The organism is Streptococcus sp. oral taxon 431 (genome assembly GCF_023110115.1).
GTDB lineage: Bacteria > Bacillota > Bacilli > Lactobacillales > Streptococcaceae > Streptococcus.
Window position 1 is genome coordinate 489,431 of the sequence record NZ_JALDVP010000001.1, and the last position, 43,679, is coordinate 533,109.

42 protein-coding genes and 2 tRNA genes (1 of these 44 cut by a window edge) are annotated in these 43,679 nt (G+C 39.5%); 6 read left to right on the top strand and 38 right to left on the bottom strand.

All coding sequences use genetic code 11. The annotated features are described in order from the left end of the window. From rpsA to M1F91_RS02760, 17 genes are all read right to left on the bottom strand, one after another. A protein-coding gene (rpsA, locus tag M1F91_RS02680; RefSeq protein ID WP_004253232.1) for a 30S ribosomal protein S1 crosses the window boundary here: on the bottom strand, positions 1 to 198 show its 5' portion. The gene continues 1,005 nt to the left of window position 1, outside the view; the window shows 198 of its 1,203 coding nt (coding positions 1-198); the start codon lies at positions 196 to 198; its stop codon lies beyond the left edge, outside the window. A 159-nt stretch (positions 199 to 357) separates the two neighbouring features. Continuing rightward, positions 358 to 429 (bottom strand) — tRNA-Gln (locus M1F91_RS02685). 9 nt (positions 430 to 438) lie between these two features. After that, positions 439 to 519, bottom strand: a tRNA-Tyr gene (locus tag M1F91_RS02690). Positions 520 to 568: 49 nt separating this feature from the next. After that, positions 569 to 799: a DUF2969 domain-containing protein gene (locus tag M1F91_RS02695; RefSeq protein WP_247912525.1), complete on the bottom strand. Its 231-nt coding sequence runs from the start codon at positions 797 to 799 to the stop codon at positions 569 to 571. 124 nt (positions 800 to 923) lie between these two features. After that, the gene (gene pcp / locus M1F91_RS02700; protein WP_247912526.1) at positions 924 to 1,568 is read right to left on the bottom strand and encodes a pyroglutamyl-peptidase I; all 645 of its coding nucleotides are present in this window, start codon (positions 1,566 to 1,568) and stop codon (positions 924 to 926) included. A gap of 13 nt (positions 1,569 to 1,581) precedes the next feature. Further along, a complete protein-coding gene (locus M1F91_RS02705; protein ID WP_247912527.1) occupies positions 1,582 to 2,505 on the bottom strand; it encodes a DUF979 domain-containing protein in 924 nt (307 codons plus the stop codon). Beyond that, complete coding sequence (locus tag M1F91_RS02710; RefSeq protein WP_247912528.1) at positions 2,502 to 3,191, bottom strand: DUF969 family protein; 690 nt, start codon at positions 3,189 to 3,191, stop codon at positions 2,502 to 2,504. Before M1F91_RS02710 ends, M1F91_RS02705 begins: the two co-directional genes overlap by 4 nt. A 34-nt stretch (positions 3,192 to 3,225) precedes the next feature. Beyond that, complete coding sequence (locus tag M1F91_RS02715) at positions 3,226 to 5,193, bottom strand: peptide ABC transporter substrate-binding protein (protein ID WP_247912529.1); 1,968 nt, start codon at positions 5,191 to 5,193, stop codon at positions 3,226 to 3,228. Between the two features lie 21 nt (positions 5,194 to 5,214). Then, positions 5,215 to 6,237 (bottom strand): branched-chain amino acid aminotransferase, encoded by a 1,023-nt coding sequence (locus M1F91_RS02720; protein WP_247912530.1) that lies wholly within the window; start codon positions 6,235 to 6,237, stop codon positions 5,215 to 5,217. A 129-nt stretch (positions 6,238 to 6,366) separates the two neighbouring features. Next, a complete protein-coding gene (gene parC / locus M1F91_RS02725; protein ID WP_247912573.1) occupies positions 6,367 to 8,844 on the bottom strand; it encodes a DNA topoisomerase IV subunit A in 2,478 nt (825 codons plus the stop codon). An 882-nt stretch (positions 8,845 to 9,726) separates the two neighbouring features. Next, on the bottom strand, positions 9,727 to 10,539 hold the full coding sequence (locus M1F91_RS02730; RefSeq protein WP_247912532.1) for an aminoglycoside 6-adenylyltransferase: 813 nt from the start codon (positions 10,537 to 10,539) through the stop codon (positions 9,727 to 9,729). 155 nt (positions 10,540 to 10,694) lie between these two features. After that, positions 10,695 to 11,957, bottom strand: a complete 1,263-nt coding sequence (locus M1F91_RS02735; protein ID WP_247912533.1) for a hypothetical protein — start codon at positions 11,955 to 11,957, stop codon at positions 10,695 to 10,697. A gap of 29 nt (positions 11,958 to 11,986) precedes the next feature. Further along, positions 11,987 to 12,469: a hypothetical protein gene (locus M1F91_RS02740; RefSeq protein WP_247912534.1), complete on the bottom strand. Its 483-nt coding sequence runs from the start codon at positions 12,467 to 12,469 to the stop codon at positions 11,987 to 11,989. 3 nt (positions 12,470 to 12,472) lie between these two features. Next, entirely contained in the window at positions 12,473 to 14,416 is a 1,944-nt protein-coding gene (gene parE / locus M1F91_RS02745) for a DNA topoisomerase IV subunit B (protein ID WP_247912536.1), read from the bottom strand. A 147-nt stretch (positions 14,417 to 14,563) separates the two neighbouring features. Beyond that, the gene (locus M1F91_RS02750) at positions 14,564 to 15,406 is read right to left on the bottom strand and encodes an amino acid ABC transporter substrate-binding protein (RefSeq protein ID WP_247912537.1); all 843 of its coding nucleotides are present in this window, start codon (positions 15,404 to 15,406) and stop codon (positions 14,564 to 14,566) included. A gap of 9 nt (positions 15,407 to 15,415) precedes the next feature. Continuing rightward, the gene (locus M1F91_RS02755; protein ID WP_247912538.1) at positions 15,416 to 16,045 is read right to left on the bottom strand and encodes an amino acid ABC transporter ATP-binding protein; all 630 of its coding nucleotides are present in this window, start codon (positions 16,043 to 16,045) and stop codon (positions 15,416 to 15,418) included. A gap of 10 nt (positions 16,046 to 16,055) precedes the next feature. Beyond that, positions 16,056 to 16,697, bottom strand: a complete 642-nt coding sequence (locus M1F91_RS02760; protein WP_247912539.1) for an amino acid ABC transporter permease — start codon at positions 16,695 to 16,697, stop codon at positions 16,056 to 16,058. Between the two features lie 216 nt (positions 16,698 to 16,913). Here M1F91_RS02760 and plsY point away from each other — a divergent pair, with 216 nt between their 5' ends. After that, entirely contained in the window at positions 16,914 to 17,555 is a 642-nt protein-coding gene (gene plsY, locus M1F91_RS02765; RefSeq protein ID WP_225750203.1) for a glycerol-3-phosphate 1-O-acyltransferase PlsY, read from the top strand. 30 nt (positions 17,556 to 17,585) lie between these two features. Here the strand turns inward: plsY and M1F91_RS02770 are convergent, their stop codons facing one another. From M1F91_RS02770 to M1F91_RS02810, 9 genes are all read right to left on the bottom strand, one after another. After that, complete coding sequence (locus M1F91_RS02770) at positions 17,586 to 18,542, bottom strand: ABC transporter permease (protein WP_247912540.1); 957 nt, start codon at positions 18,540 to 18,542, stop codon at positions 17,586 to 17,588. A 2-nt stretch (positions 18,543 to 18,544) separates the two neighbouring features. After that, positions 18,545 to 19,600: an ABC transporter permease gene (locus tag M1F91_RS02775; protein ID WP_247912541.1), complete on the bottom strand. Its 1,056-nt coding sequence runs from the start codon at positions 19,598 to 19,600 to the stop codon at positions 18,545 to 18,547. After that, positions 19,593 to 21,125: an ABC transporter ATP-binding protein gene (locus M1F91_RS02780; RefSeq protein WP_247912542.1), complete on the bottom strand. Its 1,533-nt coding sequence runs from the start codon at positions 21,123 to 21,125 to the stop codon at positions 19,593 to 19,595. The genes M1F91_RS02775 and M1F91_RS02780 overlap by 8 nt, the downstream gene beginning before the upstream one ends. Before the next feature lie 137 nt (positions 21,126 to 21,262). Next, positions 21,263 to 22,318 carry a BMP family protein gene (locus M1F91_RS02785; protein ID WP_247912543.1) on the bottom strand — a complete coding sequence of 352 codons (1,056 nt, stop codon included), beginning with the start codon at positions 22,316 to 22,318 and terminating at the stop codon, positions 21,263 to 21,265. A 78-nt stretch (positions 22,319 to 22,396) separates the two neighbouring features. Then, positions 22,397 to 22,786 carry a cytidine deaminase gene (locus M1F91_RS02790; protein ID WP_247912544.1) on the bottom strand — a complete coding sequence of 130 codons (390 nt, stop codon included), beginning with the start codon at positions 22,784 to 22,786 and terminating at the stop codon, positions 22,397 to 22,399. After that, complete coding sequence (gene deoC, locus M1F91_RS02795; RefSeq protein ID WP_247912546.1) at positions 22,773 to 23,435, bottom strand: deoxyribose-phosphate aldolase; 663 nt, start codon at positions 23,433 to 23,435, stop codon at positions 22,773 to 22,775. Before deoC ends, M1F91_RS02790 begins: the two co-directional genes overlap by 14 nt. Positions 23,436 to 23,452: 17 nt before the next feature. Beyond that, the gene (locus M1F91_RS02800) at positions 23,453 to 24,736 is read right to left on the bottom strand and encodes a pyrimidine-nucleoside phosphorylase (protein WP_247912547.1); all 1,284 of its coding nucleotides are present in this window, start codon (positions 24,734 to 24,736) and stop codon (positions 23,453 to 23,455) included. Next, positions 24,733 to 25,323, bottom strand: coding sequence for a class I SAM-dependent methyltransferase (locus M1F91_RS02805; RefSeq protein ID WP_247912549.1), 591 nt, complete (start codon positions 25,321 to 25,323; stop codon positions 24,733 to 24,735). Before M1F91_RS02805 ends, M1F91_RS02800 begins: the two co-directional genes overlap by 4 nt. Positions 25,324 to 25,430: 107 nt before the next feature. Next, complete coding sequence (locus tag M1F91_RS02810) at positions 25,431 to 25,697, bottom strand: 1,4-dihydroxy-2-naphthoate prenyltransferase (protein ID WP_247912550.1); 267 nt, start codon at positions 25,695 to 25,697, stop codon at positions 25,431 to 25,433. A 135-nt stretch (positions 25,698 to 25,832) separates the two neighbouring features. On the opposite strand from M1F91_RS02810, the gene coaA reads away from it, so the two are divergent. The 3 genes from coaA to M1F91_RS02825 all read left to right on the top strand — a co-directional run bounded on the left by coaA (position 25,833) and on the right by M1F91_RS02825 (position 27,638). Continuing rightward, positions 25,833 to 26,753 (top strand): type I pantothenate kinase, encoded by a 921-nt coding sequence (gene coaA / locus M1F91_RS02815; protein ID WP_247912551.1) that lies wholly within the window; start codon positions 25,833 to 25,835, stop codon positions 26,751 to 26,753. 52 nt (positions 26,754 to 26,805) lie between these two features. After that, on the top strand, positions 26,806 to 27,054 hold the full coding sequence (rpsT, locus tag M1F91_RS02820) for a 30S ribosomal protein S20 (RefSeq protein ID WP_029689886.1): 249 nt from the start codon (positions 26,806 to 26,808) through the stop codon (positions 27,052 to 27,054). Between the two features lie 65 nt (positions 27,055 to 27,119). Then, positions 27,120 to 27,638: a DNA topology modulation protein gene (locus M1F91_RS02825; protein WP_247912552.1), complete on the top strand. Its 519-nt coding sequence runs from the start codon at positions 27,120 to 27,122 to the stop codon at positions 27,636 to 27,638. Between the two features lie 15 nt (positions 27,639 to 27,653). Here the strand turns inward: M1F91_RS02825 and deoD are convergent, their stop codons facing one another. From deoD to M1F91_RS02870, 9 genes are all read right to left on the bottom strand, one after another. Further along, the gene (gene deoD, locus M1F91_RS02830; protein WP_247912553.1) at positions 27,654 to 28,364 is read right to left on the bottom strand and encodes a purine-nucleoside phosphorylase; all 711 of its coding nucleotides are present in this window, start codon (positions 28,362 to 28,364) and stop codon (positions 27,654 to 27,656) included. A gap of 339 nt (positions 28,365 to 28,703) precedes the next feature. Then, positions 28,704 to 29,984: a chloride channel protein gene (locus M1F91_RS02835; protein ID WP_247912554.1), complete on the bottom strand. Its 1,281-nt coding sequence runs from the start codon at positions 29,982 to 29,984 to the stop codon at positions 28,704 to 28,706. Positions 29,985 to 29,986: 2 nt separating this feature from the next. Beyond that, positions 29,987 to 30,796, bottom strand: a complete 810-nt coding sequence (locus M1F91_RS02840) for a purine-nucleoside phosphorylase (RefSeq protein WP_247912555.1) — start codon at positions 30,794 to 30,796, stop codon at positions 29,987 to 29,989. Beyond that, the gene (locus tag M1F91_RS02845) at positions 30,796 to 31,353 is read right to left on the bottom strand and encodes a DUF1697 domain-containing protein (protein ID WP_247912556.1); all 558 of its coding nucleotides are present in this window, start codon (positions 31,351 to 31,353) and stop codon (positions 30,796 to 30,798) included. The genes M1F91_RS02840 and M1F91_RS02845 overlap by 1 nt, the downstream gene beginning before the upstream one ends. 1 nt (position 31,354) lies before the next feature. Then, on the bottom strand, positions 31,355 to 32,566 hold the full coding sequence (locus M1F91_RS02850; RefSeq protein ID WP_247912557.1) for a phosphopentomutase: 1,212 nt from the start codon (positions 32,564 to 32,566) through the stop codon (positions 31,355 to 31,357). Between the two features lie 23 nt (positions 32,567 to 32,589). After that, on the bottom strand, positions 32,590 to 33,273 hold the full coding sequence (gene rpiA, locus M1F91_RS02855) for a ribose-5-phosphate isomerase RpiA (protein WP_074324207.1): 684 nt from the start codon (positions 33,271 to 33,273) through the stop codon (positions 32,590 to 32,592). 104 nt (positions 33,274 to 33,377) lie between these two features. After that, positions 33,378 to 34,307, bottom strand: a complete 930-nt coding sequence (locus M1F91_RS02860) for a peptidase U32 family protein (RefSeq protein WP_247912558.1) — start codon at positions 34,305 to 34,307, stop codon at positions 33,378 to 33,380. Between the two features lie 110 nt (positions 34,308 to 34,417). Further along, on the bottom strand, positions 34,418 to 35,098 hold the full coding sequence (locus M1F91_RS02865; RefSeq protein ID WP_247912559.1) for an ABC transporter ATP-binding protein: 681 nt from the start codon (positions 35,096 to 35,098) through the stop codon (positions 34,418 to 34,420). Positions 35,099 to 35,111: 13 nt separating this feature from the next. Then, positions 35,112 to 36,167, bottom strand: coding sequence for an ABC transporter permease (locus M1F91_RS02870; protein ID WP_247912560.1), 1,056 nt, complete (start codon positions 36,165 to 36,167; stop codon positions 35,112 to 35,114). A 368-nt stretch (positions 36,168 to 36,535) separates the two neighbouring features. Between M1F91_RS02870 and M1F91_RS02875 the strand changes: the two genes are divergently transcribed. Further along, complete coding sequence (locus M1F91_RS02875) at positions 36,536 to 36,811, top strand: DUF3270 family protein (protein WP_247912561.1); 276 nt, start codon at positions 36,536 to 36,538, stop codon at positions 36,809 to 36,811. Between the two features lie 24 nt (positions 36,812 to 36,835). Here the strand turns inward: M1F91_RS02875 and M1F91_RS02880 are convergent, their stop codons facing one another. The 3 genes from M1F91_RS02880 to M1F91_RS02890 form a co-directional block, all read right to left on the bottom strand. Next, positions 36,836 to 38,170 carry a HAMP domain-containing sensor histidine kinase gene (locus M1F91_RS02880; RefSeq protein WP_247912562.1) on the bottom strand — a complete coding sequence of 445 codons (1,335 nt, stop codon included), beginning with the start codon at positions 38,168 to 38,170 and terminating at the stop codon, positions 36,836 to 36,838. Beyond that, positions 38,163 to 38,834, bottom strand: a complete 672-nt coding sequence (gene ciaR / locus M1F91_RS02885; RefSeq protein ID WP_247912563.1) for a two-component system response regulator CiaR — start codon at positions 38,832 to 38,834, stop codon at positions 38,163 to 38,165. The genes M1F91_RS02880 and ciaR overlap by 8 nt, the downstream gene beginning before the upstream one ends. 116 nt (positions 38,835 to 38,950) lie before the next feature. Then, complete coding sequence (locus M1F91_RS02890) at positions 38,951 to 41,497, bottom strand: M1 family metallopeptidase (protein ID WP_247912564.1); 2,547 nt, start codon at positions 41,495 to 41,497, stop codon at positions 38,951 to 38,953. A gap of 659 nt (positions 41,498 to 42,156) precedes the next feature. On the opposite strand from M1F91_RS02890, the gene M1F91_RS02895 reads away from it, so the two are divergent. Further along, positions 42,157 to 43,679: Cna B-type domain-containing protein (locus M1F91_RS02895; protein WP_247912574.1), on the top strand; the 1,523-nt coding region annotated here is incomplete at its 3' end.

Sequence of the window (43,679 nt, forward strand, 5' to 3'; positions counted from 1 at the left end):
TTCACCTACTTTTACAAAGTCATTGATATCAGCATCGCGATCGTTTGTCAATTCGCGAAGAGTCAAGACACCTTCAACACCAGTTCCAGAGATTGCAACGTTAGCTTGATTAGCATCAACTGTCAATACTTCAGCACTAACAACATCACCAGGTTCAACTTGGCTAACGCTATTTAGCAAATCTTCAAATTCATTCATCTAAAAAATCCTCCAACAATCAAGTCTTTTTAACTTGACATACTTATAATTTTTTTCCTAAGCACCCGCAACGACATGAACATCTCGAACGTCCTTCAATTATAAAAATAAAATACCCTAAGATATTTTTCTTTTTATCTTGAATTTATTACCTAAGAACTGGGGTAGCTGGATTCGAACCAACGCATGAGGGAGTCAAAGTCCCTTGCCTTACCGCTTGGCTATACCCCATTGATGATATGGAGAGAGAGGGATTCGAACCCCCGAACCCGAAGGAGCGGATTTACAGTCCGCCGCGTTTAGCCTCTTCGCTATCTCTCCGACAATCAACGAAAACTATTATATCATGAAAATTTGCAAAAAACAAGCATTATTTTGCTAAATTATAGTTCTCAATCAATATTTCCACAGCTTTTTCAAGATTTTTGTAAAAACTATCGACATTTCCATTCTTTATGATTGCAAATTGGTCATCTAGTTCGGCAATTTCACCGATTAATTTTTTACCAATAATTAAAGTATAACCATCATACTTATCTTTTCCAACTACTACTTTAGCATCTGATAATTGAATCTCAATTTTTTTGTCTTTTTTACTCATACCATACCTCTTTTCACTTTTTCTATTTTACAAGAAATTCCCTAATCTAGCAAGAAAAAACTCTCTATCAAGCTAATCTTGATAGAGAGTTTAAGGAATATTTTTTAATTTGAAAATTGAATTATTAGTGAGTCGCCCCTCCGACCAATTTCAAATCTTTATCTTTATGGTCCACGATAGCACCAATCGCAGCTTCGATACCTCGGACAATATCTCTTAAGCACATGGATGAAGTATTAGGCTTATTTACAACTTGTTCTGTCATATAGGGAATATGCATAAATCCTGCTCTCATATCGGGAAATTTCTTATCCGCTAAATAGAGAGCCTGATACATCAGATGATTGCAAACAAAGGTTCCAGCTGAATTGGATACTGAAGCAGGTAACCCTTCTTCTTTTATGGCTTGTACCATTGCTTTGATAGGAAGTGTGCTAAAGTAGGCAGCTTCTCCATCTAGGCGAATGGGAGTGTCAATCGGTTGATTTCCTTGGTTATCTGGAATTCTAGCATCATCTTGATTGATAGCAACTCTCTCAGGAGTTAAACTCGCTCTTCCTCCTGCTTGTCCGATGCAAAGCACAACATCTGGCTGGTATCGATTTATTTCTGCTTCTAAAACTTCTGCTGATTTATAAAAGACCGTTGGGATTTCTGCCCAATGAAGCTCTGCACCATTGATTTCAGACGGTAATGATTTAACAGCTTCTAGAGCTGGATTGAGCTTTTCACCACCAAAAGGATCAAATCCTGTAACTAATATTTTCATTTTATTTCCTTTACTAAAATGCCAAAAAGTACATCAGAAATACATGTATGATAATCATGACAATAGCCACTCCTACTTGCGCTTTGATAACTCCATTTGGATCTTTCATATCCAAAAGGGCTACAGGTAGAGTATTGAAATTAGCAGCCATTGGGGTTAATAGAGTCCCACAAAAACCTGCTGTCATAGCAAGAGCACCCGCCACGATTGGATCTGCTCCCAAGGAAAATACAAAGGGAACACCAATTCCAGCAGTAATCACAGTAAAGGCCGCAAAGGCATTTCCCATAATCATTGAAAATAGAACCATTCCCAACACATAAGCCACTACTCCCATCAACCGACTTCCCGATGGCACAAAACCACTTATCAGATGTGACATTAAATCTCCAACTCCTGCTACGGTAAAAATCGCTCCCAAAGCCCCTAAAAGTTGGGGAACAATCCCACTAGTTGAGACTTGCTGAACCATGCGATTATTTTCTGCCAGCAAGCTTTTAGGAGAACTCTTAGTAATCAATAAAAGAGAGATGGTTGCAAGAAATGCTGCAAGGCTGATAGCAATCTTACTAAACTCAGGGATCATTTTTGCTAATACTAAAGCAATCAAAGCCATCAACATGACCGGAATAAAAATTTTATTCTTCAACCGTTTAGCTTCAATATTTGCCTTGACTTCATTCAGAGACGGCAAGGTTCCGATACGAACCTGTTTAAAGAGTGTTAGTAGGGCTAAGAGCACTACGATAATTCCAATACAGATAGATGGTAAATAGGAACCACCAATAAAACTGATTCCCAAGAAAGCCCAAAACCCAGCTGTTCCATATCGAACTGGATTTGTTTTGTCTTTGTAGCTACAATAGGCCGTGTGAAGAAATTGACAACCAATCACAATATAGGTTAACTCTAATAACTGTCTTGCTAGATTGGTCATTCTTCTTTTCCTTTACTAAGCTTATTCGCTAGCAATTTTCTATCAAATAAGTAATTGTACAGCCCTACCACAAGCAAGGCAACTCCTGCAACAATAAGAGAAGCCGAAGCGATCCCTGCATAATTACTTTCGTAACCTAATTGGTCCAGAGTGCCCCCAACTAAGAGGACACCTCCTGCACCAACGAAAGTATTCTGAGCAAAGAAATTTGCAAAATTATCATTTGCTGCTGCACGCGCTTTTAGCGCTTCGCTCTCCTGCTCCGTTAATTTTCTACCTAATTGTGACTCTGCCGCTGCTTGTCCCATGGGTTGAACCAGAGGCCTTACAAACTGCGGCTGCCCACCTAGACGAATGGCAAAGAATCCATCGAGTTCCCGAAAAAAGAAATAAACGGTATAAAAACTTCCTACGGTCAGTCCTTTAATCTTTTGAATCAAGTCAATTGAACGTTGCTTGAGGCCAAAAGTTTCAGATAAACCAACCAAGGGCAAGGTTACCATAAAAATCGTAAGAACTCGTTGATTGCTAAATTCTCTTCCTAAAATTTCCAAGAACTCAACAAGAGAAACTCCAGAAACTAGAGCTGTAACTAAACTAGCTAAGACTACCGTTGCGATGGTATCTAATTTATAGATAAAACCAACCACAATGATAGCTATCCCTATTAGTTTAATCCATTCCATATAGGCCCCTTTATTCCAAAAATACTAGTCTGTTTTATTTGACATGACTTTCTAGTTCTTTTTGGTATTTACTGTTTGATTCCAATTTTTCTTTTTGCCATTTTTCAAGAGCTGCTTGATATTCTTTAGCAGATACAATTTCTTTTTGCAATTTCATTCCCTTGAAGATATATGGATCACCCTTAATACCCACTTGTGAGTATGGTTTAGAGAATGGAACGACGTTGCTGACAACTGGTGAACCACCTGATGAAGCGGTTGGCATCAAGAGAGAACTATCAGTGAGCCATGCTTGAGCTTTAGCATATTTTTCATATCTCTTGTCCAAATCGTTTGTTTCAGAAACTGCATCATCCAAGAGTTTCTTATATTCGTCCAGACCAAGTTGAGCTACTACTTCCTTGTCTTTACCTTTCGTAATACCAAGGTGTTTCATAGCAGAACCAGTCTTAGGATCCATGATATTAAGATAACTTGCTGGGTCTTGGTAGCTTGGAGCCCATCCAGTACTGTTCAAGTCATAGTCTTTTTGAGCTGGAACACGCGCCTGCGATGTAATACTTTCCTTTTCGTTATCGGTCATCTGAAGGACATCAATCACGACATTTTCAGAACCAAGAGTTGATTCGATTGATTGTTTGAAGGAATTGCTTTGTTGAACGGCAATTGTATCTGTCTGTTCAACTGGAACATCCAAATGAATTGGGAAGGTTACACCTTTTGCTTCCAATTCTTTCTTAGCTTTTTCGAATGAAGCTTTGGCTTTGTCTGGATTGTAGATGGTATCTTTTCCGTCTACAAGCTCAACGCCTTTCCATTGGTCTCCATAGTTGACCAATTCTGCTTGAGCGATATCACCAAAGTTTTTGCCACCAGATTGTACAAAGTTATCTGGAACTAGACTGTTACGAATGATCTTGTCCGCACCATCTTCACCATTGAGCTGTGCAGCATATGAATGACGGTTGAAGGCAAAGTTGATTGCTTGACGGAAGTCCTTGTTCAACATCGCTTCTTTTGTAGAAGTTTTCTGTTCTTCACTTGTTTTCGCAGTCTTATTGTAAGATTGACGGTTTACGTTAAAGGTAAAGTAATAACTAGTTGAATCCTGTGGACTGTATGTGATTTTATCTCCGTATTGTTCCAATGTAGAAGCAAAGTTTGAGCTACTTGGGAAGATACGAGCTGTTGTATAAACACCTGAAGAGAAACTACGGATTAATGATTCTTGGTCTGAACCATCATAGTAGGTCAATTTTACTTTCTCAATTTTAACCTTCTCTTTATCCCAATAATTTGGGTTCTTTTCGTATTCGATTAAAGATTTTGAAGTCAATGTCTTCAGGATATACGGACCGTTATAAAGAATACCAGATGGACTTACTGCTCCGTAGTTCTTACCTGAAGCTTTGAGGAATTCCTCGTTTACCGGCAACATGGTTGCTGAAGTTACTTTCGAATTCCAGAAACTTTCAGGTGCATTAAGAGTATACTGGACTGTGTAGTCATCTAATGCCTTAACTCCAACTGTAGAGAAGTCATTAGTCTCACCAGTCATATATTCATTTAAGCCCTTAATGGAGTTTTGAATAAGAGTGACACCGTCTGATTTCCCATCTGCTACGTGTTTTAGTCCAGTAACAAAGTCATGCGCAGTTACTTCAGCATATTCTTCACCTTCTGACGTGTACCATTTAACTCCTTTACGAAGTTTATAAGTATAAGTCAAACCGTCTTGTGAGACACTCCAGTCTTCTGCTAGTGAACGAACCAAATTTCCATATTCATCGTTTTCCAACAATCCATCAACAACATTACCAATAATATCCGTTGTTGAAGTACGAGTTGCAATACTGTAGTCCAAAGATGATGGGTCTACTCCATATACATAAGAGAAGGTTGTAGGTGCATCTGCTTCTTTATCAGCTTTACCACAAGCCACAAGAAGAACTGCTGTACTCAGGACAACTCCTGCTGTTAACATCCACTTTTTCGTTTTCATAAAGATCTCCTTTAATAATTTTTAATCTACTTTTACAATCCAACCTTCTGGTGCTTCAATGTCACCAAATTGGATACCTGTCAATTCATCGTATAGTTTACGAGTCACTGGACCAACCTCTGTTTCACTGTAGAAAACATGGAAATCATCACCGTGTTGGATTCCCCCAATAGGTGAAATTACCGCTGCTGTTCCACAGGCACCTGCTTCTACAAATCGATCCAGACTATCAATTGGTACATCCCCCTCGACAGGTTTCAAGCCTAAACGATGCTCTGCCAAGTAAAGCAATGAATACTTGGTAATCGATGGCAAAATTGACGGACTCAATGGGGTTACAAACTCATTATCAGCTGTAATTCCAAAGAAGTTTGCTGAACCAACTTCTTCAATCTTAGTGTGGGTTGATGGGTCTAGATAAATAACGTCTGAGAAATGACGTGATTTAGCCACTTTTCCAGGCAGTAGACTAGCTGCATAGTTACCACCGACCTTGGCAGCTCCTGTTCCATTTGGTGCAGCACGGTCATACTCATCTTGAATCAAGAAGTTTGTTGGAACCAATCCACCCTTAAAGTAATTTCCAACTGGCATAGCAAAGATGGTAAAAATATACTCCTCGGCTGGTTTTACCCCGATGATGTCTCCGACACCAATCAAGAGCGGACGAAGATAAAGAGTTCCACCAGTTCCATAAGGGGGTACGTATTCTTCATTAGCACGAACAACTGCTTTACAAGCCTCTACAAACATTTCTGTTGGCACTTGGGGCATCAAGAGACGGTCGCAGGTACGTTGGAGTCGTTTAGCATTTTCATCTGGACGGAAGAGTTGAATACTGCCATCCTTTGTACGATAGGCTTTCAATCCTTCAAATGCTTGCTGTCCATAGTGAAGGCTTGGAGATGATTCTGAAATATGCAAGGTTGCATCTTCTGTTAATTCTCCTTGAGTCCATTGTCCATTTTTAAAATAAGCGATATAACGATAAGGTAGTTTCATATAGGAAAAACCGAGATTTTCCCAATCAATCGTAACGGTCATGACAATCTCCTTTATTCTAATCAAGCTTTGTGTTCTATTCTACACTATTCTCCTAAAAATTCAAGTATTATTTGTAATTTTCTGAAAATTTTACTTATAAAAAATCAGTCACTAGGACTGATTTTCTTCTTAATTATCTTTTTCTTCTTTAAAGACTTCTTTGAGGTAGGCATCGAAAACTTCCTCGTCTGAAATGGTATCTGAGATAAAGCTTCCGTTGCTAGTACGTTCTGATAGATTCAAATCTTGCAGAATTGCTTCGTAAATTGTTCCATTATTTGATTGAACAACCAGAGTTTGTTCGCCATCTTCTACTTCTGTACTGAAGAGATCTCCGATAAATCCTTGTTCTGAGACAGAACCGGCCAAGAAGACGCGATGTGGTTTACTCTTCAATTCTCTCAGAACTTGAAGACCACGCTTAGCACGACTGGTTGCTGGAATTTCCTCTGTTGATACACGTTTCAAGCTTCCACGTTGCGTTAACAGATAGAAGGATGAAGTATTGCAGATAAAGGCAGCTTGAAGCTCATCATCTGCTTTCAAATTCATAGCTTTAACACCTGCAGCCTTGGCTCCAACAACTGGAACCTCTTCGATATTAAAGCGAAGGGCATATCCATTTTTACTAATCAACAAAACATCATCAAGTTTGATTGGTGCAACAGCTACAATCTGGTCAGTCTCGTCTTTCAACTTAGCATATTTGACAGACTTAGAACGATAGGTTCTCCATGGAGAGAATTCTTTACGTTCGACACGTTTGATTTGTCCAAGGCGAGTCGCTGCAAAGTAGGTCGTCGCATCATCAAACTGATCCACAACTTCTACGTATAGCACTTCTTCATTGGTTTCAAAGTTGGTAATCGTTTGACTCAAGTGCTCCCCGATATCCTTCCAACGAATATCTGCTAATTCATGGACAGGACGGTAGATAACATTTCCTAGTGTCGTAAAGATTAAGAGATGTTGAGTTGTCTTAACAGATTGGATAAATAGCAATCGGTCATCATCCCGTTTACCAATTTCCTCTAAGGTTGAAGCTGAGAAAGAGCGAGGGCTAGTACGCTTGATATAGCCAGCCTTGGTCACGCTGACATAGGTATCCTCCTCTGCGATAAGGCTAGCTGTATCAATTTCGATCACTTTTGCTGTATCTTCTAAAGAACTCAAACGAGGTGTCGCAAACTGTCTCTTGACCTCACGAAGTTCTTTTTTCATGAGATTGTACATAGTCCGTTCGTCACCGATGATAGCCGCCAGCATAGCAATTTTTTCGCGAAGCTCTGCTTCTTCTTCCTGCAAGACAACTACGTCTGTATTGGTCAAACGGTATAGTTGCAAGGTAACAATAGCTTCAGCCTGCTCTTCAGTAAAATCATAACTGACCTTGAGGTTTTCCTTGGCATCAGCCTTGTTCTCAGAAGCACGGATAAGAGCAATGACTTCATCTAAAATAGAGATGACACGAATCAAACCTTCCACGATATGGAGACGTTTTTCAGCCTTTTCCTTGTCAAAGCGAGAACGTGCCAAGATGACCTCACGACGGTGGGCAATATAGCTAGATAAGATCGGCACAATTCCAACCTGACGAGGGGTAAAATTGTCAATCGCAACCATATTGAAGTTGTAGTTGATTTGCAAGTCAGTATACTTGAAAAGGTAGTTGAGAACAAGCTCTGTGTTCGCATCTTTCTTGAGCTCGATAGCAATGCGAAGACCGTCACGGTCAGACTCATCACGAACCTCAGCGATACCTGCTACCTTGTTATTGACACGGACTTCATCAATTTTCTTGACTAAGTTAGCCTTATTAATCTCATAAGGAATCTCAGTGATAACGATTTGTTCCTTACCACCTTTTAACTTCTCAATTTCAGTCTTGGAACGAACAACCACGCGCCCCTTACCAGTTTCATAGGCCTTTTTGATCTCGTCACGACCTTGGATGATCGCTCCTGTAGGAAAGTCTGGCCCAGGTAAGAATTCCATAAGCTTATCAACTTTAGCAGTTGGGTAATCAATCATGTAGACTGTCGCATCGATAACTTCAGCCAAATTATGCGGTGGAATATCTGTCGCATACCCAGCTGAAATCCCAGTTGAACCATTGACTAAAAGGTTTGGAAAGGCTGCTGGTAAGACAGTTGGCTCTTTCTCAGTATCGTCAAAGTTCCAAGCAAAGGGAACTGTCTTTTTATCGATATCCTGAAGAAGGTAACCTGCAATCTCTGACAAACGGGCCTCCGTATAACGCATAGCCGCAGGTGGATCTCCGTCCATGGAACCGTTATTCCCGTGCATTTCAACCAGAATCTCACGGTTTTTCCAGTCCTGAGACATACGAACCATGGCGTCATAGATCGAAGAATCCCCGTGTGGGTGAAAATTACCCATGATGTTCCCGACAGACTTGGCCGACTTACGGTAGCTCTTATCAAAAGTATTGCCATCCTTATTCATCGAATAAAGAATACGGCGTTGAACTGGCTTCAATCCATCCCGAATATCTGGCAAAGCCCGGTCTTGAATGATGTATTTGGAGTAGCGACCAAAGCGCTCTCCCATGATGTCCTCCAAGGACATATTTTGGATATTACTCATATAAGATACAAAGGGACGATTCGGCTTGCCGAAAATTTCTGTAGAAAAATAGGAAATCGCTGCAGGGTTCGATGAACCCAAGGCGATTTATCTTTTTTCCTAAGTCTTAGTCCCGTGTTCAGTTACCTCTAGTAACCAAACTATCCTTTCTGTAGTTTAAAATACGTTTTAAAAGAAGCGTCAGGAGTTTTCACACAGGATTTAGGGCGTGTTCAACTCCTTTCAAAAAATGTTGAGTAGATTTTTACATTAAAATTGGTATTGAGAAAAATATCTTTAGATACTATTTAAGTCATTTATTTAGATTAACCAAAAGCAACTATTCCCTATGGGTTGTTCTTTCTTCTTTGAAGAATGTACAAATATAGACAAGGTAAATAAGAAATTATAGCAGTTGATATCAGCAAGATATCAAATACAAACTTTTTCCCTCGAAATAGCTCCTCCCAATGCATTGTGTTAAGATAATGAAAAATTAAACCGAATAAATAACAGATACTTATAGGGAAGACTCTCCACTTGATTGATTTGTATAAATAATGTAAGCGTATTAAGTGATAGATTGTGGAAGAAATAAGCATAGGTAAACAAAAATCAATTAGAAAAAAATAAAACCTTAAAGCATCATGAAACATATCTGTCCGATCTATGGGAAACAACCAAATATTACATATGGTAATAATTACAGGAAAAAATAATCCATAAAATCTTTTGCCAAGTTTATTATTATGTAAGGCAATATATATTGATAAGATTATGGACACAATTGGAAGAAATGGGAATAACATAGCAAATATTCCAAACATGAAATCAAACATACTATTTCACCTCAATAGCTATTATAAACCGAAGAATTTGTTCATCTTGTAAGTGTCTCTGAAACTATTTCAACTTCTCCTTAGCATACTCAATCATCTTCTCAGCCACTTCTTTTTCATACTTAAAGCCCATCTTTTGAGCAAGATATTGAGCTTCCTGGTGGAAAAATTCCATGGTTGCTAATAAAGACTGAGTGATTTTGTCTAAACTTGAGAAATCAAGAAGAGCTGAGAATTCCTTCTCTTTCTCTGTAGGCAAATACTGAAAAAGATACTTGTAGTTCTTGCCGATATCGATTTTTCCCCTATCACTTGCGACTTGCCAAGCCAAGACCTTCAAGAGTTCTTGTTGGCAAATACCATAGAGATGATCAGTCGCATAGACTAACTGATTACGACAAATGCCTTTGACCACGTAAGCTGACACCCACCAAAATTCATTACAAGTTTTTTCAAAATCCGTCTCACTAGCTGGGCTTGTCCAGAAACGCTGAGGACTTGGAGAATATGACTCAAACAAACCCTTCTTATCTTCTAAAACGGTGAACCCAGCCTCACTATCCGCCCACTCGTTGATGTGATCTTTAGGACAGAGGGTTAGATCAATGCGATTCCCATCTTCAAAAAGCATGAGGTAGAGACGACGATGTCCTAGAGTAACCTCTTGCTCGATGATACGTTTGCCAAACTGGTGCAACCAAGCAAGGTCACTCGTTAGATTGTCTATGTCATCTACGACATAGACAAGATCATAGTCTTGAAATTCGTCCTTGGGAGCATTTGGATTTGTCCGCGAGCCGGACATAACGACAGCGTTGACTTGTAGCACTTTTGCGGTTTGCAAAATCACATCAAACATCTCGGGTTCATTTCTCATGGGAATACCTGCCTTTTTAGTGAAAACTCTTGATTCTGTATAGGATATGTCTATAAAGCGGACTGTCTGCTAGAACTTTTTCATTATCAAATTCCTAGGATTATATAAGACGAAATGTTTTGGAAAATAATCCTAGGAATGAGGAAGCATTAGATTTATAGCCATCCCATTGCAATCATAGCGTCTCTTAACGAGTTATATCCCTTGATATCTCCACCGGTAGAGCCATGAGTTACAGAAGCACTTCCATCTTCTCCATGATATTTCAGATAAATTTTTCCCTCACTAATAAAAGGTCTAAAATACTTGTTTCTTCCTGTTCGTTCAGTATATTGACTACCTTTCAAAGAATTTTCCAGCGTATTTATCTGTTCTTTTGTAAAAAGGATAATCCCTTTCTCCTCTTCTGTAGTAAAAGAATGAATAAGTTCACCCTCGCTAATAATTGTTCCAAACTTAATTTCAGAAATAGATTTGTTTCCGATCTTATCTTTTGCCTTATTAGAAGTTTTATAAATCCCAAGCACTTTTTCTTGAAGTACTAAAGCAAAATAATGCTCTTCACCAAGTAGTTCGGTTAAATCATTACTATTCTTAAAATATTTTCGATATTCTCCGTTATATCCATTTTTATAAAACTCTCGATAGCTGTTATATTCCCGATAGTCGCCCATAACTGATAAATCAAAATCAATATCACAATTCGGAATAAATACATGTTTTCCTATAGCTTGATCATTTTCATTAGGCTTTAAAGTTGTATAATAAATTTCCGTTCCAATAGGATATTTGTCTATTGAATCTTCTGACTTTTTATAAATCGCCTTTACTTCATAGAAAACCTCTCCACTTTCAGTATCCTTGAAAAACTTTTCAACTTCATCTTCAAAATAAGCTTGGCTATATCTTGGAGCTCCCTTAGTCTGATGGTTTGCACTAGCAAACTGAGTAATCAAATTTTTTTCTTTATCGTTAATGGCTTCATCTTTCCAAATCCCTTTTTGCTTGAAATCGGGAGTTAAGCACTGATACCCATAAATGAATTCATGGAAACCACGTCCCAAAATATGACCAATATTAAAATGATTAATTCCAATTTCTTTCGGATAGTTCTCTGGTGTTTTTTTATTTTTGGGAGCTTCTTTTCCTGTTTTTCTGGACCCTTTCAAAACACATGACCACCCACGTCTAAAGTAATCAGAAGCCTCTTCTTTAATTTCCGACACTTCCTTTGTATAGTCCACTTCTATTTTAAAGTAACATCCTGATTCACAAAATTCTAGCTTAATAGAATGTCTTTCTCTATCAATAAAAGTAAGTCTAGACAATCTTTCATTTAACCCACTATTTTCTAATAAAGAGACCAATTCGTCCTTATCTTTCAATCCAAGCCTAGTCAGAACATCTGATTCTTTCATAAGAGTTCTCCTTTTCACAGTGCAAAACTCTAATTTTGAATGAATTTCAAAATTATATTGTAATTTTTGTTTTTCTTTTCTTTTAAACGACCATTACGAGAATCATTTATTTCTTGCTCAGGATATGAAATCAGTGGGCCATTATATTTAAATAATTTATGAAACCCATCCTCTTCGCCGACATACACCGGAATATCATAAAAGAGTTCTCCTTCGTTATCTTGATACTGATCTCCTGTAATATCAACAATTATATCTTCGTAGGCAACTAACCAAGCATGAGAATAACCTCCCCATCCATAACCATATTCACCAGAAACATATAATGATTCAATTCCTTGTTCATATAAATACCTCTGAAGGTAGTCACTTACAAAACTGCAACATCCCTTAGGAAAATTCACTAGGTTATAATCGATAATCTCTTTTGTCTGAATTGCTTTTTCAATAGCTTTTCTATATCTCATAGCTATTTCTTTCAATTCATTTATCATAATTTGTTTATTTTGCATCGTTCAAAACGCTCCACTCTCTTCCAGCGTAAACTTGACATTATCTTCAATCCACTTACGACGTGGTTCGACCTTATCACCCATTAAGACATTGACACGACGTTCTGCGCGTGCTAAGTCTTCAATCGTAACACGAATGAGAGTTCGAGTTTCTGGATTCATGGTTGTCTCCCAAAGTTGGTCCGCATTCATTTCACCAAGCCCCTTGTAGCGTTGAAGGGTAGCACCTTTACCGAACTGCTTGCGAAGTTCTTCTAGCTCGCCATCCGTCCAAGCGTAGGCCACTTCTTCTTTCTTGCCTTTGCCTTTGGACATCTTGTAAAGAGGCGGAAGGGCGATATAGACATGTCCTGCCTCGACTAGCGGACGCATGTAACGGTAGAAAAATGTCAAGAGCAAGGTCTGGATATGGGCACCATCGGTGTCCGCATCGGTCATGATAATAATCTTGTCATAGTTAGCATCTTCAAGAGAGAAGTCTGCCCCCACACCAGCTCCGATGGTATAAATCATGGTGTTGATTTCTTCGTTTTTGAGGATATCTGCCATCTTTGCCTTGGCTGTATTGATGACCTTACCACGAAGAGGCAAGATAGCCTGGAACTTACGATCACGTCCTTGTTTGGCAGATCCACCGGCAGAGTCCCCCTCGACCAGATAGAGTTCGTTCTTAGCTGGATTTTTAGACTGGGCTGGGGTTAATTTACCAGAAAGTAAGCCCTTGTCTTTTTTATTCTTTTTACCATTTCGGCTCTCATCACGCGCCTTACGTGCTGCTTCACGGGCATCACGGGCCTTGATGGCTTTACGAATCAGATTCGAAGCCAATTCCCCATTTTCCATAAGGAAGAAAGTCAGTTTTTCAGCAACAATACTATCAACGATTGGACGAGCTAGTGGACTTCCAAGTTTGTCTTTGGTCTGTCCCTCAAACTGCAAATGTTCTTCAGGAACCAAGATAGAAAGAACGGCCGCTAATCCTTCACGGTAATCGGATCCTTCAAGATTTTTATCCTTTTCTTTGAGAAGACCCGTCTTACGTGCATAGTCATTCATAACCTTGGTAATGGCTGACTTGAGTCCTGTCTCATGCGTTCCACCGTCTTTGGTACGGACGTTATTGACAAAGGACAAGATGTTATCTGAAAAGCCATCATTATACTGGAGGGCTACTTCTACTTGGAAACCATTGTCTTCCCCTTCAAAGTAAAGGACTGGCGTCAAGGTTTCCTTGTCTTCATTGAGGTAAGAAACAAAGTCTTGTACCCCGTTCTCATAATGAAACTCGATTGCTTCATCTGTTCGCTTGTCCGTTAATGACAAGGTTACATTTTTCAAGAGAAAGGCTGACTCATTGAGACGCTCTGAAATAGTATTGTACTTAAAGTCTGTCGTAGAAAAGATACTAGCATCCGGCATAAAGCTTACTTTGGTACCTGTTTTAGACTTAGCTGCAGTTCCAACCTTTTCTAGAGTGGTAACTGGCTTGCCTCCATTTTCAAAACGTTGTCTATAAACTGCTCCATCACGAGTAATTTCTACCTCTAACCAACTAGAGAGGGCATTGACGACAGAAGAACCAACCCCGTGGAGACCACCTGATGTCTTATAACCACCCTGACCGAATTTTCCTCCAGCGTGAAGGATGGTAAAGATAACCTCTACCGTTGGAATTCCCATAGCGTGCATTCCAGTCGGCATTCCACGTCCGTGGTCTTGAACCGTTAAACTTCCGTCTTTATTAATGGTCACATCGATCCGGTCACCAAATCCAGACAAGGCCTCATCGACAGCATTATCGACGATTTCCCAGACTAGGTGGTGGAGACCAGCACCATCGGTCGAACCGATATACATCCCTGGACGTTTTCGGACCGCATCCAACCCTTCTAGCACCTGAATGGCGTCATCATTATAATTGTTAATATTGATTTCCTTTTTTGACACAAGGAACCTCCTATTTGTTCATCTTTTCTATTTTACAGGTTTTCTAAGGATTTTGCAAAGTTTTTCTAGTTAAAAAGCCTATTCACAAGTCTTTTTTAGCAAAAACATCACCTAGTTATACCAAAAAAAGAAACCAAGATAAGAATCTTAGTTTTCTTTTCCTTTAATTTGATTTGTAGCCACATCTTCACCAAACCATTTCTTGCTTATTTCTTGGAATTTACCTTCTTGATAGAGTTCCTTAAAAGCTTTATTCAAATTTGCTAACAAGGTCTTATCAGCTGGTCTTACACCAACTGCAAAAGACTCACTCTCAAAACCAGCAGGAAAAATCTCATACTGGTCTAAAATCCCTTCAGTTTCAAGATAATAATTGGCGTAAACACGGTCAATTAAAAGGGCATCAATCCGATCATTTTGCAAGTCAATCAAGGCTTCGTTAAAACTCTGATATTGGTTGGCTTTTTGATCTTTTACGATTTTTTTTAAGAGTTCTGGTTGGGCTTCGAAATCTATATAACCAGAAGATCCAGCCTGAGCACCCAAAACCTTGCCTGTCATATCAGACACTGATTGTATATTCTGAGATTTCTTAGAGACTAGAACCTGCTGATTCTCCATGTAAGGAATGGTAAAAGCAACCTTCTTACGGCGTTCATCTGTTGCGGAATATCCATTCCAGATAGCATCAATGGTACCGTTTTGAAGTTCGGTTTCCTTCATGTCCCAATCAATGGGTTGAAATTGTACCTTGAAACCAAGTTTCTCAGAAACAGCCTGTGCTAAATCAATGTCAAATCCAGCATATTGCCCATTCTTTTCTTCAAAGCCCATGGGAACAAAGGTATTGTCAAACCCGATGGTAATGGTACCCTGTTCTTGGTATTTATCCCAATTATCGACCTTAGGATCACTAGCTTTTTGTGTGCATCCTACCAGGAAAAAAGCCAGAAAGAATACAAAAACAAGGCTGATTTTCTTTCGATTCATAGATACCTCCTACTTAGGCTCTACTTTGAGAATCTGATCAGCAATATTCTCTGCAAACTGGAGATCGTGAGTCACGACAATCTGAGTCATGCCTAATTCTCGATTTTGTAAAATCAGTTTTTCAACCTCGAGACGCAACTCAGGGTCAAGGGCTGAAGTTGGTTCGTCATACCCAATCACTTCAGGATCTATCATCATAGCGCGTGCTAAGGCAACCCGTTGCTTTTGACCACCAGATAAGGAATAAGGATAGGCATCTGCATGAGCTTCGAGACCCAGACGAGCGAGTAAGTCGGTTGCCTTCTTCTTGGCATCTGCTTCAGACATTCCCATAGTCTTGATGGGTGACAATATCAAGTTCTCCATAACGGATAAGTGAGGAAAAAGCTGAAAATCTTGAAACACAAAACCTAACAAGTGACGCTTTTCAAGTTCATCCAAAGGTAGGGATTCTCCATTATAAAAAATCTCACCTGAATCAATGGTCTCAAGTCCAGCCAACATTCTAAGCAAGGTTGTCTTCCCACCACCAGAAGGTCCAACGATGGCCAAAATTTGCTTTTCAGGAATTGTTAAACTGAAATTGGATAAAATTTCTTTTTTTCCAAATTTTTTGCTGATATTTTTTAACTCTAACATGGATAACCTCCTATCTATAGTAGCTAAACTTTTTCTCAAGTTTCTTAGCTAAAATTGTAACAATACCAATCATAAGAAGATAGATAGCTCCCGCTAGAAACATTGGAATCAAGCTCGCATCACGATTGGCTGCAGTACGACTAGCTAGGATTAAATCTGAAATACCCAATGCATAGACCAAAGAAGTATCCTTAACTAAACTCATAACCTCGTTAAATACACTTGGTAAAACAATCTTAGTGACCTGAGGCAAGATAATATAGCGGACGGTATCGATAGGTTTGAATTTCAAAACCTTAGCTGCTTCATATTGTCCTTGAGGAATCGTTGCAATCCCTCCACGGAATATTTCTGCAAAATAGGCTGCATAATTAAGCGTAAAGGCAATAATCGCTGCTGGTACCCGATCAAGTCGAATCCCGATACTTGGCAAAACATAATAGATAAAGATTAACTGCAAGAGCAAGGGTGTCCCACGCATCACCCAGATATAAACATCAATCATGTAATGGAGGGGTTTCCAATGGACCTGTAAGCAAAAGGCAACCAAAATACCTAAAGGAATTGAAAAGAGTAAGACCAGTGCAAATACTTGTAAAGTCATTGCCGCACCGTTCAATAAACTAGGTAAAATCTCAAATAAGTAAGACATATTCCACCTCCTAAAAATAATTGTTCCTATTATAGCATAAATAAACACAAAATCAAGTTTTTCAGAAATTTTCATGAATTTTTAAAACTTTAGCCTTTGTTTTTGAATAAAAATGGTACTAATGATAAACTTATCAATTTTGGCAAAGTATCAGATGTCACAGCTAGTAAACAGATTCAGTTCCGTTTCTCTCCTAATTCATGGTATAATAGAAACATGATGACAATAGTATTATTAATTTTAGCTTATTTATTGGGTTCAATTCCTTCAGGCTTGTGGATTGGACAAATATTCTTTAACATCAATCTAAGAGAACATGGATCTGGGAATACTGGAACGACCAATACCTTCCGAATCTTAGGCAAAAAAGCTGGAATGGTAACCTTTGTAATTGACTTCTTTAAAGGTACTTTGGCCACTCTACTTCCACTAATCTTCCATGTGCAGGGAGTTTCACCAATCGTCTTTGGACTTTTAGCAGTCATTGGCCACACCTTCCCTATCTTTGCCAAATTTAAGGGTGGTAAGGCTGTTGCAACCAGCGCAGGAGTTATTTTTGGTTTTGCTCCTCTCTTTTGCCTTTACCTTGCAGTCATTTTCTTTGGAATCCTTTATCTAGGAAGTATGATTTCCCTCTCTAGTATTTCAGCTGCTATTGCTGCAATTATTGGCGTCCTTCTGTTTCCTCTCTTTGGATTTATTTTAACTAGTTATGACCAACTTTTTACTGTGATTATTATTGGTCTTGCAAGTCTAGTAATTGTACGACACAAGGACAATATCAAACGTATCCAAAGTAAAACAGAAAATCTCATTCCTTGGGGACTTAACCTAACGCACCAAGAACCAAAAAAATAAAACGTCAGTTTCAACTGACGTTTTTTTATGTTATTTAGACTTGATATAGTTGATACCATCTGCCTTCGGCGCAACAGCTTTACCAAAGAAGGCTGCTAGGACGACAATGGTCAAGAGATATGGTGCGATTTGCAAGTAAACGGCTGGGACTCCTTGCAAGAAAGGAAGCTGAGAACCGATAACTGCCAAGGCTTGTGAAAGACCAAAGAAAAGACTTGAAAGCATAGCACCAACAGGATTCCATTTACCAAAGATCATGGCCGCAAGAGCGATAAATCCAGGTCCTACGATGGTAGTGGCAGAGAAATTGACAGAAGCAGATTGCGCATACAAGGCACCCCCAACTCCTCCTAAAAATCCAGAGATGAGCACACCATAGTAACGCATGAGGTAAACATTAATCCCTAGGGTATCCGCAGCTTGTGGATGTTCACCGACTGAGCGAAGGCGAAGACCAAATTTCGTTTTAAACATGATAAACCATGCTACAAATGAAAATCCAATCGCAACATATCCCATTAAACTTGTATTCTTGAAGAAGATATCACCAATGACAGGAATATCAGACAAGAAAGGAAAATCAAATTTACCAAATGACAAATCGATATTGTTGGTTTGACCTTTTCCGTAGATGGCTTTTACCAAGAAGACAGCTAGGGCAGGAGCCAACAAGTTCAATACTGTACCACTCACCACGTGGTCAGCACGGAAGTTAATAGTCGCTACCGCATGGATGGCAGAGAAAATAAGACCAACCAAACCACCTGCAAGGAGAGATAGCCAGATCGTCATGCCACCAAGAGAGCTAGCAAAAGTCAAGTTAAACACAACCCCCGTGAAAGCTCCCATAACCATGATACCTTCTAAACCGACATTAACGACACCAGCATGTTCAGAGTAGGCTCCTCCGATACTAGTGAAAATGAGAGGAGCAGCATAGACCAGCATATTCGATACAAGAATCGTTAGTATAGAAACAGTATTCATTCTTACTCTACTCCTTTCATTTGTTTCTTAGGCTTGATGTATTTTTCGATAATGTAATGAGCACTTACAAAGAAGATAATCGAAGCTGTCACAATATTGACAAGTTCTGGTGGAATAGTCGCTGTGGTCATACCTGGCGCACCTGTTTGCAAGGTTCCAAGCAAGAAGGCTGCAAAGACAATCCCAATAGGAGAATTGCTAGCAAGTAGTGCAACAGCCATCCCATTAAATCCAATCGCCAAGGAACCAGGTTGAACATAAATATTCTGGAAGGTACCAATTCCTTCTACTGCTCCACCGATCCCACAGAGGGCCCCTGAAATCACCATGGAAAGAATGATGATGCGTTTAGCGGACATCCCTGCATAGTCTGAAGCATTGGGGTTGAGACCAACAGAACGGATCTCAAAACCAAGTGTTGTTTTCTTAATAATGAACCAAACCACTGCAACGGCAATCAAGGCAATGAAGATCCCGATATTCATCCGTGACTTAGTTAATTCAGTTAGAAAACCTAGGCGATAACTTGCATTTGCCCCTACTGTGATACTGGATTCAGAATCGACCATGAACTTTTTAGGGAAGTTCCGGATGATTTCATTTCCAGCAAACAGGACGATATAGTTCATCATAATGGTAACGATCACTTCACTCGTTCCCAAAAATGCTCGCAAGATACCTGGGATCAAACCAACGAAACCGCCGGCAATTGCAGCCACAAGGACGGTCAAAGGAATCATCAAGATGCGCGGAATATCTTGGAAGGACAAAGCAAACAATACAGCTGCAATCCAACCAGCCAAGGCCTGTCCTGGTAAGCCAACATTGAAAAATCCTGCTCGGCTAGCTACTGCAAATCCTAGAGCAATCAAAATCAGTGGTCCCATAGCGCGGAAAATTTCACCCAAATTTTTTATGGAACCAAAAGCTGTCTTGAAGAGTTCTTCATAACCCCAAAGAGCATCATAACCAAAGATCCACATAATAATGGCTCCGAGGATGATTCCTAGGATTACAGAAATAAAAGGAATAGCAATTTGTCTTGTATTTTTATTCATTTGAAGTCTCCTTGATTTCTCCACCAGCCATTAGAATACCAAGCTCTTGTTTGTTGGTCTCAGATGGCTTCACAATACCTTGGATTTTTCCATCATGAATAACAGCAATCCGGTCTGATAGATTTATAATTTCATCTAATTCGAAGCTGACAACTAGGACGGCTTTCCCTTTATCACGTTCACCAATCAAACGTTTATGGATGTACTCAATCGCACCAACGTCCAATCCACGTGTCGGTTGGCTAACGATTAACAAATCTGGATTTCGATCAACTTCACGAGCAATGATGGCTTTTTGTTGATTTCCTCCGGATAGAGCACTTGCTGGAACAATCTCATTCGCTGCACGAACATCAAATTCTTCCATCAACTTGCGGGCATAGGAATTAATTTGATTGTAATTCAACGCACCATTCTTGCTAAGTGGTTCTTTGTAGTAAGTTTGAAGTGCGATGTTTTCAGAAAGCATCATTTCGAGCACAAGACCATCGCGATGACGATCTTCAGGCACGTGGCTGACATTCATTTCAGTAATCTTACGTGGGGAAAGGCCAACAACTTCTTGTCCCTTAATTTTGATACTGCCTGATTTGACTTTGCGAAGTCCGGTAATAGCCTGGATCAATTCACTCTGACCATTTCCGTCAATCCCTGCAATTCCGACAATTTCACCTGCACGAACATCAAGAGATAGTTCTTTGACCGCAGGGACACCGCGGTTTTCATTCACGACCAAGTCAGAGATTTGCAGAACCACTTCTTTAGGTTGCGCTTCTTCCTTTTCTGTTACGAAAGAAACTGAGCGCCCAACCATCATTTCCGCCAAATCTTTATTGGTAGCACCTTCGATGCTAACTGTTTGAATGGATTTGCCACGCCGAATAACTGTGACACGGTCCGCAACGGCACGAATTTCGTCCAGTTTGTGAGTGATGAGGATAATGGATTTGCCTTCTTTGACGAGGGTTTTCATAATATCCATTAACTCCAAAATTTCAGCAGGAGTTAGCACTGCTGTAGGCTCGTCGAAAATCAGAATATCAGCTCCGCGATAGAGTGTCTTCAAGATTTCTACACGTTGTTGAGCCCCAACAGAAATATCTTCAACTTTTGCTGTAGGATCCACAGCCAAGCCGTAGCGTTCTGACAACTCTAGAATATCTGCATTAGCTTTTTTCAAATCTAATATACCCTTGTTCGTTACTTCGCTACCTAGAATGATATTTTCTGCAACAGTGAAAGCCTCTACCAACATGAAGTGCTGGTGAACCATCCCGATCCCTAGAGAAGCGGCCTTTGAAGGAGAATCTAGTTTTTCAGATTTTCCATTGACCACAATTTCTCCGCTCGTTGGCTCCAAAAGACCAGCCAACATATTCATCAGGGTTGATTTCCCAGCTCCATTTTCACCAAGAAGTGCATGAATTTCACCTTTACGCAATTCGAGGTTGATTTTGTCGTTTGCGACAAATTCACCAAAGATTTTGGTAATTTCACGCATCTCAATGACGTTTTCGTGTGCCATTCGAATATTCCTTTCTAGAAAACTATATTTTATTTCAGTAGGACCTGCTAAACGAGTTAGTAAGTTCTATTGAGACAAAATGTCTCAACACCTCATAAAAAAGCGACCCAAGAAGGATGGATCGCTTCTGGAAGGTTTTATTTCTCAGGTGCTTTTACACTACCATCAATAATTTGTTTTTTAGCATCTTCTACTGCTTTTTTAGCATCTTCAGAAAGATTAGAAGTTGTCAAATCAACACCACCGTCTTTCAAACCAAATGTAATTACTTTTCCACCTGGGAATTTACCGTCAGCAGTTTGAGTAGCGATTTCTTGAACAGTTTTACCAACTTGTTTCAAAGTAGAAGCCAAAACGAAGTTAGATTCTTTACCATCTTTTGAAGTGTATTTACCTTCATCGACTTGGTCACGGTCTACACCAATAACCCAAACTTTTTCATCTTCGTTTTTCTTCTCGTTCAAGTCTTTTGCTTCCTTGAAGACACCAGCTCCTGTACCACCAGCAGCTTGGTAAATAACGTCAGCTCCTGCAGCGTATTGTGTTGCTGCAATTGTTCTACCTTTTTCAGGGTTGTTGAAGTCTTCAGCATATTGTACATCAACTGAAATGTCTTTGTTTACAGACTTCACGCCTGCTTCAAATCCTTTTTCAAAACGAGTGATAACTTCCCCACGTGCTCCACCGATGAAACCAACTTTGTTTGTCTTCGTAGTTTTGGCTGCAGCAACCCCTGCAAGATAAGCAGCTTCATTATCCGCAAAAACAGCAGATGCTACGTTCTTCTTATCACCAACAACAGAGTCAATGATAACATAGTTGATATCAGCATTTTCATCAGCAGCAGCAGTAACAGCTGGAGCAAGTTTGTAACCAACACCGTACACTAATTTGTAGCCGTTTGTAGCAGCTTGGCTGAAGTTATTCGCAAAATCTGCTTCACTTTGTGATTGGAAGTAAGTGTAACCATTGTCTTTTGAAAGGTTGTGTTCTTTACCCCAAGCTTGAAGACCTTCCCAAGCTGATTGGTTAAATGATTTATCATCAACACCACCTGTGTCAGTAACGATAGCAGCTTTTAAATCAGTTTTTGCATCTGAAGAATCTTTGCGAGACGCACGATTTCCACATGCAGCAAGTCCAAATGCAGCGACAGTTACTAGACCTAGGCCTAACCATTGTTTCTTGTTCATTTCTGAACCTCCTAAATAAGATATGCAACTATGTTGCGGATTAATGAAAGGGTCAATAGACCGCCTTTACAGAAGTTACTAGGTAAGATCTGTAAAAGAATATGGAAGTAATTCCCCGACCGTCATCTCGACCGTCGTTTTATCTTTGGCGACTAGAGTCACCTTTAGATCTGGTTTAAAAAATTCGACCATAACTTGGCGACAAGCACCGCAAGGCGAAATTGGTTTTTCAGTTTGACCATAAACAATCAATTCTGAAAAGTCTCGTTGTCCTTCAGAAACCGCCTTAAAGATTGCAGTTCTTTCGCCACAGTTGGTCAAGGGGTAGCTAGCATTTTCAATGTTAACCCCTGTATAGATACTTCCGTCCTTGGCTACCAAAACAGCGCCAATCGGAAAATGTGAGTAGGGAACGTAAGCTTTCTTACTAGTTTCAATCGCTAATTCAATCAACTCAGTAGTCGCCATCAGCTAATTCTCCTTTTAAGATTGCAACACCAGAAGATGTTCCAATTCGAGTAGCTCCTGCTTCAACAAAGGCAACTGCATCTGCATAAGAACGAGCTCCACCAGCTGCTTTGACCCCCATATCAGGACCAACTGTCTGACGCATTAATTGAACATCTGGTAGGGTCGCACCACCTGTCGAGAAACCTGTAGAAGTCTTGACAAAGTCTGCACCAGCTTTTTGAGCAAGTTGGCAAGCCAGGACTTTTTCTTCATCCGTTAACAAACAAGCCTCGATAATAACCTTAACCAATTTGTCTCCACTTGCTTCAACAACAGCTTGAATGTCTGTCTCAACTAATGCAAGATTTCCTGATTTTAGTGCACCAACGTTGATAACCATATCAATTTCGTCAGCACCATTTTGGATGGCTTCTTTGGTTTCATAGGCTTTGACAGCTGAAGTTGTAGCTCCAAGAGGAAAACCTACAACTGTACAAACCTTGACATCAGTATCTGTTAGACCAGCTTTTGCATGCGAAACCCAGCAAGGATTCACACAAACACTGGCAAAATCGTACTCTCTTGCTTCAGATAGCAAACAATCGATTTGTTGTTCGGTCGCATCTTGCTTTAAAAGCGTATGATCAATGTATTTATTTAATTTCATTTCGGATTTTCCTTAAATCAGGAGATAATTTCGATGATTTCACGCATTTTTAGCGTTTCATCACTCATTTTAATTTTAACATATTTTTGGAAATCTGTAACTAGTTCCGGAGAAATTTTGCCATTTGCATATACTTTTGCGACAATTTCACCTTTTTTGACTGATTCCCCAACTTTCTTCTCAAAAACAATTCCTGTCTCATAATCAAGAGCATCTGTTTTGACTGCACGACCAGCACCTAATCTCATAGCGAAAAGACCGAACTCCATGGCTGGAAGTGCCTCAATAACACCATCTTCCTGAGCAGGAATCTCAATTACATGGTCAACTTTTACTGGACGATAGAGGTCTTCTAGGTTTCCACCCTGAGCTAGAACCATCGCTTCAAATTTCTTGAGTGCCTGACCATTTTCAAGATGTTGCCTTACTTCCTCGACTGTTTTTTCAACATTTGCCAGAGAAAGCATAATCTGAGCTAACTCACAGATAAAGTGACTAATATCCTCGCGTCCTTTACCCTGAAGAATTTCTAGTGCTTCTAGAATTTCCAAGCGATTCCCAATGGCACGTCCCAAAGGTTGACTCATATCCGTAATGACTGCTACTGTCTTACGCCCCACAGCTTTCCCGAGATTCACCATGGTTTGAGCCAGTTCACGCGCCTCGTCGACTGTTTTCATAAAGGCACCTTCACCGACAGTAACATCCAGCAAAATAGCATCCGCTCCAGCTGCAATCTTTTTACTCATGACAGAACTAGCAATCAGTGGAATAGTGTCAACTGTTGCTGTCACATCACGTAGTGCATAGAGCAACTTATCCGCTTTGACTAATTGGTCAGATTGACCAATAACTGAAACACCAATATCTTGGACTTGTTTGATAAAGTCATCCTGACTGCGTTCGACTTGAAAACCTTTGATGGATTCTAATTTATCAATCGTACCACCAGTATGACCTAGACCTCTACCACTCATCTTGGCAACTGGTACGTCAAAACTAGCGACTAAGGGAGCTAAAATCAAGGTAACCTTATCTCCTACTCCCCCGGTAGAGTGTTTATCGACCTTTATACCTTCAATAGCGGATAAATCAAATTCCTGACCTGTCTTGACCATGTTCATAGTCAAATCAGAAATCTCACGTGTGGTCATGCCTTTAAAATAAACAGCCATAGCAAAAGCAGACATTTGATAATCTGGAACAGTTCCAGCTACATAGCCTTCTACCAGCCATTTGATTTCACTTGAGGTTAGTTCTTGACCGTCTCTTTTTTTCTGGATTAGATCTACTGCTCTCATTCTTTCACACTTCTAAGGATATAATATCCCTTATCTTTTTTTACAACCTCGCAGTTGCCAAATACTTCTTCCATCTTGTTTTTAGCACTTGGAGCTCCTTGTTTTTTCTGGATAACAATGGTTAAATCTCCACCGTCTACAAGATAATCAATGCTTTTCTCGATGATTTCATGGACAACTTGCTTGCCTGCACGAATGGGTGGATTCGAAATGACATGATCAAATTGCCCTTCTACCTGCTCATAAATATTGGACTGGAAGATAGTCGCTTGAACATTGTTTTTTACTGCATTTTGCTGGGCCAAATCCAGGGCACGATTATTGATATCCACCATGGTCGCTTGGGCACCATAAGCTTTAACCAAAGACAAGCCTATTGGACCGTAGCCACAACCAACATCAAGAATTTTTTCACCTTTTTCGACATCTAGACATCTTAACAACAGCTGACTTCCGAAATCAATCATTTTTTTGCTAAAGACACCAGCATCTGTCAAAAAGGTCATCTTTTGCCCAAGTAGCTCAACTCTAAGTTCATGAACATCATGGGCTGCATCTGGATTTTCTGCATAATACATTTTACTCATAGTTTCATTTTACCATATAAATAAGTTAATTGTAAATCGTTTACATGACAACAAAGGCTTTTCTTTGCCATCGATTTATTGAAAAATAATATAAGTTGAATTCCCTTTTAAGGACCGAGCAAGTAAGAACCCAATGCCATAGTGATAGCAAAGGAAAAAATACAGGCTAGACCAAATAAGAAGAGCCACCATTTTCTCATTAAGAAAGCGAAAATCAAGTAAATAAAACCAATAATTGGTAGCAAGAACAACAAGAGAAAGGCAGACCAACTATAGGTTTGACTTCCTAAATTCACGGTAAGCTCAATTAAAGTCGGAGATAACCACAGAATCACAACCAGTAAGCTAGTCAGTTTTAGAATTTTATCACTCACCACTAGTCTCATAACACCACCTCTTTTGATGTTTATTCTACCTCTATTCTAACAAAGAAAGCGCTTTTTCTCAAATGATTCAGATGTCTTTCTTTGTAAATTATGGTATACTGAGGTATCAAACGAGGAAATTTTATGACCAACGAATTTATACATTATGAAAAAATCAGTCGCAGAACTTGGCAATCTTTACATCGTAAAACTACACCTCCTTTAACCGAGGATGAATTAGATTCGATTAAGAGTTTTAATGACCAGATTAGTCTCCAAGATGTAACAGATATTTACCTACCGCTAGCTCATCTGATTCAAATCTACAAACGCTCCAAAGAAGACCTAGCCTTTTCAAAAGGGATTTTCCTCCAAAGGGAGAGTAAAAATCAGCCATTTATTATCGGAATTTCAGGTAGTGTCGCTGTTGGCAAATCAACTACTAGCCGACTCTTACAAATTTTGCTTTCCCGTATTTTTCCAGAAGCAAGTGTTGAATTAGTGACAACTGATGGATTTCTCTATCCTAACAGTATCTTAAATGAGCGAAATATCCTAAACCGAAAAGGTTTCCCTGAGAGTTATGATATGGAAAGCTTGCTCGATTTCCTTGATCAACTTAAAAACGGTCAGGATGTAGATATCCCCGTTTATTCTCACGAAATCTACGATATCGTACCTGATAAAACACAAAGAGTTCAAGCAGCGGATTTTGTCATTGTAGAAGGTATCAACGTCTTTCAAACACCACACAACAGCCGTCTTTATATTACAGACTTCTTCGATTTTTCAATCTATGTAGATGCTGCAGTCGAGGATATCGAGAGCTGGTATTTGGATCGTTTCTTGAAACTTCTTAGCTTTGCACAAGATGATCCAAACAACTATTACTATCGTTTCACCCAGCAACCAATCAGTGAAGTCAAAGATTTTGCTCATCAGGTTTGGACAAGTATTAATTTGATCAATCTACAAAACTACATCGAACCAACCAGAAATCGGGCTGAAGTCATTCTTCATAAATCTAAAAATCATGAAATTGATGAAATTTATTTAAAAAAGTGATTTCCCCTTGTCAAAATAATAGTTTTCAGATATAATGGTATAGTTAGTAAATATGGAGGTAAGAACATTGGCAAACATTAAATCAGCTATCAAACGCGCTGAATTGAACGTTAAACAAAACGAAAAGAACTCAGCTCAAAAATCAGCTATGCGTACTGCTATCAAAGCTTTTGAAGCAAACCCATCTGAAGAACTTTACCGTGCTGCTAGCTCAGCCATCGATAAAGCAGAAACTAAAGGTTTGATCCACAAGAATAAAGCTAACCGTGATAAAGCACGTCTTGCAGCTAAACTTGGTTAATCTTTAACTGGATACAAAATGAGCTCTTCGGAGCTTTTTTTGTACATATTTTTCTGGAGGTTATCATGAAAATTGCTATTATAGGATATTCAGGCTCAGGCAAATCTACTCTGGCAGAAAAACTTTCCAGCTACTACTCCATTCCTAAACTCCATATAGACCGATTGCAATTTCAGCCTGGGTGGCAAGATAGCAATCGCGATTGGATGTTAAAGGAGATGAAGACTTTCCTTTCTAAACATGAGGATTGGGTTATCGACGGCAACTATAGCTGGTGTTGCTATGAGGAAAGAATGGAGCAAGCTGATCAGATTATCTTTTTAAACTTCTCAGCATGGAATTGTTTAGCAAGAGCCTTTAAACGCTATCTAAGATACAGAGGAAAAGTTAGAGAAAGTATGGCAGACGGTTGTCCTGAACGTTTTGACTGGGAGTTTATCCGCTGGATTCTTTGGGATGGACGTAACTCTTCTCATAAAGACCATTATCAACAGATCTGTTCAGACTATGCTGATAAGGTAACCATAATCACTAATCAAAAAGAACTAGATAGCTTTCTTCATAAAAAAGAGGTTTCCTATTAAGGAAACCTTTTTTTCTTATTCTGCAATTAAAGTCTCTAGACCAACCTTCATCATATCGGTGAAGGTGTTTTGACGTTCTTCTGCTGTAGTGTCCTCATCGGGATTGACTAAACTGTCTGAAATCGTCATGATAGCAAGGGCATCGACGTGATGTTGAGCAGCAAGATAGTAAAGAGCTGCTGCTTCCATTTCGACAGCCTTCACACCCCATTTACCAAGCTCGATATTCTTTTCACCATAGTTTGAATAGAAAACGTCTGATGACAAGACATTTCCGACGTGAGTAGTCATACCAAGGTCTTTGGCAATATGGTAAGCCTTGTCTAGCAAGTCAAAACTTGCGATTTGTGGGAAATCGTATTGAGGCCAATCGTTTCGGATGATGTTTGAGTTGGTTGCAGCTGCTTGAGCCAAGACCAATTCACGGACATGAACGTCCTCATTTAAAGAACCAGCAGTTCCAACACGGATCAATTTCTTCACTCCGTAGTCGACAATCAACTCACGTGCGTAAATAGAGATTGAGGGCATTCCCATCCCAGTTCCCATGACTGATACACGGTGACCCTTATAAGTACCTGTGTAACCAAACATGTTACGCACTTCGTTAAAGCAAACAGCATCTTCAAGAAAATTCTCAGCAATAAATTTCGCACGAAGAGGATCTCCAGGAAGGAGAATTTTATCAGCAATTTCACCTTGCTTAGCAGCAATATGGATAGACATAGTTTATGATACAAAGAGCGACCAGAAAGCGACTGAAAATTAGGAATCTGACGAGAAATCCTGATTTCTCAGTCAGATTATCTATTTTCCGAGCTTTCCGCTCGTGTTCAAATCTGAACACCTCGCCCTACCTTTCTTTTTAATTTTGATGATTTAGAGGAGAGTAACCAGTATTCAGTTAACAAATACGGTTAACCCTTCCTTTCTGTGTGTATTTTTTGTTTAGAAAAGCTTTCCGCTCGTGTTCAAATTAGAACACACGCTCTACCTTTCTTTATTAAATGATATTGATTATAAATCAAAAATATATTTTGGATTAGAAAAACTAGAGTATTCTTATTAAGTTTCTATTATCCTTGTCTTTGGTCGTAAGTATTTCTCCCAAGGGACTCGATCCAGCATTTTAGCAAAACTAAATGCCAAGTATGCAGTCACCAAAAGAAAAGGTATAGCCTCAAATGACTGATCAGTGAAGCCCATTACCAATCCAGTTGCAGACAAGGGAGCCTTCAAGGTCACTGCTAAAAAACAAACCGAACCTAATAGCATGACTGCTGGCTGGTTGCCACCTCCAAGAATCATAGTCAGGAGTGCAGCTCCTGCTATCCCCAAGGCAAATGATGGAGTCAAGGTACCGCCATAGGCACCTGCCCAAAGGGTGACTAAAACGACCACGGCTTTCAAGATAAATAAGAGGATTACCATCTTGGCATTACTGCCGTTTAAAATTTCCTGAGCCATCATACGCCCATTACCAAGTAGATGAGGCAAATGGCTAGCCAATCCAACAAGGAAAAGGAATGTTACAGGCAGAGTATAGAGTATCCGCTTGTCCTTAATTCTCTTTGAAGAAGCTTGTTTGTTGAAGCGACTAAAAAGCCAAGCCAGTGGAGTCAGGAAGAGGACTAATAGGGGAACAAGCCACATATCACCTAGTGGCCAAGTCATGGCTGGAATCTGATAGAGAGCATGATCTGAAACAACAAAGCCTGCTGTAAAGGCTGATACATAGGTAGTCAAACCGACCAAGAAAAAACGTTTGACAGATAAAGCAATTCCCAAGGTTTCAAAAACGAAAAACACACTCGTTAACGGAACCTGATAGACAGCTGCTAAACCCGCACCAGCTCCACAGGCAATGAGAAAGATTTGGTCCTTCACGGAGAGAGAAAAAGTATTGGCAATAGGTCTTGCAAATAAAGCTCCAATCTCCCGCGGCGCAGCTTCCTTACCGATAGGAGCTCCTCCTCCAACTGCAACAATCTGCCAAATTGAATGAACTAGCTGTTTTAAAAAATGAAGTTTATATTGTGACGTTTCATCTTTCATCTGCGCTTTGATGGAAAAAATCTTTGCTTTTCTTTGCAAGAAATACCAGACCAAGGCAGAACTGACACCCACGATGATTAAACTGAAGCCTATTCGTGATGAGGCAACACCATCTGTCAAGAATCCAGTGTTATGCTCTGTCTGACCAAAAGCAATCCCTTCAACCAGCTCTAAAAGATAATGGAGCAAAATTCCGAATATACCTGTAACTAGCCCCAACATGATAACCGCTAGGACTAATTTGAGGTTATATGGGATCTTCTGAAGACTCCTCCTCAACTCATGTACCATGATTATAATTCAGCAAGAATCGCTTTCAGCAATCCTTTGAAGTCGCCTTTGACACGTTCTGTCACTTCTACTACCTCTTCGTGGTTGAGCTCTTCTTGGAAACCAGCAGCATGGTTAGTGATACATGAAATTCCTAGAACTTTCAAGCCTGAGTGGGCTGCCACAATAACTTCAGGAACAGTTGACATACCGACAGCATCTGCACCAAGAGTCTTATAGGCACGAATCTCTGCTGGGGTTTCATAAGTCGGACCTGTTACACCAATATAGACACCTTCATCAAGCTTGATACCAAGTTTTTTAGCCACTTCATGGGCAGTTGTACGGTATTCTGGTGTGTAGGCTTTAGACATATCTGGGAAACGTGGACCAAAGTCATCCAAGTTTTCACCCATCAATGGGTTTTGACCAGTCATATTGATGTGGTCAGTAATAGCCATCAAGGTACCAGGACCGAAGCCGATACCTCCAGCAGCGTTGGTTACAATCACTCCTTCACATCCCAAAACTTTCATGACACGAACTGGGAAAGTCACCACTTCAAGAGGATTTCCTTCGTAGAAGTGGAAACGACCTTGAAGAGCCAAGACTTTACGCCCAGCAAGATCACCATAAACCAATTTACCAGCATGTCCGACTACTGTGGATTGACCCCAGTTTGGAATGTCAGAGTAGTCTACTACGACTGCATTTTCGATTTCTTCAGCCAATTCTCCAAGACCTGAACCAAGAATCAAGCCGAACTCCGGCGCTTCAACTCCCTTTTCTTTCAAGAAAGCAGCTGTTTCATTGATTTTATTTAAAAATGTCATTAGGTATCTCCTTCTTTATGTTTTAAAAATTGACCAATTTTGTCAAAGGTATTAGCGTTACGAATGGTAATATTGCGATAGAAAGGCATCTTAAGCAAGTGCTTGTGATAAGCTGTTTTAGAGTAGCTAGCTTCTGACAATTTACCCCAGAAGATCCCTAATTTCCCAAAATGAAGCACTTCATCGACCAGTTCCAAACTGTTCACTTTCTCGATGACTTGATCCACATCCACGCCCTCAGTATAAAATAGCACATCCTTTCGAGCCATCTCATGGTTCCACCAATCGGGAAGATTTCTAAGCTCCTCTTCATAGTCTTCGTGAGACAACAAGGAAAAACTCTGAATAAATGGATAGTATCTTTCAAAGAAAGCCTGTAAATTCTCTATTAGTTTAGTTCTAGGCACAATGCTATTAAAGAAAATATTGCCACTATTGATGTAGGTTTCTACATTTTCTAATCCCAACTCCGTCAATTCTTGACGCAATTGAGCCATGACCACCTTGTTCTTTCCACCGACATTAATACCTCTAACAAGTAGAGCGTAGCGAATCATCTTAAACTAATTTATCTAAGAAACTTTCACCAATCATGGCAGTTTCAACACCAAAGTTCTCTGCAATCGTTGCTGAGATGTCAGCGAAGTGTCCAACTGGAATTAATCCATTGTCTTTAAAGGATGGACTGTATGCCAAAAGTGGAATGTATTCACGCGTATGGTCAGTACCAGCGTAGGTTGGGTCATTTCCGTGGTCAGCAGTAATCAAAAGAAGATCGTCTTCTCTCATGGCTGCCATGATCTCTGGCAAGCGTTCATCAAACTCATGCAAGCAATCACGGTAACCATGAGCATTGCGGCGGTGACCGTAAAGAGCATCAAAGTCTACCAAGTTGGTAAATGAGAAGCCTTCTTGGAACTCAGGAAGTCCCATGGTCTTAATCAAGGTATCTATACCGTGGCTATTTGATTTGTTATGACCCATATCGTGGTTGATACCAGCACCGTTGAAGATATCGTTAATCTTACCAACTGCATATGTATCAATACCGGCTTCATTCAATTTGTCCAATACAGTTGGAGCAAATGGAGATACAGCCAAGTCACGACGGTTAGCCGTACGAGTGAAGTTTCCAGGCTCACCAACATAAGGACGAGCAATGATACGACCTAGAAGAGCTGGACGTTCCAAAGTGATCGAACGAGCATATTCACAGATACGGTAGAGTTCATCCAAAGGAATGATGTCTTCGTGAGCTGCGATTTGAAGAACTGGGTCAGCTGATGTATAGATAATCAACTCGCCAGTTTCCATTTGGCGTGGTCCAAAGTCATCGATTACTGCTGTTCCTGAGTATGGTTTGTTGGCTTCACGAATAACCTTACGTCCTGAAAATTCTTCGATTTTAGTAAGGATTTCCTCTGGGAATCCATTCCAGAAAGTATCGAAAGGTTCAGTGATATTAAGTCCCATGATTTCCCAGTGACCAGTCATGGTATCTTTACCTAGAGATACCTCTTCAAGCTTAGTCGCATAACCTGTTGGATTGCTCTCAGCTGGAACTGTCTTCAATGGTGTTTCTCGAGGAATGTTCCCAAGACCAAGTTTTGCCATATTTGGAACATTCAAACCTACTGATTTTGAAATGTGTCCAAGCGTGTCTGATGCACCATCAGGAACACCAGCGTTGACAAAGTTATGAGCATCTGGTGCTGCACCGATTCCTACAGAATCTAGTACCACCAAGTGAATACGATTAAATTTTGGCATAGTGTGTCTCCTTTTTATTTTGATTATTTTGCTTTTGTTGAAGTTAAAATCTGAACGCCCTCTTGTCCAGCAACGATGACCTTATCCACCATTTGGTTAAACAATCCATGCTCGACGACACCAACGACATGATCCAATTCTTGTCCAAGAGCAATTGGGTCTTCAATCACTTCCAAGGCCAAATCGATGATAAAGTTTTGCATGTCAGTCACAAAACGTTGACCATCCTTTTCACGAAAGCTCGGTTTATAGCCAGCTCGTTCAAATCGACGGAAGACCTGTTCGGCACCATATTGAACAACCTCTACTGGTAATTTAAAGGCACCAAGTTTCTCTACTAGCTTACTTTCATCAACTACCCAGATATATTCTTTAGATGGAGTTGCGACAACCTTTTCCATGAGAAGGGCACCACCACCGCCTTTGATTCCGTTAAACTGACTGTCTACTTCATCTGCACCATCAACTGTCAGGTCTACAAAGTCCACTTGATCAATAGACTTAAGAGGAATATTGAGTCCTTCTGCCTGCTTGCTGGTCACACTAGAAGTCGTTACAGCTGTAATCTGTAAGCCCTCTTCCTTGATACGACGACCTATTTCTTCTACAAAATAGTAGGCAGTTGAGCCTGTTCCAAGCCCGACAACCATACCATCTTTGACGAACTCAGCAGCTTTAATCCCTGCCATTTTTTTCAGATTTTCCACTTATACACCTCCAAATAGAGCTACTTCTATTATATCATGAATACGCTTCAAATTCATCCTTGCACTAGAAAAACCCGAACATTTTATGTCGGGTTTTGTGATGTTTACTTAACCATATCAGGGTCATAGTCGTAAAATCCAGTATCCAAGAAACGATTTTTAGGATGCAACTTGCGAACTTCTTCATCGAGCAAGAAGGCTTGGTCATGTGTAAAGTTACCTTCTTGAATTAAATCGCGCGCTTGGATAAAGAGTTTTGCAATTTCTACAAAGTTTTGGCCTGGAGTGTAGAGACCTTCAAGCTTCCAATGAGTGAAACCATGTTCTACCAACTCAGTCAACTTGGTCATCAAATCAAGGTCATTGTTAGCAAAGATATGAGTCCCATGATTGTCTTCAAAAATAGAGTAATGGCTCTCTGGGTCACTTGGCTCAGCCAAGAACAAGTCACGTTGACGAGATTTTTCATCATCAATCTGTGTGAAATTATAGTAGTTTTGCAAGAGTGGACGCTTCGAATGGTGGATAACACTAGCACCGTATACCAAGACCTCAGCAGGAATTTCTAAAATTTCAGGCATTTTGAAAAGTTCTGCAGATGGAATTTCACGCGCCAAAACTGCTTCTGACGCTCCTGCTTTTTGTCCCCAGAAGTTAATCTGACGACTGCTGGTGACCATGGTTGAGGCATCGTAAATCGTTTTGAAAGAATACTTATCACGGTTAACCACATAAAAGACACCTGCGTCCCCAACTGTGATATAGTCCGTTTTGATTTCTTCTAAAAAGTCCAAGAATGGCTTGATACGGTCCATCATGTCTTGGTGCATAAGAGCATTGACCGCAACGATTAATTCCTTACCGGCATCATGAACAATTTTTGCGATTTCACGCAATTCTTCATGACTAAAGGTCGTTGGCAAACGAAGACCAAAATCTTTCTCACCGACATAAATGCGGTCGACACCAGCTTCAAGTAGCTGTTTCACTTGTTCAATACTTTCAGCAGTTGCTGTAATGATAATCTTTTCCATAGAGAAAATTATACCACATTTTCAAAAAATCAGCTATATAGAAAAGTGGGTCTTGTTAGTCCAAATTTTAAAAAAAGTGAACCGTATCAATAACAGTTCACTTTTTAGATTTATGCTTGTGTCTTTTCAACAAGTCGTCCGTCATTCATCACATAAATACGGTCAACCTTATCTAGTAAGCGAGTATCATGCGTAATCATGACAACTCCCCTACCTTGCTCATGGGCAATTGAAGCCAACATATCCGTCACTTGATAAGCACGTTGTGTATCCAAGCTAGCTGTCGGTTCGTCTGCAAGTACGATACTAGGATTATTATAAAGGGCTCTAGCAATTGCAGCTCGTTGGCGTTCACCACCAGAGAGAGCTTTGGGATAGTGATTTTTAACCTTTTCCAAATCCAACAAACTGAACAACTCTTGTCGGTTACTTTTTATAGATTTCTTTTTATCCAAACGGTCAATTAAATCTAATTGCTCCTTAACCGTTAAAAAGGGAATCAGATTTGAGGCCTGGAGGATAAAACCAAATTCTCTGAAGCGCAAATCCGTTTTTTCTTTTTCAGATAAATGCCCAGTCTCTTTTCCCTTTACCAGAATCTTGCCACTTGAAGCTTCCTGAAGTTGTCCTAGAGTTGTTAAAAAGGTTGTTTTACCTGATCCAGAAGGCCCCACAATCGCTACAAACTCCCCAGCGTTTAGCTGAAAATTGGTCTCATGGAGAGCTGTGACTTTCATATTGCCTTCGCCATAAGTTTTTGTCACTTGAATCATCTCAATTAATGTCGTCATATCATTCTCCTTATCATTCTGCAATGGCTGTAATTGGATCCACTTTAAGTAGACGCGGAAGCGAAATGACGCCACCTAGAAGTGCCATCAAGCAAATGACCAGGCTTAACACAAAGTATGCCAACCAACTAGGGTAGAAAAAGAAGGTTGCAGGTAAGACTAAAATGACAGCCCAAATGGCTAATAAAGCCAATCCTATACCCAAACCAGATAAAAGAAAGATTTGACAGAAAAGGGACCATACGATGGATTTTATCTGAATCCCTTGCGCTCGCATAATTCCATAGAGACCTAATTTTTGAATAGTAATGATATAGATAAAAATCCCTACAATCAGACCTGTAATGACAATCATAGCTAGAATCATTCCTGAGAATACATTGACCTGAGGAGTATAGCCAGGAATTTTCGAAATCATTTTTTGAATAGAAATCTGCTTCAAACCATCGCCAATCACTTCTACATCATTTTGCAATACCAATGCAGAGATCGAACGATTGGCTTTTGTTGTTCCTTGTAAATCCCAATACGTTGTTAAACTTGTAAAGACAACAGGTTCCGTGAAAAATTTATTTTCTCTGGTCAGACCTACAATCTTAAAACTTGTCTCACTTCCGTTGAGTTGAATAGCGTCCCCGAGTTTGATGCCGTAATTTTCAAAAGACTGATCCACTACCACTTCTTGGTCATTTTCTGGGTAACGCCCTTCAATCAAGATTGGCGAAATAAAACTGTCCCACTCTTGACCAAAAATAGAGACATTCATCTTGTCACTACTATTAACAAGGTTTGTCACCGCAAACATATAGCTCAGGGGAACAGCATCCCCAGACACTTTATCTTTGTAGTCTTTTTCTGGTATAAAGGATGCAGTCAAATTATCATTTGCATAATCGGATAGCACAACTCCTGTTGCTTGCCAATTATCAATAGCAGCCCTGTTATTTCGAACAAGCCCGAGAGCCAAACTGGTCATAAAAAAGACCATAAAAGCAATGAGAAAAATGGTTGTTAGAATTAAACTGTAACGCAGTTTATTCTGTAAAATTTCTTTGAAAGCAAGATACATGCCAATCTCCTTTAAGTATTCTGTTGTTGAGGGAACAAATCTCCTCTTTACCATAGCACTAAAGATAGAAAACTATCTCGTCATGAACAACTAGAATCAATTTAAAAGAATCCTGTCCTTACTTCAAAATTGAATTTATTTGCATCTGTGTATGATTTTTATTCGTTTCAACCATCAAATTTCCCCTCGTTAAAATAAGAAAAAATAATAAAGTTTAAACGGTTTACTCATCCTATCATTTTCCCATTAGCATGTCAAGAATTCCGAAATTGGCCTTGATAACAGATTTTATGCAATTTGTAACAATCCTGTAATAATTCTCTCTTTAAAAAATGATAAAATAGTAATGTACTGTTAAGGAGAGAAATATGCCCGCAAGAAAACTACACCCGTATGAGTTAGAACAAGAAAGTATAAAAACTGCTCAGTTTCAAGATTATGTTCCAGAAAATGCTTCTGTCGCTAGTGTAAAGGAAGTCCTATTTTTTGTAAACATCGCTTGTTTCTGTGTATTTTTAGCAATTTTTAGCTTTATGTTCTTATCACTAAAAGTCAATACCGTTTTATCTTTTGCCTTGGCAATTGGACTCAGTCTTGCAGTCTTGCAATTCCAGCGTACTTTTATTAAGAAAAAATTCAAATAAAAACCTTCGATGAATCGAAGGTTTTTATTTATTCTTTCGTTTTGATGGTGTTGAGATAGCTATTTTGACTTCAAAAACTGTTCCATTTGGTTTGTTGTCCTTAACATTGATAGTTCCCTTAAGCGCATCAACAATTTGCTTAGCCAATGACAAACCTAATCCGAATCCACCCTTTTGACGTGTACGTGCCTTATCAACGCGATAAAAGCGATCAAAGATTTTCTTTTTATCAGCTGCAGAGATACCAATTCCATTATCTGCTACCGTTAAATATAGACTGCGTTCTGTCGTTGAAATTTCAAAATAAATATCTCCTTCTTCTTCCGTATACTTGACAGCATTGTCAAACAGAATGGTCATCAGTTGTTTAAGAAGGAGTTTATCAGTGATAATGGTTCGATGCACACGGTTTTCGAAACGAAAGACACGATCATTCTCAGATGCAATCATTTCATAGTTGGTAAAGATCGTATTAAAGAAGTCGGGCTCTACTTCTCCAAGTTCTGGCTTAATTCCGTCATCTCTACGCGCTAAATTGAGCAAATTCGTCGTTAGGAATCTCATGTTTCGAACTTCTTCCAAACTCGAAGCAATGCTCTCACTGGACTCCATAATAGTCGCTTCTGGTTTTCTAAAAAGTGTTTCCAGACGGTTTTGAAGAACTGCTAGTGGAGTGCGTAGTTCATGACTGGCATTCTCCACAAAGCTCTGTTGTTTTTGCATACTTTCAAGTAGGGGCTTAACACTGACACGAGCAAGATAGAGACTGGCTAAGATAGATAGAATCCAAAAACTTGCCATGACCACCACAATTAACTGCTCGTGGTTTTGACTAATCTGCTCTAGTTGGCTAGTGTTTACCAAGATTGCAGCATACTTGATATTAGTCGAAACCGAATCAATATTCATTTCCGTCAGGACAACACGGTAAACTTCATCCTGACCATAGCTATTCACAATATGAAGTTGGCGAATATGGTTTAAATCCTTTTTATTGAAGGTTATCCTATCTAATCCTAAAAAGCGATTTCCAGTCACTAATTGATTCAGATTTGAATCCAGCAAAATAACTTCTGTATTGGAGCTGATTGTAACTCTTTTATCCGAATTTGTGGTGACATTTCCACCGTTTATATCCTTTACATCATCTGTTGCACGATTGACTGCCAATTGAATAATATCCTGAGGATTATTGCTCAGTGCTAGAAGTTTCTCATCTACAGACGTGTAAAGACTGGAGTGCATAACCTGCAGGATAATCAAGGTCATTGCAGAGAAAATCAGCGTAAAAACTCCAAAGTTACGGATAAAGTAGCTGAAATCTTCTGCGTACCAATTCTTTTTAAATTTATTAAACATGTTTTAAAATATACCCAACACTGCGTAAGGTTTGGAGATTCTCAGCAAAGACTGTCCCCTTTAATTTCTTACGAACTTTTGATACATAAACTTCTACAACGGAAATAGTCGTATCACTATCAAATCCCCATAGACGGTCAAAAATCTGTGTCTTAGGTAAGATAACATTTTGGTTTTGGAGGAAATAGACCAAGAGTTCAAATTCCTTACCGAGTAACTCAACAGAAGTATCGTGAACCTTAACCTCATTTGTAGAGAGGTTAACCGTCAAATCTCCATAAGAAAGAGTATTTTCGTTGAATTTCCCAGAACGTTTGAGAAGGGCTTGGATACGCATCTTGAGCTCTTCCAAATAGAAAGGTTTTGTTAGATAATCGTCTGCCCCAAGTTCAAATCCATGTCCTTTGTCATCGAGACTTTCCTTGGCTGTCATGATCAGAACAGGAGTCGAAATACCTTTTTCACGCAATTCTTTCAAGACTTGGAATCCATTTTTTTCAGGCAACATCAAGTCCAATAGAATCAAATCATATACGCCACTTTCAGCCTCATAAAGACCTTCTTCTCCATCAAAAACCTGCATAACGTCTGCAAAATCATCCAAAAAATCAAAGACTGAATTTGACAGACCTAGGTCATCTTCCACTAATAGAATTTTGATCATCAAAAATTCCTCCTTATTAAGCTTATTATAACAAAAATATCTTAAAAAAAACTCAACTTTCCTTGTTTTTCTAGGAAAAAGTTGAGTTTTTATCATCTATTTAGACTTGAATAATTTTAAGCTTTGCTATATTCTGCAACCGCTGCTTCAACGGCTGCTTTTTCACGCTTAATCAATTCAACGCGAGCTGCGATATCCTTGATACCCATACGGATATTACGGCTAAGAGCTAGGTCAGATACTTGAGGCTCGAAGAAAGCTTTGTATTCTGCCAAGCGTTCTTCAGTTTTAAAGATATTAGAAGGGTAAATGACAAATCGATCAAAGCTCATATCACCACCAAGAGCTCCCTTAACCCAATCCCAGTTTTCACGCGCCCATGTCCAAGCAGTTTCTTGAGTAGCCTTGTGTCCAAGGAAGTGGAGGTACCACAATGCCAGGTCTTGTGGTTTGACGATAAATTTATCCTTCCAAGTTGCAAGAAGCGTTTGGATATTTTCAGCGTCTGTGCTGTATGATAGGGCTGCAGCTAACTGACGTTTAAAGACTGCATCTGTAGCATGAGTATATAAGTCGAGGTAAAGAGCTACCAAGTCTTTAGTCTCATGTTGTTTCATTTCATTGATGAGAACTTGTGAACGAATAGCTGCTGGAAGACCTGCAAGATTGTCCTTATGAGCTGCAAAGATTTGACTTGCGACTTGGCTCGCTTCCTCATCATTTGAGCGAATCATCATTGAGATTGTCAATTGACGAACCAATTCGTCCTCATCTGCTTCTCCATCTTTTGCTTCAAATCCAAGGCGATTATAGTTGTAACGAGCGAGCTTAGCAACAAGTGCTTTAAAGGCTTTCTCAGTCTCAGTTCCTTCATCGATAAAGCGTTCAAGAGCTGAAATAACTTGAGAAACTGCTGCAACAACTAGGTAAGATTCTTCTTGTGCCAATTGATCTACAACCGGAAGCAAGTCCGCAAATGAAATGTGACCAGCTTCAGCCAACAAACGACGTTCTTGGACGATTTGAAGTTTACTTGTATTATCAAGTTCTACTAATTCTGAAAGGATAGCATCCAGCAACTCACCTTGATAATCTGTAATGTAGTGGGCTGTATTTTCTGTGTTTAGTCGAAGGGCTGTTTTGTTCTCAGCAAGCAAAGCAGCATAGCCAGGAATCTCGATACTTTCAGTTTCAAGAGTATCTGGCAAACCTTTCCAGTTACTGTTAAGTGGCACTACCCATAGACGGTTCTTATCTTCGTGCTCACCGATGAAGAATTGTTTTTGTGAAATCTTCAAGACATCATTTTCAACCTTGACAGTCAATACTGGATAACCAGGTTGCTCCAACCAAGAATCCATAAAGGCTGCTACGTCACGACCTGATGCTTGACCAAGAGCATTCCATAGGTCACGACCAATAGTATTTCCATATTGGTGTTTTTCAAAGTAGGCATGCAATCCTTTCGCAAAATCAGCATCTCCTAGCCAACGACGAAGCATATGCATGAGACGGCTACCCTTAGCATAAACGATTGCAGGGTCAAAGAGAGTATTGATTTCGTCTGGATGACTGACTTCTACGTGAACTGACTGAACACCGTCTGTCGCATCGCGTTTTAGAGCTGATGGGACACCACTTGTTTGGAAGTCCTCAAAGATATTCCAGCTTGGCTCGATGGCATCCACACAGACGTATTCCATCATGTTAGCGAAACTTTCATTGAGCCAAAGGTCATCCCACCATTTCATCGTTACAAGGTTACCGAACCATTGGTGAGCAAGTTCATGGGCAATGACAAGAGCTACTTGTTGACGGCTAGCAAAGGTAGAGTTTTCATCCACAACCAAGTAAACTTCACGGTAAGTGACAAGACCCCAGTTTTCCATAGCGCCTGCTGAGAAGTCAGGGAGAGCAATGTGGAGAGATTGAGGAATTGGATATTTGACTCCATAGTAGTCTTCGTAAAATTCGATCGAACGAACAGCGATGTCTAGTGAGAAGTCAAGGTTAGAGAGTGGGTGTGCTTTGGTTGAGTATACTCCTACAAGAGTACCGTTCTTAGTTGTAGCCGTAACTCCTTGCAAGTCTCCAGCCACAAAAGCGAGTAAGTATGAAGACATACGTGGAGTTGTCTCAAATTTCCAGATACCAGTTTCCTTGCGGTTTTCAACGTCAATCTCAGGCATGTTTGACAAGGCCAATTCTCCTTCTGCCTGGTCAAAACGAAGAGATAGGTCAAAAGTTGCTTTAGCTTCTGGCTCATCCACACATGGAAAGGCTTCGCGGGCAAAGTGGCTCTCAAACTGAGTTGACAAAACTTCCTTCTTAACCCCATCAACTGTGTAGTAAGATGGGTAAATTCCTGTCATGTTGTCTGTGATTTTACCTGAAAACGAAAGAACCAATTTAACCTGACCCGCTTGCGCAAGTTCGATATGAAGAGCTTCGTTTTCATTATCAACTGTAAATGGACGCGCCTGACCAGCTACTTCTACAGAAGCAATCTCCAAATCTTTTTGGTGAAGGGAAATACGGTCGCTTTTAGCTTGACCAGTGATGGTTACTTTCCCTGAAAAAGTCTTGGTCTCGCGACTCAAGTCCAAAAATAAATCATAATGTTCAGGAACAAGTTTTTCAATGTAATGTTCTACTGCTTGCATCATTTTCTCCTATTCTATATTTCTGAGCAAATGCTCTAGTTCAAACATACCTATTTTATCATAATTTAGGACAGAAAAAAGGTTTCAAACTACTTTTAGAAGAATTTTGTCTTCTTGGACTAAAAATATAAGAAAAAAGTTTCCGAAACGCTCCCATTTTCTACGTTTTTATAGCTTTTTTAGAAACTGTCAAAAATAGTCAAAAAATACCTAAATTTATATGAAATTTACATCAAATTTATTGACTATTTCACATGTTAGTGCTAGAATTTGATTGGTATCATTAATACCATGTTATAACATTTATTTTGTCTTACTTTTTCATTACTATTTTACAGTTAATTTATTAGTTTTTTTCTGTAATGAATCATATTTATTCAGAAATTCAGAGTTCTCTTCTAAATAATGTTAACATGTATTCTCCTTCATGAAGAAAACTAATAGAAAATCCATTCTACCTTTTACTATCAAACAAATTGTAGACTAGTTGATAATATACGGAGATTGAAAAACTATTGTAATTTTTATCTACCTTGGAGCAGTAGCAAAATTACACTAATTGTCGTAGTTAAGCTGTAAATCTTATTAATGATAAAAGTAAACATTTTGAGTGTTAAAACTAAATAAAAAGATTTTATAGAAGAAAGGATTTGGGGAAATTGAAATCTCTATATAAAAAACTATTTGCGTTGGTAGCAATGATTAGTGTAGTTGCACTTGGTTTGTCAATCATTAACCCAGTGTCTGCAGCGACTGTTACACCAACCATTACAAACCTCAAAGCAGATACATCTGGTCAAAAAGTTACATTTTCTTTTGATTGGGACTTGACAGGTAAATCAGTTAAAGAAGGAGATACTTTTACCATAGACGCTCCCGAAGGTTTAAATATCACAGAACTCGCAACGCAATCCCTTCAAGCCAACGGTGCTGAAGTGGCTACCTTGTCAATGACAAACAAAAAGATTACTTTTACTTTTAAAAAAGCAATCGAATCCATGAACCAAAACGTTAAGGGTGGATTCCAATACCGTGCAGTGTGGGATAGCACTCCAGGAAATCCTGGAAACAAGACTGCCACTTCTAAAGTCGGTTCAGAATCTGTCATCATTACACGTCCTGATGGTCCTGGTGTATTTGAATCTGTCTTAAATAAATACAACCTTACAGGTGACTATGTAGCTAAGGAATTCAAACTAGATGCATCTGAAAACTATGCATGGATGAATGTTGGAGATGACTACTATCTAACAAAATGGTTCATCCGTATCAACGGAGATGGCAAAAAACAAGCCATCACAAACCCAGTTGTATCAGATAAAATCCAAGCTCCAGCTGTAGATTACTCTAAGATTACATTCAAACCAGCTGCTAACCATGCAGCAAGTGAATTCTTCGTGGGAACTTACTTGAAACCATCATTCACTTTGAGAAAAGGTGGACAAGTGGTTGCTTCAGGTTGGGACTTCTGGAAACATGTGAAATTCGATGCAGACGGTAATGGATTTACTGTGAATTTATCAGATGTCAGTGATGTATTTAAAACAGCATCTAGTGATGAATTGATTGTTGAATACCAAACAATCATTCCTAAAACAACCATCCGAGTTGATAACAATGCTACTTTGACAGCTGATGAAATCACAACACCTCAAACTGACCCAGCCTTCTGGAACAACAATGAGTTGAAATTCTGGGTGAGCGGTGACAAAACTGTAACCGTTCAAAAAGAATGGGTTGGCGATAGCGAAGCAGATCGTAAAGATATCACTGTTCAATTGTATGCTGACGGCCAAGCTTTAGAAGGAATGACACAAACTCTTACAAAAGCCTCTGGTTGGCAAGCAGAATTTACTAAATTGCCAGGTATCAAAGACGGTAAGAAGATTGAGTACTCAGTAGTGGAAACAAATACACCTGAAGGTTACACTTCTAAAGTTGAAAAAATTGATGATGCAAACGTGATTAAGGTCGTCAACACATCAAACAAACCAACTACAACTACAACTGAAGCTCCAACTACAACTGAAGCTCCAACTACAACTGAAGCTCCAACAACTACTGAAGCTCCAACAACTACTGAAGATCCAACAACTACTGAAGCTCCAACTACAACTGAAGCTCCAACAACTACTGAAGCTCCAACTACAACTGAAGCTCCAACTACAACTGAAGCTCCAAC

Bases quoted from the DNA above. Each gene is read 5' to 3' on its own strand.
- M1F91_RS02695 (WP_247912525.1), bottom strand. From the start codon at position 799: ATGAGTAAAAAAGACAAAAAAATTGAGATTCAATTATCAGATGCTAAA.
- pcp (WP_247912526.1), bottom strand. From the start codon at position 1,568: ATGAAAATATTAGTTACAGGATTTGATCCTTTTGGTGGTGAAAAGCTC.
- M1F91_RS02705 (WP_247912527.1), bottom strand. From the start codon at position 2,505: ATGACCAATCTAGCAAGACAGTTATTAGAGTTAACCTATATTGTGATT.
- M1F91_RS02710 (WP_247912528.1), bottom strand. From the start codon at position 3,191: ATGGAATGGATTAAACTAATAGGGATAGCTATCATTGTGGTTGGTTTT.
- M1F91_RS02715 (WP_247912529.1), bottom strand. From the start codon at position 5,193: ATGAAAACGAAAAAGTGGATGTTAACAGCAGGAGTTGTCCTGAGTACA.
- M1F91_RS02720 (WP_247912530.1), bottom strand. From the start codon at position 6,237: ATGACCGTTACGATTGATTGGGAAAATCTCGGTTTTTCCTATATGAAA.
- parC (WP_247912573.1), bottom strand. From the start codon at position 8,844: ATGAGTAATATCCAAAATATGTCCTTGGAGGACATCATGGGAGAGCGC.
- M1F91_RS02730 (WP_247912532.1), bottom strand. From the start codon at position 10,539: ATGAGAAATGAACCCGAGATGTTTGATGTGATTTTGCAAACCGCAAAA.
- M1F91_RS02735 (WP_247912533.1), bottom strand. From the start codon at position 11,957: ATGAAAGAATCAGATGTTCTGACTAGGCTTGGATTGAAAGATAAGGAC.
- M1F91_RS02740 (WP_247912534.1), bottom strand. From the start codon at position 12,469: ATGCAAAATAAACAAATTATGATAAATGAATTGAAAGAAATAGCTATG.
- M1F91_RS02750 (WP_247912537.1), bottom strand. From the start codon at position 15,406: ATGAATCGAAAGAAAATCAGCCTTGTTTTTGTATTCTTTCTGGCTTTT.
- M1F91_RS02755 (WP_247912538.1), bottom strand. From the start codon at position 16,045: ATGTTAGAGTTAAAAAATATCAGCAAAAAATTTGGAAAAAAAGAAATT.
- M1F91_RS02760 (WP_247912539.1), bottom strand. From the start codon at position 16,697: ATGTCTTACTTATTTGAGATTTTACCTAGTTTATTGAACGGTGCGGCA.
- plsY (WP_225750203.1), top strand. From the start codon at position 16,914: ATGATGACAATAGTATTATTAATTTTAGCTTATTTATTGGGTTCAATT.
- M1F91_RS02770 (WP_247912540.1), bottom strand. From the start codon at position 18,542: ATGAATACTGTTTCTATACTAACGATTCTTGTATCGAATATGCTGGTC.
- M1F91_RS02775 (WP_247912541.1), bottom strand. From the start codon at position 19,600: ATGAATAAAAATACAAGACAAATTGCTATTCCTTTTATTTCTGTAATC.
- M1F91_RS02780 (WP_247912542.1), bottom strand. From the start codon at position 21,125: ATGGCACACGAAAACGTCATTGAGATGCGTGAAATTACCAAAATCTTT.
- M1F91_RS02785 (WP_247912543.1), bottom strand. From the start codon at position 22,318: ATGAACAAGAAACAATGGTTAGGCCTAGGTCTAGTAACTGTCGCTGCA.
- M1F91_RS02790 (WP_247912544.1), bottom strand. From the start codon at position 22,786: ATGGCGACTACTGAGTTGATTGAATTAGCGATTGAAACTAGTAAGAAA.
- deoC (WP_247912546.1), bottom strand. From the start codon at position 23,435: ATGAAATTAAATAAATACATTGATCATACGCTTTTAAAGCAAGATGCG.
- M1F91_RS02800 (WP_247912547.1), bottom strand. From the start codon at position 24,736: ATGAGAGCAGTAGATCTAATCCAGAAAAAAAGAGACGGTCAAGAACTA.
- M1F91_RS02805 (WP_247912549.1), bottom strand. From the start codon at position 25,323: ATGAGTAAAATGTATTATGCAGAAAATCCAGATGCAGCCCATGATGTT.
- coaA (WP_247912551.1), top strand. From the start codon at position 25,833: ATGACCAACGAATTTATACATTATGAAAAAATCAGTCGCAGAACTTGG.
- rpsT (WP_029689886.1), top strand. From the start codon at position 26,806: ATGGAGGTAAGAACATTGGCAAACATTAAATCAGCTATCAAACGCGCT.
- M1F91_RS02825 (WP_247912552.1), top strand. From the start codon at position 27,120: ATGAAAATTGCTATTATAGGATATTCAGGCTCAGGCAAATCTACTCTG.
- deoD (WP_247912553.1), bottom strand. From the start codon at position 28,364: ATGTCTATCCATATTGCTGCTAAGCAAGGTGAAATTGCTGATAAAATT.
- M1F91_RS02835 (WP_247912554.1), bottom strand. From the start codon at position 29,984: ATGGTACATGAGTTGAGGAGGAGTCTTCAGAAGATCCCATATAACCTC.
- M1F91_RS02840 (WP_247912555.1), bottom strand. From the start codon at position 30,796: ATGACATTTTTAAATAAAATCAATGAAACAGCTGCTTTCTTGAAAGAA.
- M1F91_RS02845 (WP_247912556.1), bottom strand. From the start codon at position 31,353: ATGATTCGCTACGCTCTACTTGTTAGAGGTATTAATGTCGGTGGAAAG.
- M1F91_RS02850 (WP_247912557.1), bottom strand. From the start codon at position 32,566: ATGCCAAAATTTAATCGTATTCACTTGGTGGTACTAGATTCTGTAGGA.
- M1F91_RS02860 (WP_247912558.1), bottom strand. From the start codon at position 34,307: ATGGAAAAGATTATCATTACAGCAACTGCTGAAAGTATTGAACAAGTG.
- M1F91_RS02865 (WP_247912559.1), bottom strand. From the start codon at position 35,098: ATGACGACATTAATTGAGATGATTCAAGTGACAAAAACTTATGGCGAA.
- M1F91_RS02870 (WP_247912560.1), bottom strand. From the start codon at position 36,167: ATGTATCTTGCTTTCAAAGAAATTTTACAGAATAAACTGCGTTACAGT.
- M1F91_RS02875 (WP_247912561.1), top strand. From the start codon at position 36,536: ATGCCCGCAAGAAAACTACACCCGTATGAGTTAGAACAAGAAAGTATA.
- M1F91_RS02880 (WP_247912562.1), bottom strand. From the start codon at position 38,170: ATGTTTAATAAATTTAAAAAGAATTGGTACGCAGAAGATTTCAGCTAC.
- ciaR (WP_247912563.1), bottom strand. From the start codon at position 38,834: ATGATCAAAATTCTATTAGTGGAAGATGACCTAGGTCTGTCAAATTCA.
- M1F91_RS02890 (WP_247912564.1), bottom strand. From the start codon at position 41,497: ATGCAAGCAGTAGAACATTACATTGAAAAACTTGTTCCTGAACATTAT.